We start from the raw sequence: 43,603 nt of genomic DNA on the forward strand, positions 1-43,603 counted from the left end.
CCGCGCTCGCCGCGGTCACCGCGGTCGCGGGTGCGCTCGCCGCGCTCGCCGCGCTCGCCGTTACGGGCACGGCGCTCGCGGCGGCTCTCGCCGCGCTCGGGACGGCCCTCGGCGGGGGCGGTCTCGACGACCGGCTGCTGCTCGACGACGGGCTCGGCCACGACGGCGGCGGCCACCGGCTCGGCGGGCGGAGGCGCCTGCTCCGCGGGGGGGGCGGCGGGCGCGGCGGGCGCGGCGGGACGGGAACGTTCCCTGCGGGTGCGCGTCGGACGCTCGGCGACCGGCTCGGCCGTGACGGCCGGAGCGGCCTGGGTCTCCTTGACGGTGGTGGAAGCCGGGGCGCCCTCGGCGGATACGCCCTGCTTCTCCTGGATGGCCGCGATGAGCTGGCTCTTGCGCATCCGCCCGGTTCCGCTGATGCCGAGACCGGAGGCGATGGCCTGCAGTTCGGGCAGCACCATGGCGGACAGGCCGGTGCCGGAGCGACGGCGCGGCTTGGCCGCGGGGCGGGCGGGGGTGTCGCCGGCCGCCGGCGTCGTGCCGGTGACGTCGGAGAGGAGTTCGGTGGTGTCGCTCACTAATGGGTCCTTCCCAGGGGTCGGGCGTGGCCACGATCAGCCAATCGTCCCGGTGGTGCGATCGACCCGGTGGGACAGACCGGGTCGGGTTGCACGTTGCGATCCTCGACGGCCCATCGAGGGCCGCCGCCACTGTCGGAGAAGGGCACACCCAGGCCGTCACCATCGAGAATCATCGACGGTGGGACTTGGAGGACACCCCCCCGGATTGCTACCGGCAACCAGATGTCGAGGTAGATCGAACGCGCATGTCCCCTTAAACGCCGCCTCTCGTTGCCCCAACCGAATGTGGCGCATTCGGAGGCGACGGATTCGGGGAGGCCACTGCAGCGGTCACGCCTCACGAGGTGAGACATGACGCAGCGATGTGTGGCTGACAAGCACGCACCCAACGCGGGGCACCTGGTGCGGCTATCAGCCTAACATCACCAGCGCACACAGCTATTCCCTGAAGGTCGAAGAGGATCAGCGTGTCTCGGGAGAAACAACGCGGGCACCGCGGGTTTCGACATCCAGTGGCTGGATGTGCCAGTCATTACCCACTTCTGGTGCGATCAAATCCTGCGTATCCGCCGTCGAAAACGCAAGAACCGTCGGGCCGGCCCCCGAAACGACCGCGGCGACGCCCGCCTGGCGCAACCGCCGCACGAGATCCGCGGTCTGCGGCATCGCGGGCGCGCGGTAATCCTGATGCAGGCGGTCTTCCGTGGCGGCCAGCAGCAGCTCCGGCTCCGGCCTGGCGGTCAGCGCCGCGACGAGCAGCGCGGCCCGGCCGGCGTTCGCGGCGGCGTCGGCGTGCGGCACCTCCTTGGGCAGCAGCCCACGGGCGACCTCGGTGGACAGCCGGTGCCCGGGGATGACGGCGACGGGCCTGACGTCGTGGTGCGGGAGCAGCCGCGCCATGCGGGGCACGCCCGCGCCGTCCGTCCACGCGACGGTCAGCCCGCCCGCCAGGCACGGCGCCACGTTGTCGGGATGGCCCTCGATCTCGTTGGCCAGCGCGAACACGTCGTCGTCGGTGAACGTGGCCGGTGCCTGCGGCGGCCCGGAGGCGGGGCCGCCGGGGTCGGGGTCGGCCGCGTACGGCGTGGCGGCCAGCGCGCGGGCGGCGAGGATGCCCGCGCAGATCGCCGCGGAGGAGGAGCCGAGGCCGCGGGCGTGCGGGATGCGGTTGAGGCAGCGCAGCCGGATGCCGCGCGGCTGCGGGAGCCCCATCCGATCGAAGGTCGCGCGCATCGTCGTCACGATGAGATGACCCTCACCGGTGTCGAGCCGTCCGGCTCCCTCTCCCTCGACCTCGATGACGACGCTCCGGGAGGCGGGGCTCCCGGGCGGCTGGAAGAGCTCGGCCTCGACCTCGTCGTAGAGGCCCAGGGCGAGCCCCAGCGTGTCGAAGCCGGGGCCGAGGTTGGCCGAGGTCGCCGGAACCCGGACGACCACCTTGCTGCTGCCGGTCATCGGACCTCCGGGGTGCGCCCCCGTACAGGGCGAACCCCTCCTCCCATCTGCTCGTTTCGATGCGGTGCTCTGCTCGTGCCGGCGCTCTGCGCGTTCCGGCGCGGGACGGCGGCGCCCGGACCGGCGCGGGACGGTCCGCCGAGGCGGTCGCGGGACAACGCCTAGGCGAGTTCGAGCGCGGTGGCCGCGGCGTGCGCGTCGATCGGGATCGTCACCGGGGTGGGGGCACCCGAGATGGCCCAGTCGGGGTCCTTGAGGCCGTTTCCGGTGACCGTGCACACGATGCGCCGGCCCGGCTCGACCAGGCCCTGCCGGTGGGCCTGGAGGAGGCCCGCCACGCTGGCGGCGGAGGCGAGCTCGACGAACACGCCCTCCTCCTGGGCCAGCAGCTTGTACGCGGCGGCGATCTGACGGTCGGTGACGGCCTGGATGACGCCGCCGGACTCGTCGCGGGCCGCCTCGGCGAGCTTCCAGGAGGCGGGGTTGCCGATGCGGATCGCGGTGGCGATCGTGTGCGGGTGGGTCACCGGCGCCCCGTTGACGATGGGCGCCGCGCCGCTGGCCTGGAAGCCGAACATGCGGGGCCGCCGCGTCGCGACGCCGTCGGCGGCGTATTCGCTGTAGCCCATCCAGTACGCGGAGATGTTGCCGGCGTTGCCGACGGGGATGCAGTGGATGTCGGGGGCGTCGCCGAGCGCGTCGACGATCTCGAAGGCGGCGGTCTTCTGGCCCTGGAGCCGGAACGGGTTCACCGAGTTGACCAGGGCGATCGGGTAGTTCTCCGAGAGCTTCCTGGTCATCTCCAGGCAGTCGTCGAAGGAGCCCTCGACCTGCAGCAGCCTGGCGCCGTGGACCAGCGCCTGGGCCAGCTTGCCCATCGCGATCTTGCCGCGGGGCACCAGCACGGCGCAGGTCAGGCCCGCGCGGACCGCGTAGGCGGCGGCGGAGGCGCTGGTGTTGCCGGTGGAGGCGCAGATGACGGCCTTGGCCCCCTCTTCGACGGCCTTGCTGATGGCCATCGTCATGCCGCGGTCCTTGAAGCTGCCGGTCGGGTTGAGGCCCTCGACCTTGAGGTAGACCTCGCAGCCGGTCAGCGCCGAGACCCGGTTCGCCGGAACCAGCGGGGTGCCGCCCTCCAGGAGCGTGACGACGGGCGTCGCCGTGGTCACCGGAAGTCGGTCACGGTACTCCTCGATGAGGCCACGCCACGCCCTGGTCATGATTGCTCCTCCCGCGCACGGGCCGTCCGCGCGCGTGCTACCTGCGGTGTTGAGCACCGAGTCTACGGGCAATGCGCCGAGACCCGGGATTCGCCGTCCACCTGATGGACACGCGAGGCGTCACACCTACAGGAAACCCTCAGAAACGCCCGCTATGGTCAGCAGCGCTTGACAGACCTTGACAGGCGATGAACCAGACAAGGGGTGCCCCATCATGACGGGCGGTGCGGTGGACAAGAACCTGCCACCGATCAGGCACAACGACTACTCGCCTCTCGATGTGCCCGCGCTCGGCGGGTGGGATCCCCGGCTCCCGGTCAGCGTGGTCATCCCGGCACGCGGCGGGCAGCACAAGCTCGACCTGGTCCTCGCCGCGCTGGCCGCGCAGACCTATCCCGGTCACCTCATGGAGGTGATCGTGGTCGACGACGGCAGCGACCCGCCGCTGCGGCTGCCGGAGATCGCCCCGCCGGGCACCAGGATCGTGCCCGCCGCCCCGTCGGGCTGGGGCATCGCGCACGCCGTCAACACCGGCGCCGCGCTCGCCGAAGGGCGGATCATCCAGCGCCTCGACGCCGACATGGTCGTCTGCCGCGAGCACATCGAGGCGCTCGCCCGCTGGCACCACCTGGCCGACTACCTGGTCGCCATCGGCGCCAAGAAGTTCATCGAGGAGCCCGCGGGGTTGCCGCCCGCGCGGGTGCGCGACGCGGTGGGCGCGGGCGCGCTGGAGTCGGTCTTCGACCTGTCGCAGGCCCTGCCCAGTTCCACCGAGCAGACGATCGCCCGCACCGACGGCCTGCGGGCCAGCCGCAACCCGTACCACGTGTGCACCGGGCCGACGGTGTCGATGCGGCGTGAGGTCTTCCACGCCGTGGGCGGGCTCGACCCCGAGGTGCTGCGCGGCGAGGACACCGAGTTCGCCTACCGGCTGGCCGCGCACGGTGTGGTCTTCGTCCCCGACATGGCCGCCCAGGCGGTGCATCTGGGGCTTCCCGCCCAGCGCCGCGACCGGCAGGGCGCGGTGCGCGCGGTCGCCCCCTACCTCGCCCACCGCGTGCCGCTCCGCCGTGACCTGCGCAAGGACCGGGGCCGCCACTGGATGGTGCCGTACGTGGAGGTGGTGCTGCGCGCCGACGGGCCCGAGGAGCAGGTGCGCGAGGCGGTGAGCGCGGCGCTTGACGGGACGGTCGGCGACGTGCGGGTCACCCTGGTCGCGCCCTGGTCCCGGCTGTCCGGCGGCCGCCCGGCGCTGGACGACCCCTCGTTCGACCTGCTGCTGCTGCGCGAGCACTTCTCCCACGACGAGCGGGTGCGCCCCGCCGACGAGGTCGCGGCCACCCCCGCCCCGATCCCGTTCCGCTACACCGGCCCGGTCTCGGTGCCGCTCGGGCGCGACTCGCTGGAGCGGATGATCGGTGTGATGCAGGAGAACCGGCTGGGCATGCTCGTCGTCGACCTCGGCGAGGACGGCACCGCGACGCTGGAGCGGACCGAGGCGCTGGGCCGGGCCCGGCTCCTGGGCGCGGACGACGTCGCCACCTCGGTCGAGGCCACCCACGGGGTGCGGTACGGCGACCGGTCGGAGTTCTGGCCCGTCCAGGCACCGCCCGCCGCCCCGGCGCCCCCCGCGGCCCCCACGGCGCCCGCTCCCGCGGCGAAGCCCGCGCAGCGGCCCGCGCCCGCGGCCCAGCGGCAGACCACCGGCGCGGGCCGCCCGCAGCAGGCCCCGGCCGGGCGTGGATCTCTGCTGGGCAAGCTCCGCAGCGCGCTCCGGGACTGAACCGGACCGGGAACGGGCGGCGCCGGGCAGGCCGGTGCCGGACCGGATCCGGATCAGACCTGCGCGGCCGCCTTCTCGGGGTCGTCCCCGGAACTCTCCGGCAGGGGCGTGACACGCCGTCGTACCACCAGGCCGAAGGCGACGACCAGCAGGCCGAGGGTGCCCGAGACCACGAACGGCGCGGCCGGGCGCCAGGCGTCGTAGAGCAGGCCGCCCAGCCCGGAGACGACGAGGATGCCGACGGCGCCGCAGAGCGTCTGCACGCCGTAGGCGGAGCCGCGGACGGCGGCGGGAACCTGCTGGGCCAGGAGCGGGCCGGCGGTGGTGATCCCGGCGATCTCGCCCAGGCCGATGAGCACGGCCACCAGCATCATGCCGCCGCCCAGCGGGTCGCCGACCAGCAGCGTCGACAGGTACGACACGGCCGCGACGGCCTGGGCCAGGACGACCACGTCCTGACGCCGCATGCGGTCGCCCAGCCAGCCGAACAGCGGGGCGGCCACCACGGCCACGGTCTGCGCGATCCCGACCACGGCCCCCGCGCGGGCCAGGGCCTCGGCGGCGGACATGCCGCGCTCGCTCGTGGCGTAGTCGACCACCCACAGGGACAGGAAGCCCGCGACCACCGCCAGGTCCGCGCGGGCGACGAACACCGCCGCGTACGACAGCGCCACGCCGGGGTCGCGGGCGAGCGCGACGCCCTCCCTGACCAGGCGGGTCAGCGGGAGGCGCGGGGCGGCCCCCGCGACCCCGGCGCCGGACAGCGCGAACCACATCAGCGCGGCGACCGCGAGGAGGGCCGCCGCGATGATCAGAAACGAGACGCGGGCGGCGCCGGCGGGAGTCATCCCGCCGTCCTCGAAGACCTTGGGCAACCGGACCAGGGCGAGCACCGCGACCATCGCGCCCAGGCCGCTGAACAGGCCGACCAGCCCGTACGCCTTGCCCCTGGAGCCGTCGCGGACGTAGTCGATCGCCACCGTGGACAGCATCGCGCTGAGCGCGGCCACGCCGAGGGCGAAGACCACGCGCAGCGCGACGAGGACGCCGGTGTTCGCGGCGAACGGGAAGAGCGCGGCGCCCAGCGCGCACAGGGCGAACCCCGCCACGACGACGGGCCGGCGGCCGAAGCGGTCGGCCAGCGCGCCGTACCAGGCCAGGCTGGCGATCATCGTGATCTCGGCGGCCACCCCCAGGAGGCCGACGACCTTTCCCTGGTCGGCGTTCGCCACGCCGAGGACACCGCCCAGGATGTAGGGCTGCGCGGCGGGCAGGAAAGAAATGATCATCGTCGCGGCGAACGCCATGGACAGGCAGGCCCACATGTTGCCGCGGCCGATGCCGTCGGCGAGGTGGAGGCCGAGAACGCGGCGCGAGGGGGAGGCGACCATGACCGGATCTTGTCAGCTCCGGAAACACTTCTCCAGGGTTCCGGACCGATATGATCTACGTGATTCCAGAAATATCATCACCGGGGAGCGGCCCGTGACCGACCACGCGCCCAAAGGTATTCAGACGCATATTCCGAACGTCGCGCGCATGTACGACTACTACCTGGGCGGCAAGGACAACTTCCCCGCCGACCGGGAGGCGGCCGAGCAGGTGCTGAAGGTCGTCCCCGAAATCCGGTACAGCGCGCGTTCCAACCGCGCGTTCCTCGGACGGGTGGTCGCCTTCCTGGCCGAGTCGGGCATCCGCCAGTTCCTGGACATCGGCGCCGGCCTGCCCACCCAGAACAACGTGCACCAGGTCGCCCCCGACGCCCGGGTCGTCTACGTCGACAACGACCCGACCGTCCTGGTCCACGGCAGGGCGATCCTCGGCAAGAACGAGAACGTGACCATCGTCGAGGGCGACGTGCGCCGCCCCGCGGAGATCCTGGAGAACCCGGACGTCCGGGCCGCGATCGACTTCGACGAACCGGTGGCCGTCCTCCTGCTGGCGATCATGCATTTCGTCCCCGACGAGGACGACCCGGAGGGCATCATCGCCACCCTGCGCGGGGCCATGACGCCCGGCAGCCACCTCGCCCTGTCGCACGTGGCGATCGACGCCCGCCCGGAGGCCGCGGACGGGGTCGTCCAGGTCTACGACCGGGCCTCCTCGCCCTTCGTCGCCCGGACGGGCAAGGAGATCATCCGTATGTTCGACGGCTTCGACGTGGTCGAGCCGGGCATCGTCAACCTGCCCGAGTGGCGTCCGGAGCCCGGCGCCGCGGTGCCGTACCGGGACGTCGGCAACTATTTCCTCGGCGGCGTCGGCGTCGTCACCGACGGGCGCTGACCGCCGGACGCGCCGCCCCCGCGGCCGCGGCGGTCCCCGGCGGTCGCGGGCCGGGGGCGGCCCCGCGGCGCCGGGCGTCCTCCCCCCGGGAGCGGTCACCGGCGGCGGGTGATGGCCCGCTTGACCGAGGAGAGCAGACCGTACTGGAGCACCTTCCTGGCCGCGGCCAGTTCCTTGCGCAGGGCGCCGGCCTCGCGCCGCAGCTGGCCGACCTCACGCCGCAGGTCGACCGCGCTCTTGCGCCAGCGGCCCGCCTCCTCCCGCCACTTGGCCACCTGGCCGCGCAGGCGCTCGGCCTCCTTGGTGAGACGCGCCACCTCGGCCTCCGCCTCGGCCCTGGCCCGGTAGGCGCCGCGGCGGCCGGTGATCGGCCGGGCCTCGGGCGCGAACCCGTAGGTCTCGCCGTCCACCCAGATCACCCCGAAGGTGTCCTCCACCGCGTCGTCGACGTCCTCGCCCTCCTCCCGCACGATCTCGGCGCGGGCGAACGCGGCGGTGCGCTCCAGCCGCGCCGCGACGACGCCCCGGGCCGTCCCCGCGCCGCTCTCGGACAGCAGCACGGAGACCAGGCCGTACCCCTCCTCCCCGGCCAGGTCGAGCAGGCGGGCCAGGGTGTCCTCCCCCGGCACCCACCCGACGGGCAGCCGCAGCCGGTAGGGCACCGCGCCGGGCGGGGGCGGGGCGCCGGGCGCGAAGCGGACCCTGGGCTCGTGGGCGTAGTGACCGCGGATGAGGACCAGGTCCAGGTCGGGGTCCGTCAGGGGCGCGCGGCCCTCGGCGCCGACGCGGTCCCACGGGCCGGCGAGGGTGACCACGACGTCGGGCACCGTGCCCGCGAGCACGGCGTCGACCGTGGCGCGGACCTCGTCGTAGGCGTATCCGGCGCCGTTCCCGCCCGCGCGCCCGGCCCCGGCGCCGTTCTCCCCCGCGGCCTCTCCGCCGCTCTCCCCCGCGTCCCCGGTGGGCTCGACGACCACCTCCAGGTACGGCACCTTCCACTGCCGGGACGGGTGGGAGCGGAGCCAGCGGTAGGACGGGATCCGGTCGGCGACGAACGCGTGGCTGACCCGGTCGATCGAGGCCTTGTCACGCATGCGCATGGTCGGGCCCAGGTGGAAGGCCCGGGAGAGCGGCTCGGGCACGAAAACGGCGCCCGCCTGGGCCAGCCGGTAGCCCATCTCGGTGTCCTGGCCGAGGACGAGGTCGGTGTCCATCGGCCCCGCCTGGGCGAGCAGCGCGGCGTTGACCGAGGTGGCCCCGCCGACGTGCAGGCTGAACGCGCGGTGCGGGTTGGCGGTGAGGCCGTCGGTGCGCTCGATCAGGTCGACCAGCCAGGCGTGCGGCTCGGCCGGCTCGAAGAGCTTGGCCAGGTCGTCGGCGGCGGCCACCACCTCGGGGGCGGGCGGCTCGGCCGTGGTGAAGCGCAGGTAGCCGGTCACCACCAGGTAGGGCGCGGCGTGGTGCCAGCGCATGTGCGCCTCGACCGACCCGCGGTCGAGGACCACGTCGGAGTCGAGCCAGTGGATCACGTCGCCGGTGGCCGCGGACAGCCCGGCGTTGCGGGCGTGGGCCCGGCCGGGCACGGGACAGGTGATCAGCCGGGTGCCCTCGGGCCGGAGCGCGGGCAGCCGCAGCGGCGGCTCGCTGCCGTTGTCGACGACGATGACCTCGGTCAGGCCGGCCGGGTAGGTCTGCCCGGCCAGCCCGGCGAGCACCAGGTCGAGCTTGTCCTGGCCTCCGTAGGCCGGCACGACGACACTGACCCGCAGCGACGGGGTCCAGGCACCCGGGGCGGGCAGGGTGAGGCTGCGGTAGTCGTTACCGGTGATCCGTGCTGTCATGGCGCTTCCAGGATCAGGCTCGGGCGGAAGCCGCGCCACTGGTTCGACGCGACCCGCAGGAAATGGGCGAGCGGGAGCCGCCAGGTGTGGTCTGCGCCGAGCGAGCGCCGCAGCACGTAGCCCAGGCCGTGGGTGCGGTAGATGCGCGCGCCCGCGGCGTGGGCGGTCTTGAGCAGCCCGGCGTCGACCCCGCCGGCCAGCGGCGGGAACCCGCCGACCTCCCGGAGCCGGGACCGCTCCAGGAAGATCGTGCCCCCGGCCACGTGGTCGGACCAGACCTCGCTGGTGTAGTCGGTGCGGCGGACCGTGGCGCGCAGGGGTTCCAGGTAGAAGAACTCGGGCGCGACGCCCACGATGTCGGCCCCGGCGTAGGCGCGGGCCAGCAGCAGGTCGGCCAGGTGCTCGGGGCCGTACCAGTCGTCGTCGTCCCACTTGGCGACGTACTCGCCGCTCGCCCGGGAGGCGGCCAGGTTGAGCACCTCCCCGAAGGGGGTCTCCGTGTCCGCCTCGACCACGGTGACCGGCAGCGGGCACTCGCGCACCGCCCGGCGGACCTCCTCGCGGTCGGCGGGGACGCCGTGCAGGCCGAGCAGGACCTCGACCCGCACCCGGCGCTGGCGGGCGATCTGGCCGAGCGCCGAACCCAGCAGGTGCGGCCGCATGCTGGAGATCACGACGCTGACCTCGGGCACCGCCGTCCCGGTCAGGTCCCGGAGCCCGAGGCGGCGCAGCCGCACGCTGTGCTCCTCCCGGCGCAGGGCGGTCACCGAGCGCGGACCGCCGCCGTCCTCCTCGGGGACCCAGGCGGCGAGCAGGCGGGCCAGCTCCGGCTCCACCCAGTCCGGCGACGCGGCGGCGTGCATCGGCACCCCGGCCGCGGCCAGGTCGGTGACGGCGTCGGCCGGGACCCGGGCGGCGGGCCAGCGGACGGTCAGGCCCCGCAGCGGCCGGAGGTGGGCGATCTCGTCGGGACCAGGGCGGTCGCCGAGCGGCCGGCCGGCCGCCAGCCACCCCCGTTCCGTCCACGCCAGCTCGGCCGGCTCCTCGGCCGGGGTCCGCAGGAAGCCCGCCGGAGTCGGGGGCGGGGATACAGGGCTCGACTGGGCAGGCACCAGCGAAGGATAGCGAGGTCCCGAGATCGCTTCTCACCCCGCTTCACACTCGGCATCACCGCGCTTCAGACTCGGCATCACCGCGCTTCACGCTCGACATCACCCCGCTTCACGCTTGACTTGAACGATCACTCTTGATCACTCACAGGAGTCACACAGGTCACGGGAACCTTGGAGTTTCTTATTTAATGACATATTTCTCCCTGAACAGCGGATAGCCTCAAATACCTCCACTAATGAACGGCTAACGACAGAGCGGTACGGAAGGTAAGCGCGGATGCCCACGCCCCGACAAACGACGCTTCTGGCGGCGATGACCGGCCCGCTGGTCCTGATCGCGCTGGCGCTTCTCGCCGGCGCCGACGTCATATCGGTGACGGCGGCCATCGTGCTCGGCGCGATCACCGCGGTACTCGGCGTCCAGATCCTGGTGATCGCGACCGTGCGCAGGATCGACGGCAAGGCCCAGCGCATCGACAACCGGGTCAAGCGCTGTGAGGCGGAGACGGTGCAGCTCAAGGCGGCCACGGAACGGCTGGAGCGGCGGCTCGGCGAGATCACCGAGCTGATCAGGGAGCACGAGCGCAGGCGCGACGAGGACCTGCAGGCGATCCTGGTCTCCCTCGGCGAGGACCGGCTGGCCGCCGTACCGCAGCGCCGGGAGGTGGAGAAGATGATCCAGGAGTTGCTGCCGCGCCTGGTCGGGGCACAGGCCGGGACCGGGCGGGCCAAGCCGGAGCGCACGGCATGACCGAGGCCGGTCCCGCCGTCCCCGATTCCCCCTCCCCTTGCGGGGGCGTCCCCCTCGCCCACGAGCGCCGCGGGCCGGCCCCGGGTGGCGAACGCGCCGCCGTTCCCCCGGTGATGATCAGGCACAACGACTACGGCTCGCTGAGCGTGCCCGACCCGGGAAGCTGGGAACCGCGGCTCAGGGTGAGCGTGGTGATCCCGGCGTACGACTGTCCGGAGGCTCTGGAGCGCACCCTCGCCGGGCTGGCCGCGCAGAGCTACCCCGCGCACCTGACGGAGGTCGTCGTCGCCGACGACGGCAGCGACCCGCCGCTGCGCGTCCCCGGGCTCGCCCCGGCCAACACCCGGGTCGTCCGCGTGCCCGAGGGCCGCTGGGGGCGCGGCTGGGCCCGCCGGACGGGCGCCACCGCGGCGGCCGGCGACGTCGTGCACTGGGTCGACTCCGACATGATCCTCGACCGCGAGCACGTCGAGGCGCACATGCGCTGGCACCACCTCGTCTCCTACGCCGTCGTCCTCGGCGACGTGTCGTTCACCCCCGGCGGGTCCGGCCCCTCCGCCCGGGAGGTCTTCACGGCCGTGGACGCCGGGGTCGCGGAGAAGCTGTTCGACGACGCGGCCCCGCACGCCTGGCGGGCGGGCGTGCTCCGGGAGACCCGGTGGCTGCGGGACGCCGGCGCCGGGGCCTACCGGCTCCACTCCGGGGCCACCACCTCCGTGCCCGCCGCGCTGCTGCGCTCGGTCGGCGGGGTGAACACCGCCCTGAACATGGGCGAGGACACCGACCTCGGCTTCCGCCTCGCGCAGGCGGGCGCGGTGTTCGTCCCCGACCCGCAGGCCCGCGCCTGGCACCTGGGCCCGTCCACGGTCATGCGGCGCGAGAAGGAGGTGCACCGGCACAACTGGTCGGTGCTGCCCGACCTCATCCCCGACCTGCGCTGGCTGCGCACCCACCCGCGCAGGCACTGGCTGGTGCCGTACGTGCACATGGTCGTCGACGTCGGCGACGCCTCGTACGAGGACGTCCGGGCCACGGTGGACGCCGCGCTGGCGGGAACCCTCGTCGACGTGGCCGTCACCCTGGTCGGGCCGTGGACGGCGCTCCCTGCGGGGCGCCGCTCCTCCCTGGACGAGCCGATGCTCGACGCGCGGCTGGTGCGCAACCTGTACGCGCACGAGCCGCGCGTCTCCTTCGCCGCTGAACCGCCGCCCGGCTCCGCGCCCGCGCCGTTCCGCCTCACCTGGCCCGTGGGCTGGGTGCCCGGCGCCGACAGCCTGGCCGAACTGGTCAAGCTCGCCGAGCGCGAGGAGTACGGACTGGTGAGCGTGGTGCTCGACGAGGGGGCCGCCGGGGTCACGGCGGCCAGGCTCGAACGCACCGCGGCCTTCGCCAGGGCGGCGCTCGTGGACGACTCCGGCGACCTCGACGGCCCCGTCCACGAGATGTTCGGCTCGCTCTGGGTGAGCGCGGAGGAGTTCGGCGTCACGACCGCCGCGGAGGCGGAGCCCGTCTCCGGGGACGCCGCCAAGTGGCGGGCCGGCGCCGCGCGGTGGCGGCGCGAGGCCGAGCGCCTCACGGACGAGGTGGCGGACCTGCGCGCCGAGAACGAGTGCCTGCGGGCGCGCGTCGAGCACCTGGAGACAGAGCAGCAGCGCGGCCCCCTGCGGGGGATCATCGCGACGGCCATGCGGCAGGGGAAGACCGGCTGATGTCCCTGATGACCGACCTCGCCCGCGCCGCCCGGGAACGGAACGGCAAGCGGCGTGTCCTCGTGTACTGCGCCGGCTTCGAGAAACTCGACGAACTGGAGCCGTACGGGGCTCTGGACCTGGACGGCGACCTCGACGGCGCCCCGCGGGCCGAGGAGGGCGCCGCGGAGATCCTGGTGCTCGCCCGGACACCCACCGACCTGCGCCGGGCGGCGACCCTGCAGTCGCTGCTGCCCATGGCCACGCGGGTCGTCGTCGCCGTGGAGGAGACGCCCCACTGGTACACCGCGCCGGTGCTGTCGCCCACCCCCGCCCACCGCTGGCGCGCGCTCACCGACCTCCGCGTGCACCAGCCCAGGCGCCCGGCCTGGGTGGTGGAGGCCGCCTTCGCCAAGCCCACCCCGGCCGGGCGCACTCTCGCCGCGACCGCCAGGGCCTTCGCCGGGCACCGGATGGACGCCGTCGCGGCGCCCGTGGCCGCGCTGGCGGGCCCCGGGGCGGCGCACTGGCGCCCCGGCGACCCGAACGCGGCCCCGGCGGGGGTGACCGGCCCGGTGCCCGAGCGGTTCGGCGCCCGCGGCGGCGACCTGGTCCTGCGCACCACCGGCGAGGACCCGCCGCCCTGGGCCGGCGAGGAGACCACGGTGGACCGCCCGGTCGCCGAGCTGATGAGCTGGGAGCGGCTGGGCCGCCCCGGCGGCGGCAGGATCCTGGAGAGCGGCCTGGGGGACCTGTCCGAGCCGCGGACCATTCCCCCGGTCGACGACCGCTCGGTCAACCCGGTGGGCTTCGTCACCGTGCCGACACTCGGCATGGCCGGCCTGTCCGTCGAGTCCGGCCGCTGGGCGATCACTTGCGCGGGCCGGACGCTCACCGTCTTCGGCGCCTCCGGATGCGTCACCGACGTGGACGTCAACCGGATCCGGCAGGTCAGGGGCGTGCGCGTGGACTGGCGGCGCAGCCACAGCGGTCCCGTGGCCGCGCTGCGGGTCGTCACCGGGCTGGCGGCGGCCGGGGTGCCGCTGATCGCCGAGAGCGTGCCCCGCTGGGCGGGCGCCCTCGGCCCCGAGCTGGCCAGGCTGATCACCTCGGTCGAGGAGACCGCGCTCAAGGACGACCTGGAGCGCGAGGAGCACAGCATCCGGCTCCGCCGTGAGGCGCTGCGCACGCACGGCGTCCGCACCCGCTGGGAGCAGCTCGGCGCGCCCGCCGCGCCCCCGCCGCTGACCTCGGTGCTGCTCGCCACCCGCCGGCCGGAGATGGTGCCTTTCGCACTGGAGCAGATGACCAGGCAGCGCGGTGCCGAGTTCGAGGTGATCCTGGCCCTGCACGGGATTCCCGCCGGGCATCCCGCCGTGGCGGGCGCGCTGGCCTCCTTCGAGCGGCCGATCACCGTGTTCGAGGCCGGCCGGGAGACGGTGTTCGGCACCGTGCTGAACGAGGCCGCGACCAGGGCCTCGGGGTCGTTCCTGCTGAAGATGGACGACGACGACTGGTACGGGCCCGACTTCATCTCCGACCTGCTGCTGGCCCACTCCTACTCGGGGGCCGAGGTGGTCGGCATGGTTCCGGAGTTCGTCTACCTCGCCGCGATCGGGGTGACCGTCCACCGGGAGCAGGTCACCGAGCAGATCACCAACTTCATCGCCGGCGGGACCATCTTCACCGAGCGCTCCGCCTTCGACGCCGTCGGCGGCTTCCGCACGCTGCCGGGCACGATCGACGCCCAGTTCCAGCACGCCGTGCAGGCCGCGGGCGGCCAGATCTACCGGACCCAGGGCCTGGGCTACATCCTGCGGCGCGGCAAGGTCGCCAACCACACCTGGCGCGAGCCGATCGGCACGTTCCTGCGGCGCAACAAGCGCCAGTGGCGCGGGTTCCGGCCCAGCGCGCTCATGGAGCTTCCCGGGGAGGCGGTGTGAGCGCGCCGCGGATCCCGGGCAACGACTTCGGGGTGCTCGCCCCGCCCGCCCTCGGGGAGTGGGAGCCGCGCCTGTCGGTGAGCGTGGTCGTCCCCGCCCGGCAGGGGCAGGACAGGCTGGACCTCACACTGGCCGCCCTGGCCGCCCAGACCTACCCGTCCCACCTCCTTGAGGTGATCGTGGTGGACGACGGCAGCGAGCCGCCGCTCCGGCTGCCGGAGATCGCCCCGGAGCGCACCAGGATCGTCCGCGCCGCACCCGGCGGCTGGGGCATCGCCTGGGCCCTGGAGTCCGGCGTCGCGGTCGCGGACGGCGAGGTGATCCACCGCGTGGACGCCGACATCGTCTCCTACCGCGAGCACGTCGAGGCGCACATGCGCTGGCACCACCTGGCCGACTACCTGGTCGTGCTGGGAACGTTGCGCTTCACCGCCGCGGGCGGCACGCCGCCCACGCCCGCCGAGGTCCAGATCGCCGTCGCCAAGGACAAGGCCGACGCCCTGTTCGAGGAGGACCCCGAGCACGGCCACCACTGGATCGACGAGCTCGTCGCCGCCCACCGCGGTTTCCGCGACGCGCCCAGCTCGCTGCTGCACCGCGTCCACGTGGGCGCGACGGTCTCGCTCCCGGCCGCCCTGCTGAGGGGCGCGGGCGGGATGGACACCTCCCTCACGCTCGGCGAGGACACCGAGCTCGGCTACCGGCTCACCCAGGCGGGCGCGGTGTTCGTCCCGGAGGCCGAGGCGCTGTGCTGGCACCTGGGCACCACGACGGCGATGCGCCGGACCGCCGAGGTCAGGCGGCACAACGACCCGTTCATCGCCGACCGCGTGCCGTACCGGCGCAACCTGCGCACCGACGGGGGACGCCAGTGGCTGGTCCCCTACGCCGAGGTCGTGGTGGACGCCACGGACGCCTCCTTCGAGGACGTGCGGGCGAGCATGGACGGGGCGCTGGCGAGCACGCTGCCGGACGTGCACGTCACCGTCACCGGCCCGTGGGGATCGCTGACCGGCGGGCGCCGCGCGCCGCTGGACGACCCGCTGCTCGACCTGCGGCTGGTCCGCGGGCAGTACGCGCACGACGGCCGCGTCTCCTTCGCCGAGAAGGTGCCCCCGACCTCGTTCCCCGCGCCGTTCCGCCTCACCTGCCCGCCCGGCTGGGTGCCCGGCGCGGAGTCGCTGGCCATGCTGATCGAGCAGGCCGAGCGCGAGGACGAGGGCCTGCTGCTGGTGGCCCTGGAGGAGACCGAGTCGGGCGTGGCCGCGGCCCGCCTGGAACGTACCGCCGCCGTCGCGCGGGCGCTGCGCGTCGCCGCCCCGGGCGAGTCCCTGGACGACGTGATCGCCGACCTGTACGGCGCGACCTGGGTGGACGCCGAGTCGTGGCGGTTCCGGCCGGCGGCGTCGGCCTACCCGTCCTGGGCCTCGAACCGCAACCGGGAGGCCGTGCGCTGGCGCGCGGAGGCCGAGTCGCGCAAACGGGAGGCCGAACGCGCCAGGCGCCAGGTCGAAACGCTCAAGGCGGAGCTGCGGGAGCTGCGCGCCGCGGCGGCCAAGGGCCGCCGCGACACCCTCCGGTGGAAGGAGAAGGCCGAGCAGCGCCGCCTGGAGGCCGTCGCGCTGCGCAAGGCCCAGCAGCGCTCGCAGCGGCGCTCCCTGCTGAGCCGCGCCGCCCGCCGCCTGCGCGGGCTCGCCGACGGCCCGCGCTGAGACCTCCCCGCGCCGCCGGGAGGAGCGGCGCTCCGGGCCGCGTCCCCATCGGACGAGGAAGGCGCCCGTGAACGTGGCCGGGCCCCGGGGTCATTCCTCTGCGGTGGGGGCGTCCTCCGCGGGCACGGGGCGGTAGCGGGCGCCGACGGCGTCCTGGAGGGTCCTGACGATCGTGCCGTGGGCCTTGCGGGTGGCGAGCCAGTCAAGGAACTGGTTCATCGTCTTCGGGGAGGTCGAGTAGACGCCGCAGTCGTCGCAGACGCGGTGGAACACCATCGGGACGAACCCGCCGCCGGCCTTCTCGGCGTTGAGGACCTGCTGCTTCATCTGCCGGAGCAGGGTGTCCTCGCGGATCGAGTTCGGGGTGCGGATCTCGTAGCGGTCCTTGGGGCGCAGGTGCTCCGTGGCCGGGCAGCCGGGGCACGACCACTGCTGGAGCCCGCCGACCGCGCGGGCCGCGTCGTAGCCGCACTCCCGCGCCACCGCCTTGGCGTCGTTGTCCACCGCGCCGAACGGGTAGGCGAGGGTGGTGGGCCGGTACCCCCACGACACCAGAGTCCTGCGGTCATCGCAGATCTGCGGGCGCTGCTCGCTCCGGGTCAGCTGGGTGAGGCGGACATGGGTCAGCGTGTGACCGCCGATCTCGTGACCGCCCTTGGCGATGGCCGCGAGCTGGCCGCGGGTGAGCTTCTCGTCACGCCCGATGGTGTCGGTGTTGATGTAGAACGTTCCACGCATTCCCCGCTTCTGGAGCATGCGGGCCACGGCCAGATGGGTCGCGTCACCGTCGTCGAAGGTGAGCGAGACCACCGTCCTGGCCTTCTTCGGGGCCTGGGCGGCCTCCGCGTGGCCGGCCGTCGCGGGGAACGCGACAGCGGCCAGCGTCGCCAGCAGCGCCGTGGCCCGACGAACGATCTTCACCGTGAGCTGTCCTTTCGGGATGGGTGGGCGGCCCGGCGCGCGCCCGCGACCGGCCCGGCAGGGGCGATCCGACAGCGGACGATCACCGCAGAGCACCCTACAAGCCCACGGCCCGGCAGATCCGGTGTTATCAAATGTCAGCGAAAGACGGGACCTGGTGTGGTTCCGGGCCGCTCAGCGGCCGAGGAGGGGGCCGGCGCGCAGGATCACCGCCGGCCCTCGACGGCCCCGGCCCTGCCCCACCGGGCACCCGTCCGCCGGGAACCGATCGACGGCCCGGCCGGGCCGTGCCCCTCCTCGCCGGCGCCCTGCACGGCGCCGGAGCGGCACCCGGGCCGGGCGCCGGCCCGGGTCCGCTCACCGGCCGCGGCACGAGACTCACCGGCCGCGGCGCGAGAACGCCGCTCGGCGTCACAACCCTCGTCGCCGAGGGGACTCCTCAGGGGGTGTCCTCGCCCTCGACGCGCATGACGCTCACCACGTCGCGGACGATGTCGAGCTCGCGCAGGCTCTCGATGGTCGCCGAGAGCGCGGCGTCGCTGGCCCGGTGGGTGACCAGCACGAGCTGGGCGTCGGCGCCGAGGCCCTCCTGGCGGACGGTCTGGATGGAGACGTCCTGCTTGGCGAACATGTCGGCGACCCGGGCGAGCACGCCGGGCTTGTCGGCGACGTCCAGGGAGACGTGGTAGCGCGTGACGGTCTCGCCCACCGGGTGCACGACCAGGTCGGCGTAGGTGGACTCCTCCGGGCCGCGCGTGTTCGCCAGGACGTTGCGGGCCACGGCCACGATGTCGCCCAGCACCGCGCTCGCGGTCGGGGCACCGCCGGCGCCGGCCCCGTAGAACATCAGCCGACCGGCGGACTGCGCCTCGACGAAGACCGCGTTGTAGGCCTCACGCACCCCGGCCAGCGGGTGCGTCCGGGGGATCATCGCCGGGTGCACCCGGACGCCGAAGGACCGGCCGTCCTCGGAACGGGCGCAGATGGCCAGCAGCTTGATGACGTAGCCCATGGCCTTGGCGCTGGCCACGTCGGCGGCGGTGATCTCGGTGATGCCCTCACGGTGGACGTCGGCGGCCGTCACCCGGCTGTGGAACGCGATCCCGGCGAGGATCGCGGCCTTGGCCGCGGCGTCGAAGCCCTCCACGTCGGCGGTGGGGTCGGCCTCGGCGTAGCCCAGCGCCTGCGCCTCCTCCAGCGCGTCGGAGAAGGAGGCGCCGCTGGAGTCCATCTTGTCGAGGATGTAGTTGGTGGTGCCGTTGACGATGCCGAGCACCCGGTCCACGTGGTCTCCGGCGAGCGACTCGCGCAGCGGCCGGATCAGCGGGATGGCGCCCGCGACGGCCGCCTCGAAGTACAGGTCCGCGTTGTTGGCCCTGGCCGCGGCGTGGACGGTCGCGCCGTCCTCCGCGAGCAGCGCCTTGTTGGCCGTGACGACGGACTTGCCGCTGTTCAGCGCGGCCAGGATCAGCGACCTGGCGGGCTCGATGCCGCCGATCACCTCGACGACGATGTCGACGTCGTCGCGGGTGACCAGGGCCTCGGCGTCGGTGGTGAGCAGGGCCGGGTCGACGTCGGCGTCACGCCTGCGGCCCAGCCGCCGCACGGCGACGCCGGCGAGCTCCAGCGGGGTGCCCACGCGTGCGGCCAGGTCGTCGGCCTGCTCGTGCAGGAGCCTGACCACCTGGGATCCGACGACGCCGCATCCCAGAAGCGCGACTTTCAGTGCCATCCGGCCACACTTCCCTTCAATCCGTGGGCGGGTTTCTCTGCCACGCGGGCCGGGCGGCCCGCCGTGTGAGGTCGTATCACAGCTGCCCTCTCAGCAGGTCTTCCTCGGTCTCCCGGCGGACGATCACGCGGGACGCCCCGTCCTTGACCGCGACCACGGCGGGCTTGGGGAGGTAGTTGTAGTTGTTGGCCAGCGAGCGGCAGTAGGCGCCGGTGCCCGCGACGGCGATCAGGTCGCCGGTGGCGAGGTCCGCGGGGAACCACAGGTCGCGGACGACCATGTCGCCGCTCTCGCAGTGCTTGCCGACCAGGCGGGAGAGCATCGGCGCGGCGTCGCTCTCGCGCGAGGCCAGGCGCGCGGTGTACTCGGCGCCGTACAGGGCGGTGCGGATGTTGTCGCTCATGCCGCCGTCGACGCTGACGTAGGTGCGCAGCCCCTCGACGTCCTTGATCGTGCCGACCTCGTACAGCGTGACGCCCGCGAGGCCGGTGATGGCCCGGCCGGGCTCGACGGTGAGCCGGGGAACCGGCAGGCCGGCGGTCTCGGCCACCTTGGTGACGATCTCGCGCAGGCTGTCGGCGATCACCTTGACGTCGGGCGCGGTGTCCCCGTCGACGTACGGGATGCCGTAGCCGCCGCCGAGGTCGAGCTCCGGCAGCACGACGCCGTGCTCCTCCTTGATCTGCACCAGGAGCGTGGCCAGGCGGCGCGCGGCCACCTCGAACCCGGCGGTGTCGGTGATCTGGGAGCCGATGTGGGAGTGCAGGCCGACGAGCTCCAGCTGGGGCAGGGCCAGGATGCGCCGGGCCGCCTCGGCCGCGGCGCCGCTGCTCAGCGAGAAGCCGAACTTCTGGTCGTCGTGGGCGGTGGCGATGAACTCGTGGGTGTGGGCCTCCACTCCCACGGTGACCCGGATCATGACCTGGGGGCGCCTGCCGTGCTTGTCGGCGAGGAAGCCGAGGCGGGCGATCTCCTCGAAGGAGTCGATCACGATGTGCCCGACCCCGACCTCGACGGCCCGCTCCAGTTCGGCCGGCGACTTGTTGTTGCCGTGCATGGTGATCCGCTCGGGCGGGAAGCCGACGCTGAGCGCGACGGCGAGCTCGCCGTTGCTGCACACGTCGAGGCCGAGGCCCTCCTGCATGATCCAGCGCGCGACCTCGCGGCACAGGAACGCCTTGCCGGCGTAGTGGACGTCGCCCCCGGCGAACGCGCTCGCGTAGTCGCGGCAGCGGGAGCGGAAGTCTTCCTCGTCCACCACGTAGAGCGGGGTGCCGTGCTCCGCGACCAGGTCTCTGACGTCCGCGCCGCCGATCGTGATGGAACCGCCGACGCGGTGCGACGTTCGCGGCCAGATGGTCGGGTCCAGCATGTTCAGGTCGGCAGGTGCGTGCGGAGGGCGCTCCTCGGGCAGCACTTCGGCGTGCCGGTCACCGGCGGGGTGGGCGAATCGACTCACCCGATCGAGGCTATCGGACCCGGTGATCCGACTGGGACGAGTGACCACCCATCGAGACGCGATACCCCGAGAATCCGCGAACTTTTTACGCTAGCGAGGGTTTTTTCCACATATCTTCACGTCGAGAGGGAGTCTTCCGGCTAGGACACCTGCTCCGCCGGGGCGGCCCAGGTGTTGCACGCCTCGACGGTGCCCGCCTGCTGGCCGCGCCGCATCCACCGGGCGCTGTTGGCGCCCGAACCGTGCGACTGCCGGTAGGCGGGCTCCTGGCTCTGCGTTCCGGAGTCCTGGCCGGCGAGCCTGCTCAGGTTCCGCAGCCGGCGCGGCTCGACGATCCGCAGCGTCGCCGCGGCCATGCAGTCGGCCTGGAGTTCGAGCCGCCGCGACCACGCCTCGTCGAAGACCTCCGGCCCGCGCCGGCCGGCGATCCCGCTGATCTCCTGGACGTGGTGGGCGTACTCGTGCGCGAGGGTGAACATCATCGGGAAGGCCCGGCGGTCCTCGACCAGGACGTTGACGACGCGGCCGTCGGGGCAGTAGATCCCGGCCCAGTCGTAGTCCTCGATGCCGCAGGCGGCCTCCTCGGGGGTGGCGACCAGCCGCACCTCCGCGGGCGGGCTGTACGCGAGGTCCGCCTGCGCGAGCGTGGCGGCCCACATCCGGTCCAGGCACCCGGTCAGCGTCCTCAGCGTCGCGCGGATGTCGGCGTCGATCTCCTCGGGCAGCGTCTCGCAGCGGCCGTCGACGGGACCGGTCTCGTAGAGGCGGTGCGTGGCCGCCGCCGAGTGCGGCGAGCCGGGCGCGGTGCCGATGAGCTCCCGCAGGTCACCGCGGAGGTAGGCGAGCCCGCTGAGGATGACCACGAAGGCCAGCGCGGTCGGCAGCACCCGCCGGATCACCCCGGCGCGGCGCGGCTCATGCGCCTCCCAGTCCCGCGGACCGTTCACCTGCCCTCCCAATTCGCTTTTGGGAGGGTCTATCACAGTCTGTCAGGCGCTGTCGTACCGAGTTCCGCCAGAGCGCCGGCCAGCACGTCGCGGACGGCCCGCGCGAGCCGCACGCGGGCGGCGTGCAACGGGGACGGCTCCTCGTCCCCCGAGGGCAGCGGGGCGGCCCGCTCGAACGCGTCGTGATAGGCCAGGGCCAGCTGCTCGGCGTAGGCCGCCCAGCCGGGGTCGCGGCTCGCCCGCCTGCCGGGCAGCTCGGCCAGGAGCCTGAGCACCGCCCGGTCCCACCTGCCGTCGAGCAGCTCGGGCCGGAAAGCGCCGCCCACGCCCAGCTCCGCCGCCCAGCGCTGCACGGCGGCCGCCCGCACGTGCGCGTACCGCACGGCGAACCCCGGGTTGGCCCACGTCCTGGGACGGTCGGACCACGGCGGCGCCGGCACCGGGCCTCCGGCCGGGACGGCGGCCGATCCGGTGGCGGGGGCGGCGACCGGTCCGGCGGCCGGGGCGGTTCCGGTGCCCGGCGGCCCGATCTCCTCAAGGAGCTCTCCCGGCACGGCCACCACGATCTCCAGGAACCCGTCGGCGCGCACCCGGACGGCCGCGACGCCGGGCAGCGCGCGGAGCCGGGCCGCCGTCTCCGCCGGATCCGCGCCCCGGCGCAGCGCGGCCGGGGAGACGTAGAGCGCCTCCTCGGCCCACGTCCCCCGCGGGATCGGCGGCATGCCGAGAAGCGCGCCGAGCTCGCCGGGCGTCATCCTCGCACCATAGAGGAGCCCGGCCCCGCGGGCGACAGGGGACGGGCCCGGCGGGCCGGGGCGTACCGGCCGGCCGGGCGCGTCGGATCGGGACGCGCGGGCCGGCCGGGCAGGCACGTCAGACGAGGGCGTGCGGATCGGCCGGACCGTAGTCGATGAGCTGGGCCGAGCCCAGCAGCCAGCGGTCGCGGTCGCGCAGGCACACGTAGCCGAAGCGGTCGGCGGAGAAGACCTTGATCCCGTCCGCGCGGCACTGGCGCATGAGCACCTCGCCCCAGCCGTCGGAGACGTCGGCGAAGCCGATGCCGCGCAGGACCGTGCGGCGGGCCAGGAGGGTGGCCCCGGCCACGTCGGGCAGGTAGGAGTACTCCGCCTGGGGCTGGCGCAGCACGGTCGCCGCGACGTCGCGCAGGTGGGCGTAGTGGGCCGCCTTGCCGACGATGTCGGCGGTGCTGAACAGGAAGGCCCGGCGCAGGTCGGTCAGGTAGTGCTCGCCGTACTGGTCGCGGGCGTCCATGACCGCCACCAGGTCGCCCTGGCACAGGTCCAGGGCGCGGTTGAGCAGGCCGCCGGTGGTCAGGTCGGGGTCGCTGCGGCGGACCACCACGTCCACCCCGTCGGGCATCGCCTGGCGGGCCCGCTCGGCGGCGCCGGGGGCGTCCGAGAGCAGCACCAGCTGGACGACGCCCTTCTGCGGCGCGACCTGGGCCAGCGTGTAGTCGAGGTCGCCCCGGTCGATCATGATCACCGAGACGTTCAGGGTGGCCCGGCCGCTGGGCAGGCCGATCGCGTCCAGCAGGTCGTCGACCTTGTCGCTCATCGTGCCGGAGGCGTAGGCCTGGCGGAGCGCCAGGTGGGCCCGGACCGGGTCGGGCTCGGTGCCGATCGGGGTGCCGCAGGCGGCGATCTCCGCCATCCGCCAGGGTTCCGTGCCCGGCGGGCAGTCGACGGCGACGGGCCATCGGTAGGAGGTCAGGACGTCCGGGTACGACAGGTGCTCGGGGAGCAGCTCCTGCAGCGTGAGCACCCGCTCGAAGCGGTCGCCGGCCAGCGGCAGCGGGTTGTGCACGCGCGGCTGGATCGCGAAGGGCAGGATGCCCAGCGAGGGCGCCCGGCGGCCCGGCTCCGGGTCCCGCGACGCCAGCGCGGTGCCCCACGGTCCCACGGACCTGGGCAGCGCGGTGACGATGTGCTCGAAGAGCCGGGCGGCGGCCACGAAGCGCTCCACCTCGCCCCCGGTGTGCCAGAAGACCGTGCGGATGCCGCGCTCGGCGCACCACGACAGCAGGGCGCGCAGTCCCTGTCCCGGCTGCCTGATCTCCTCCGCCCACGGCCCCTCGGTGACCGACTCGACCACCAGCAGGTGCGGGATCTCCTGGCTCAGCACCCGGGCGAAGTCGCGCGGCGTGAAGCCGACGGTCTGCCGCCACTCGTAGCGCAGCAGCGCCTCGGCGTGCGGCTCGGCGACCACGGCCGCGGTCAGGTGCGGACGGGTGTTGGGACCGGTCGGAACACGGTACGGCTTGAGCTTGACCGAGCTGCCGCCGACGGTCCTGACGGAACTGGTCGCCTGGAAGGCCGCGCCCGGAGCCGGCTGCTGCTTGCCGTCGGTCTTGCGCGGGACGGGCTGGCGCTTGGGCGCGGTGGGGCGCTTGGCCGGCTTGGCGGCGCCGCGCAGGCCGCGCGCCAGGCGCACGGGGTTGGACTTGCCGGTCTTGATGGCGTCGCCGAGCCGGGACCAGCGGGCCAGCTGCACCGAGGAGAGCTTCCACTTGGCCACGTCGGCCTGGTAGCGCTGTTCCGCCAGGTCCTTGCGGAGCTTCTCCTCGGCCGCGTTCGCCGCCCGGAGCCGCTCCTCGGTCTCGTCGAGACGCTCCCGCAGGACGCGCACTTCCTCGGCCGCGCGTTCCGCGTCGGCGACCCTGGCCTGTGCCGCTTCGAGCAGGCGTGCCAGCTCGGAGGCCCGTTCCGCGTGCGCCACCGCCTCCCGCAACGCCTGCCGTGTGCTTTCGAGTTGGTCGCCCGCCACGCCGTCCTCCGTTTTCTCAGCCGGGCGAAAGGATACCCTTTGGTCAATCGCGACACAGAGGAGTCAGCACGGTGCAGTGGCCGACGTTCAATGTGAGGCCGTACGTCTGCGGCGGCATCGGGCACCTTGACGAGGCCGTCCTGGAGACGTTGCGAGAGGCCGGCCCGCGGGTCAGGCCCGCGCTCCGGAGTCCCGGGGCGGCGCTGTTCGGCTCCGCGCCGCTGCCGCCCTACCGGCGGGACGAGCGGACCTGGGCGTTCGCCTGGGGCGAGCGGACGCCGGGTGAGGCGGCGCCGTGGATCACCGTGGCGGAGACGTACGAGACCCCCGGCCTGATCAACGACGGCGAGCGGATCGCGCTGCACGCGGGCGGGCTCGGCCTGGTGGACGTCTACTACCTCTTCCGCGACGGCGCGGTCTACTTCTCCTCGTTGCTGGAACCGCTGCTCTCGCTGGTGCGCACGCCGTACGACGTCGACTGGGAGGCCTGGGCCTCGATCATCCAGCTGACCTTCCCGCTGCGTGACGACACCCCCTACACCCAGGTCAGGCGGCTCGCCGGGTCGAGCGCGCTGATCTTCGAACCGGGGTCGGGCCGGATCTCCACCGAGCGGAGGCTGCCCCGCTGGCTGCGCGAGGAGCCGTACGAGGCGGGGCGGGCGGCCGGGGAGATCCTGGAGATCCTGCACGAGGTCTACAAGGAGTTCGACGGGCGCCCGCTGCTGGTGCCGGTCAGCGGCGGCTACGACTCGCGGCTGCTGTGTTCGGTCGCGGTGGCGCGCGGCGCCGACGTGGAGTCGTGGACGACCAGCCCCGACGACGGCACCGACACCGACATCGTCTTCGCCAAGGCGATCACCCGCGAGCTGGGCGTGCGGCACCGCGTGATCCCCCAGGACCCCGCCGCCTACCCCGACGACGCGCTGGCCGCGGCCCGGCGCCTGGAGTTCCTCACCCCGCACCACGCCTGGTACACCCCCTTCGCCCGCGAGGTGCACCGGGCGGGGCGGACCCTGGTGGACGGGCTGGCCGGCGGGCCGCTGCTGAAGAACTTCATGGTCAGCGGGGCCGCGCTGGAGGCCTCCACCCAGGCGGAGCGCAAGGCCGCCCTGCTCGGCTCGCTGGCGCTGGGCGCCCCGTCGGTGCCGTTCCTGTCGGAGCAGGCCGAGGCCTGGATCACCGACACCGTCAGGCACGCCTTCGCCGAGTCGACCTCCATGCTCAACGGGCACCGGGCGGAGTTGCCGCTCTCGGTGCTGCACACCCGCACGGCCCGGGGCATCGCCCGCTCGCCGGTCAACCTGGTGGGCCCGGAGGCCTCGTTCGCGGCCCCGTTCATCCACCCCGACTTCTTCGACGCGGCGCTCTCGGTCGGCGTGGCCCGCAAGGACCGGGGCCGCTTCTACCGGGAGGTCCTGTACGCGGCCAACCCGCGGGTGGCCGCGCTGCCCTCCACCAACGTGGTCAAGCAGCCGCTGCAGCGCGTCCCGCTCCGCTCGGCCGCCGCGCCCGCCCGCGAGTACGGCCACCGGATGCTCACCCGGGTCGCCGGGACCGTGCCCTCCCTGCTCTCGGAGCGGCTGCACGAGGTGGTCGCCGAGGGGCCGGACGCGCTGGCCCGTTTCAACGGCTGGAACGACCGCTTCTGGGTTCGCGGCCTGGTCCTGTTCGGCGCCTGGCTCGGCGACTACGGGGACCGCCTGGCCGACCTCACACCCCCCTGGTCCTGACGTCCCCGCGCGCCTCCCGGCGCGCCTGTCGCACCGCGCGGTCCCGGCACCCGCGAGCGGACGCCCCGGCGGGCATCGTCCCAGGTCAGGGCGGCGGAGTCGGGAGTGTTCCGGGTGTGGAGACGGTGAGCGACAGGGTGATTACGCGGGCACGGCGCGATGCGGGCGGGGATTCCGCGTGAGGGGAGCGGAGTACCCCGCCGAGCGGGCTTCCACCACGTCACGCGGCTGGTAGTCTTCGGCGCAGAAAGCGCCACAACGGATGGTCCCGAATCACAAATTCGGTCGTCCGAGGCCATGGAGCTCGTGGGGATGACGGCTCCCGCCGGCGCGGTCACCAAACATCATCAGCCGGGATACCCGGTGACTTCGTCCTGCCCCCATCACCGTGAGCGAGAACACGTTGAACGCATCCCCTTTCCCCTCCCCCGACCACGCCCCGGAGACGATCGCCGAGGACTTCATCTCGGCGGACCCCCAGTGGTACAAGCGCGCGGTCTTCTACGAGGTGCTGGTCCGCGGGTTCAAGGACTCCAACGGCGACGGCACCGGAGACCTGCGCGGCCTCATCGAGAAGCTGGACTACCTCCAGTGGCTCGGCGTCGACTGCCTGTGGCTGCTCCCCCTGTACGAGTCGCCGCTGCGTGACGGCGGCTACGACATCTCCGACTACATGAAGATCCTCCCCGACTTCGGGGACCTCGCGGACTTCATCAAGCTGGTCGAGGAGGCGCACCGGCGGGGCCTGCGCATCATCACCGACCTGGTGATGAACCACACCAGCGACAGGCACCCCTGGTTCCAGGCCTCCCGGCACGACCCCGAGGGCCCGTACGGGGACTTCTACGTCTGGGCCGACGAGCCGACCGGCTACCCCGACGCGCCGATCATCTTCATCGGCGCCGAGGAGTCCAACTGGACCTACGACCCGGTCCGCAAGCAGTACTACTGGCACCGGTTCTTCCACCACCAGCCGGACCTGAACTACGAGAACCCGGCGGTCCAGGAGGCCATGCTGGAGGTCCTGCGCTTCTGGCTGGACCTGGGCATCGACGGCTTCCGCCTGGACGCGGTGCCGTACCTGTTCGAGCGCGAGGGCACCACCTGCTCCGGCCTGCCGGAGACCCACGCGTACCTGAAGAAGGTCCGCGCCGAGGTGGACCGCCTCTACCCGGACCGGGTGCTGCTGGCCGAGGCCAACGGCTGGCCGGAGGACGTCGTGGAGTACTTCGGCGACCCGTCGGTGGGCGGCGACGAGTGCCACATGGCCTTCCACTTCCCGCTCATGCCGCGCATCTTCATGGCGGTGCGGCGGGGCAGCCGCGAGCCGATCTCCGAGATCATGTCCCGGACGCCGAAGCTCCCGGACAACGCCCAGTGGGGCATCTTCCTCCGCAACCACGACGAGCTGACGCTCGAAACGGTCACCGAGGAGGAGCGCGACTACATGCACGCGGAGTACGCCAAGGACCCGCGCATGCGCGCCTACCTGGGCATCCGGCGCCGCCTGGCCCCGCTGCTGGAGAACGACCGCGACCAGATCGAGCTGTTCACCGCGCTGCTGCTCTCGCTCCCCGGCTCGCCGGTCATGTACTACGGCGACGAGATCGGCATGGGCGACAACATCTGGCTGGAGGACCGCGACGCGGTCCGCACCCCGATGCAGTGGAGCCCGGACCGCAACGCCGGCTTCTCCCAGGCCGACCCCGGACGCCTCTACCTGCCCGCCGTCATGGACCCGATCTACGGCTTCCAGGCGGTCAACGTGGAGGCCCAGCAGAAGAACCCCGCCTCGCTGCTCCACTTCACCCGGAAGATGCTCCAGATCCGCCGCGACCACCCGGTCTTCGGCACCGGCGTCTACAACGAGCTGTGGTCGAGCAACCCGGCGGTGCTCAGCTTCGTCCGCGAGGACGGGGACGACGTCATGCTGTGCGTCAACAACCTGTCGAAGTACCCGCAGCCGGTCGAGCTCGACCTGCGCCGCTTCGAGGGCATGACCCCGGTCGAGGCCCGGGGCGGGGTCCACTTCCCCACCGTGGGCGCCCTGCCCTACCTGCTGACCCTGCCGGGTCACGGCTTCTACTGGTTCTCCCTGCGGAGCTGACGTCTCCTCCCCCGGGATCCGCCCGCCCCGCCCGTCCGTCCCCGCCCGCCGGGCTCCCCCCGCCGGGCGGGGGGAGCCCGGCGGGCGGTCACCGGCGGTGCCCGGCGCGGCCGGAGCCCGAGTCCACCAGGCCGAGCCGCAGTGCCCTCGTCACCAGCACCTCCCGCTTCCACCCCCGGCCGGTGACCTGCCCGGTGTTCGGACGCGCGTCGAGCTTGTCGGGGGAGTCGTGGGCCGGGACACGGCCCGCCGGCCCCGCCTGCCAGGGGGCCGGGCCCAGCACGGTGATCTCCGCCTCCGTCTCGCAGGCGCCGACGACCCTCGCGCTCTCGAACGGCACGGGCACCTCGGTCCGCCCGGGGGTGACGCCGAAGTACTCGTCCGGATGCTCGATGTTCTCCACGATCAGGCGGACCCTGCCCTGGTTGCCGACTCGCCAGTGATCGTGGTGGGCGCTCAACCGGCCCGCGACGGCCGCGTCACACGTCTGGCAGGGCACCCGCGACGGCCGCGTCACACGTCTGGCAGGGCAGCCGCAGATCGAAACCGCATTCCCTGCAGGAACACGCGCCGAAGGTCGTGACCTCACCGGAATGGAGCCGCACGGCCTCCCCCTCGTTTCCACGTCTTCCTGTCACCTGGGCGGACATCAGACGAGCAGCCATTCTGTCCCCGTTCTCCTTACTCGGGTCTGTGAACGTGGCGCGTGAGCGTCGCATGCCCCGCGACAAACCATTCACACCTTGGCGCGCGCGTTGTCATCCTTCGGGAAACGCGGTAATCCGGAGTGTGACCGCCGGCGGCGGTGCGCAATGCGATGGGCCGTCGGGATGTTCCGTGTTAGCCTGACGTGAATTCGACGAGGCCGTGGCGCGGTTCCCGCCGACGGCCGGACCGGCGCCGTCAAGGAATGGATTCCATGGATTACGTCAAGCTCGGCAATACCGGTCTGGACGTTTCCCGGCTGTTCCTGGGATGCATGAGTTTCGGTGATCCGGGCCGCGGGGCGGACACCTGGACCCTGCCCGAGGACGACAGCCGCGCCCTCATCCGCCGCGCGGTCGAGGCAGGCGTCAACTTCATCCACCGCTGGGATCCGCACACCCCGATCGAGGAGACCCTCGAAACCCTGCACGACCTGGTCAGGGCCGGCAAGACCCGTTACATCGGCGCCTCGTCCATGTACGCCTGGCAGTTCGCCAAAGCCCTCCACACCGCCGATCTGCACGGATGGACGCGCTTCGTGTCCATGCAGAACCATTACAACCTGCTCAATCGCGAGGAGGAGCGGGAGATGCTGCCGCTCTGCGCCGACCAGGGCGTCGGCGTCCTCCCGTGGAGCCCGCTGGCCCGCGGCCGGCTCACCCGCGACTGGGACACCGAGACCGCCCGCACCGCCGACGACGAGTACGGCGCGAGCCTCTACGCCCGGACCACCGCCGCCGACCGCGTGGTCGCGGAACGGGTCGCCCGGGTCGCCGAGGCGCGCGGCGTCCCGCGCGCCCGGGTCGCCCTCGCCTGGCTGGCGGGGAACCCCGCGGTCACCGCCCCCGTCGTCGGCGTCACCAAGCCGCACCACCTCGACGACGCGATCGCCGCGTTCGATCTCTCGCTCACCCCGGACGAGATCGCGGAGCTTGAGGAGCCGTACGTGCCCCACCCGGTCGCCGGGTTCGAGTAGACCATCGCGGACAGGCGGCGCGGGGCGTCCTCAGCGGTCCCGCGACGGGCGCGCGATCAGCGCATCGTGAACCCGCATCGGCGCAGTGAACTGACGTTGGCGTCGCTGCCGTGCACCAGCCCCGCCGCGTGGATGCCGGCCTGGTTCGGTTCCAGCTCCACCGGGACCGCCCTGCCGACGTCGACCTCCGAACGGTCCAGCTCCTCGTCCAACACGCTGCCCGTCTCGGTCACGTCCCGGTAGCGCGACGCCTTCCCCAGGTGGCTCCCGTGGATCACCTTCCTGCAGCCGTTCCGCCGGCCGGACGGGTCGATGGCCGGCCAGACCGTGATCGCCTCCGTGGCGGGATCGATGGTCTCCCGCCAGTAGTGGGCGTCCTGATGCCGGGGAACGCTCTTGCCGTCCCCCGCCGGTTTGCAGAAGAAGCGGGCTGAGAAAAGTGCCGTGTCCGGCCCCAGGATGGTCTCGACGAGATCGAGCACGTCCTCGTCGGACAACCACCGGAACAGCGCCGGATCGGTGAAGTGGGGAACGTCCGCGTCCTCGGGGAACTCCCCCTCGGAAAGGCCCGCGAGTTTCTGCTCGAAATGCTCCTTGAGCGCCTCGAACCTGTCGGGGCGGAGCAACCGGTCACGTACCGGATAATCGGATTCCCGGTAGAATTCCAGGTCCTCGGCGGACAGGGTTCTTCCTGTCGTCCTCGCCATTTCCAGCTCCCTTTCATGCTCTTTTCTTCCTTCTTCACGAGCCGGCCCCGCTCGGCGGCCTCTCTCTTTCCCGCGCGCTCACCGGTCGCCCAGCAGGTGCGCCGTGGCGGTTATCTCCCGGTCGGGAAGGAAGTCCCGCAGCACCCTCCGGTGCGCCCGTGCCCCATGCCCCGGGTGTCCGTCTCCCCTTTCACGACCGAGGCCGGCAGCGTCCCGAAACCCGACAGGTCGGCCGGGCCGCGCACCGGCAGGCCGACGCGCCGCCGTTGCGCCGGGGGCAGCGCGCGCCACGCGGCCAGGCACCTGCCGAACCAGACGCCCTGCTCGATGTCGCCCGGGATTCCGCAGGGGCCCGGCCCGACCAGGGCCAGGTAGCCCTCGACCACGTGCGCCGCGAAAGAGGCCAGGACCCCGTCCGTGTCCTTCAGCCGGTCCCACCGGGACACCCGGACCAGCAGGGGCTCACCCCGGAGGGGCGCCCTCTCGGCGACCAGCCGTACCGGGTGGCGCGGCGGGAGCGGAGCGGCCCCCAACGGGCCACGGCCCTCGACCGGTGCCGGCACTCAACCGACGGCGATACTCGACCGACGGCGGTACTCAACGGACCGTGACCTGGATCCGGGATCGGGCGGCCCTGCGGGCCGGGAGCAGCGCCACCAGCAGGGCGACTCCCACCGCGGTCAGCACCGCCGCGGCCAGCGTGAGCGCCGACGGCGTGCGCCCGATGCCCGCGCCCATGCCGCTGGTGCGGCCCTGCAGGTCGATCAGGCCGGCCGCCAGGGACGCCCCGGCGAGCGTGCCCACGAGCACCCCCAGCACCGCGGGCAGGCCGGTGCCGGTGACCAGCGTGGCCACGACCTGACGGGGCGTGAGACCCATCGCCTTGAGCACCGCCAGGTCGAACGCGTGGTCGCGGAGGCTCAGCGCGCTCGCGGTCAGCAGGTTGGTCAGCCCGATCAGCGCCAGCACGACGGTCAGCGCGACGATCACCACGCGGATGACCGCGAGCCGTTCCGCCGGATTGACCACCCGGCTGACCTCCAGTGCCTCGTCCGAGGCGGCCAGCAGCCGGGCCCGGACCGCGTCCGGGTCGGCTCCCGGCCTGAGCACCAGGCTGTAGAACTGCGGCGGCACCGTGTCCTTGGCCGCCAGGCTGTCCATCCCGAGGGAGAGCACCTCGCCGTCCTGGTCCGGCTCGACCACCCGGCCCACGATGTGCACGATCAGCGGGGTGCCGCCGACCGTCATGCGGACCCGGTCGCCGATCTCCACCCCCAGCAGGTCGAGCAGCCCCTGCCCCGCGACGGCCTCGCCCCGGCCGGCGAACATCCGCCCTTCCACCACCGCGAAGGGGTACGGCTGGGCGGAGGTGCCCACCGCGCGGGCCAGCACGCTCCTGGTCTGCTCCGGCTCCAGCACGGGCACCTCGCTGCCCGGGTAGACGGCCAGCACCTGGGGGTCCGCCCTGGTGATCCGCAGGGTCTCCCCGGGGGAGAGCTCGCCCGGACGGACGGTGAGCGCCGCCGCCTGGCCCACCTTCTCGGGGTGGCGCAGGAAGTCGTCCAGAGTGGCCCAGCAGCCGAGGCCGATCGTGATCATCATCATCGGGACCGCGAGGCCGAAGACGCCGAGGAGCGCGGGAACACGCCGGGTGAAGGCGTCGCGGGTGCCCAGGACGAGGGCGTGCGGCAGCCGTGCGAGAAGGGCGAGTCTGGCCATCCGCGACAGGTGGCCCTTCGGCGGTGAGGCGGGCGCCGCGGGGATCGGCGGTGTGCGGCTGCCGTGCCAGGCGGGCAGGGCGACCACCACGAGGACCACCGCGGCGGTGCCCCCGGCGATCGCCAGCAGCGGCGCCGGCGAGAGCGGCGGGATCGGCACGCCGTCCAGGGCGACCGCGGCCGCGACCTGCCCGCAGACCAGCCCGATCACGATGCCGAGCAGGCCGAGCGCGCCGTGCTCGGCCATGAGCACGGCGAAGACCTGGCCCCGGGTGTAGCCGAGGGATTTCAGGGTGGCGATGTCGCGCGTCTGGGTGAGCACCCGCCCGCCCACCGCGTTGGCGATGGCGAGCGCGGCGGCGACCAGCCCGGCGCCGCCGAACAGCGCGAGCAGCAGGCCGAGCAGCCGGTTGTCGAGCTCCATCGAGGCGCGGACCTCACGCCAGGTGGACATCCGCTGGATCTGTTCGTCCAGCAGGGTGACCGCGCCGTGGACGGCCGGGAGCGTGTCCTCGCCGTCGGCCAGGCGCAGCCCGGTGACCGCCTCGCTGCGGCCCGGCGCGGGCTCCACCCTCGCCAGGACCGAGGCGGGCGTCCAGGCCAGGCCGGGCGTCCACTCCGGGTAGAAGCCCTGGTCGGCGGTGTCGGCGAGGCCGACGACGATCAGCGGGTGGGTGGCGCCGTTGAGCGCGGTGACGGTGAAGGGGCCGCCCACCTCCAGGCCGAGCGTCCTGGCGAAGGAGCGTTCGACGACCACACCGTCGGCGTCGCCCTCGCGGAGCCAGCGCCCCTCGCGGACCAGGGGCGCGGCGACCGGGGGCAGCCTCGTGGGCATCTCGCGCAACGCCACGGGCGACTTCTTCCCGCCTGTCGCGAGCGTCGCCGGCGCCGTGCGGTACGGCCCCGCGACCTGGACCACCCCGGGGAGCCGCGACAGGGCGGCCGGGTCGGGGGCGTCCCTGGTGTGTATCCACACGTGCGCGCCGCTGGTCTGGGCGAACAGCCCCCGCCAGGGGTTGGTCCCGTCCTCCAGCAGGGTCGCGGAGGTGATCAGCGCGGTGACGATGCCGGCCACGGTCAGCACCGTGAGCGCCGCCTGGGCCCGGCGCGCCCGCAGGTCTGCCCGGATCCATCTGGCGGAGGCGCGGACGGTGCTCATGCGGGGGTCATCCCCTCAGTTCGACGACGTCGCCGGCGGTGCCCCTGGGGCGGCGGCGGGCCGCGCCCACGGCGCCGTCGTCGACGATCTGGCCGTCCAGGAGGGAGACCACCCGGTCGGCCAGGCCGGCCACCCGGGCGTCGTGGGTGACGAGGATGACGGTCTGGCCGTCGCGGTGGACCTGGCCGAGCAGCCGCAGGACGTCGCGGGTGTTCCGGCTGTCGAGGTTGCCGGTGGGCTCGTCCGCGAGCAGCAGGCTCGGCGTGTTGGCCAGCGCGCGGGCCAGCGCGACCCGCTGCTGCTCACCGCCGGCGAGCTGGGAGGGCGCGGCGTCGGCGCGCGCGGTCAGCCCCAGCTCGCCGAGGAGGTGCTCGCGGCGCTCCCTGGCCTCGCGCGCCGACGCGCCGGCCAGCAGCGCGGGCAGTTCGACGTTGTCGGCCACGGTCATGTTGGCGACGAGATTGAAGAACTGGAAGACGAAGCCGATCTTCTGCCGGCGGAGCAGCGCCCAGGCGCTCTCGCTCAGGGTGTCGACCCGCCGGCCGTCGAGCCAGATCTCGCCGCTGGTCCGGGCCTCCAGGCCGCCGAGCATGTGGACCAGGGTGGACTTGCCGGACCCGGACGGCCCCATGACGGCCACGAACTCCCCCGGCTCGACCCGCAGGTCGACGCCGCGCACGGCCGGCACCGGCACCCCGCCGTCCTGATAGATCTTGACGAGATTGACGGTGTCGACCACGGGGGATGTCAACTCAGCTCCTCCTGGCAGCGTTCGAGCCAGTCGAGGTCGGCCTGCAGGTGCAGCATGGCCCCCTCGATGAGGAGAAGGGCCACCCGGTTGCCCGGATCGGTCTGCTCGGCGAGCTCGTTCAGGTCGCGCATGAGTGTGAGGTAGTGGCGGCGCTGACGGTTGATCAGCGCCGTCCGGTCGGCGATTCCGGTCATCGGGGCCAGCACGAGCTTCATGAAGAACTCGTCCCGGACCCTGGGCCCCTCGCTGGACTCGTCCGCCCAGGTGTCGAGGGCCTCGCGGCCCATGGCCGTCAGATAGTAGACCTTCTTGTTCGGCCGGCTGGACTGCTCGACGTCCACGGCGCGCACCAGGCCGTCCTTCTCCAGGCGGCCGAGCGTGACGTAGATCTGCCCGATGTTCGGTGAAGGGTAAGCGCTTCCAAAGATCTGTTCAAGAGCCTGTTTGAGCTCGTAGCCATGGGCAGGTTCCTTTGCGAGGAGCGCCAGCAGCGTCAGCCGCACGCCCCACCTCCTCGGAGTGCTTGTTACGGGCTCGTTACGAGGTCATCCGTTGACGCCGATGTTACCGCTATGCATAACATGCATGCATCTACCTAACACGTATGTAACCGCCTTGAAAACGGGAGGTCATCGTGCGGCGACTGCTCTCCGCCGTGTTCGCCGTGCTCGTCATGGCGGGGTGCTCGGAGGCGGACGCGCAGGAGGCCGAACGGTTCGGCGGGACCGGCCCGATAACGCTGGTGACCGGGCGCGACACGACGGCCTACCTGCAGCCGCTGCTCGACCGGTGGAACCGGGCGCACCCCGAGGAGCCGGTGACCCTGCTCGAACTCCCCGAGGCCGCCGACGAGCAGCGCGCGCAGATGGTCGCCAACCTGCAGGCCAAGTCCGAGCGGTACGACGTGCTCGGCCTGGACGTCGTCTGGACGGCGGAGTTCGCCGACGCCGGCTGGATCCTGCCGCTGGAGCGCGAGCTGTTCCCGCTCGACCGGTTCCTGCCGCCGGTCGTCGACACCGCGGTCTACCGGGGCAAGCTCTGGGCGGTGCCGTACACCAGCAACGCCGGCCTGCTCTACTACCGCAAGGACCTGCTGGCCAAGGAGGGCTTCACCCCGCCGAAGACCTGGGAGGAGCTGCGCACGCAGGCCCGCGCCCTGCACGACGAGTACGGCATCGGCGGCTACGCCGGGCAGTTCCTGGCCTACGAGGGCCTGACCGTCAACTTCACCGAGGCCGTGCAGTCGGCCGGCGGGCAGATCCTCAGCCAGGACGGCGCCAGGGTGACCATGGACGTGGCCAAGGCCGAGGCCGGCCTGGACTTCCTGGTCGGCGGGTTCCGGGAGGGGTGGATCCCGCGGGAGTCGCTCTCCTTCAAGGAGGAGGAGTCGCGGCTGGCCTTCCAGGAGGGCCGGCTGGCCTTCGCGCGGAACTGGCCGCACGCCTACGGCCCGGCCACCACCTCGGAGGTCGCGGGCAGGTTCGCGGTCACCAGGCTTCCCGGGCTCGACGGCCCGGGGACGGGTTCACTCGGCGGGATCAACCTCGCCGTGAGCGCCTACTCCACGCGGCAGAAGTCGGCGACGGAGTTCATCCGCTACTTCACCGGCCTGGAGAACCAGCGGCGGGTGCTCACCGAGGGCTCGTTCCCGCCCGTGTGGGCCGAGCTGTACGACGACCCCGCCCTGATCAAGCGCTTCCCGTACCTGCCGGTCCTGAAGGAGAGCATCCTCTCCGCCCGGCCCCGGCCGGCCGGCGCCGACTACAACCAGGTGAGCCTGGTGATCGCCAGCGCGGTCTCCAACGCGCTCACCCCGCCCTTCGAGGAGGACGTCGGCGACACCGTCGCCGCCATGCGAGAACAACTCGACGAGATCGTCCGCGCTCGATGAGCCCGGGGCGATCCCCCGGGAGAGAGCCGTCATCCCCATCTCGGTTCTCGGCACATCTCCATATCCCATCCCCTCTCCACTGCCCCCGCCCCGATGCCCCGCCCGCATCCGGGGGCCCGACACCTGAGGAGGTCCGTTCAGCATGCGCACATCCATAGCCGTGGCGACGGCGGCGGGACTGGCCCTGGCGCTCGCCGCCTGCGGCGGCGAATCCGCGTCCCAGAGCACGCCGACCGGCGGCACCGGCGGCACCGGCGGCACCGCCCCCGCCGCGGCCAAGACCCTCGACGGCGTGACCATCGAGGTCGCCGCCAAGTGGACCGGCCCCGAGCAGGCCAACTTCCAGCAGGTGCTCAAGGCGTTCGAGGCGAAGACCGGAGCCAAGGTCACCTACGCCTCCACCGGCGAGGACACCGGCGCCTACCTCGGCCCGCGCATCCAGGGCGGCAACCCGCCGGACATCGCGATCCTCCCCCAGCCAGGCCTGGTCAAGCAGTACGCGGACCAGAAGGCGCTCAAGCCTCTCACCTCCGAGGTGCAGAAGCAGATCGACGAGAACTACACCCCGTACTGGAAGGAGCTCGGCTCCGCGGACGGGCAGGTCTACGGCGTGCTGGTGAAGGCCGCGCACAAGTCACTCGTCTGGTACCGCGACCAGGCCTTCCAGGACGCCGGTACGCAGGCGCCGGCCACCTGGGACGAGCTGGTCACGACCGCCCAGACGGTCGCCGACTCCGGCACCCCGCCGTTCGCCCTGTGCGGCGCCTCCGGCTGGACGCTGACCGACCTGTTCGAGAACGTCTACCTGTCCAGCGCGGGCCCGGAGAACTACGACAAGCTCTCCAAGCACGAGATCCCGTGGACCGACCCCAGCGTGACCACCGCCCTGGAGAAGATCGCGCAGATCACGGGCAAGAAGGAGTTCCTGCTCGGCGGCCCGTCCGGCGCCCTGCAGACCGACTTCCCGACCTGCGTCACCCAGGTCTACGGCCAAGACAAGGCCGCCATGGTGATCGAGGCCGACTTCGTGGCCACCTCGGCCGAGGAGTCGGGCGCCAAGCTCGGTGAGGAGGCCAAGTACTTCCCGTTCCCGAAGGCCGGTGAGACCGAGCCGGTCGTGCTGGGCGGCGACATCGCGGTCGCGATGAAGGACTCCAAGGGCACGATGGCGCTGCTCGAGTTCCTCGCCTCCAAGGAAGGCGGCGAGGTCTGGGCGAAGCTTCCCGGCTACCTCTCGCCCAACCGGAACGTCTCGCCCGACAACTATCCGGCCGAGCTGACCAAGCAGCTCGCCCAGACGATCATCTCCGCCGGGGAGTCGGTCCGCTACGACATGTCCGACCTCGCGCCGAGCGCCTTCGGCGGCACCGACGGAAAGGGCGAGTGGAAGCTCCTCCAGGACTTCGTGCGCGACCCCTCGGACGTCAAGGGCATCCAGCAGAAGCTGGAAGACGAGGCCAAGAAGGCCTGGAAGTAAGGGGGCAAGGCCGTGACCGAACGGTTGGACGGCCCGCAGGGCCCGCGCGGCGAGGCCGCCCGCGGGTCCTCGCCCGGACCGTCCGAGACGCACCCGTCACCGCCGGACACCGGCGGTGTCCGGACCCCGGCGCCCGGAGCGCCCCCGGAGACCCCCGAGCCCTCCGGAGCCGTCCCGGCCGCCGGACCCGCGGAGAACGCGGGAACGATCGGGGCCACCGGTCCCGCGGTGGCCACGGGGGCCGCCGCGGGCCCGGTGGGTTCCGGTGGCGGCTCCCGCCGGAAGGGCGTCACCGGGAGCAGGCTGGGCCCGTCGCCGAAGCTGGCGATCCTGTTCCTGCTGCCGGGCGCGCTCCTGCTCGGTGTGATGGTGATCTACCCGATCGTCTACTCGATCTTCCGCAGCCTGTACGACGGTCCCGGAGACACCTTCGTCGGCGCGGAGAACTACGCCTCCATCTTCAGCGACCCCGCCACCCTGACCACGATCAGGAACAACCTGATCTGGGTGGTCGTGGCCCCCATCCTGGTCACCACGATCGGTCTGATCTTCGCGGTGCTGACCGAGCGGATCCGCTGGGCGACCGCCTTCAAGCTGATCGTGTTCATGCCGATGGCCGTCTCGCTGATGGCCTCCGGGGTCATCTTCCGCCTCGTCTACGAGCAGGACCCGGACCGGGGCGTGGCCAACGCGGTGATCACCTCCGTGCGGGACGTCTTCCGGCCGAGCGTGGGCTACCCGGACGCCCGCCCCAGGGAGAACGAGCAGGCGCCGGTCGCCGTTCAGCAGGGCACGGTGGTGACCAAGCAGCCGGTGGGGCCGGGCACCGCGGTGCTCGTCCCGCTGGTCGGCGTCAAGCCCGGCGACCTCGCCTCGGCCGCGACGGCCAGGACCGTCCAGCCGGGCCCCGGAGAGCTGGCCGGGACCGTGTGGGTGGACTTCACCCAGGGCGGCGGCGGCGCGGTCAACCGGGTGGACCCAACCGAGAAGGGCCTGGCGGGGGTGACCGTGGAGGCGGTGCAGGGCGGCGCCGTCAAGGCGACCGCCACCACCGAGGCCGACGGCACCTTCCGCTTCACCGGGCTCGCGCCGGGTGAGTACCGGGTGCGCCTGCCGCAGGCGAACTTCCAGGCGCCCTTCAACGGGCTCTCCTGGCTGGGCCCGACGCTGATCACCCCGGCGATCATCGGGGCGTTCGTCTGGGTCTGGGCAGGCTTCGCCATGGTGTTGATCGCCGCGGGACTCTCGGCCATCCCGCGTGACGCGCTGGAGGCGGCCCGCATCGACGGTGCCGGAGAGTGGCAGGTGTTCCGCAGGATCACCGTCCCGCTGCTCTCCCCGGTGCTGCTCGTCGTCTTCGTCACGATGATCATCAATACGCTCAAGGTCTTCGACCTGGTCTTCATCATCGCGCCGGGATCGGTGCAGCCGCAGGCCAACGTGATCGCGCTGGAGATGTGGCGGGTCTCCTTCGGCGGCGGCGGCGACCAGGGGCTGGGCAGCGCGCTGTCCATCTTCCTGCTGGTGCTGGTGCTCCCCTTCATGGTTCTCAACATCCGCCGGTTCAGGAGGGACAACCAGTGACGACCGCCACTCTCGGCGCCCGGCAGCGCAGCGCGGCCGGGCGGATCCTGGACCGGATCGGCGGCGGCCTGGTCCAGGCGGTGCTGGTGGTGATCGGCCTGCTCTGGCTGGTCCCGACCCTCGGCCTGTTCGTGGTCTCCATCCGCACCGAGACGGCCAACAACTCCACCGGCTGGTGGACGGCGTTCACCGCGCCGGCGGAGCTGACCCTGAAGAACTACGCCGACCTGCTGGCCTCCGGCTTCACCGCGTCGTTCTGGAACACCGTGCTCATCACCGTGCCGTCGACCCTCCTGGTGATCGGCATCGCGGCCCTGGCCGCGTACGCCTTCGCCTGGATGGAGTTCCCCGGCCGGGACACCCTGTTCCTGGTGGTGGTCGGCCTGCTGGTGGTGCCGATCCAGATCGCGCTGATCCCGGTCGCGAAGCTCTACGGCGGGCTCGGCATCTTCGGCTCCATCGCCGGCGTGGTCCTCTTCCACGTGGCCTTCGGGCTTCCGTTCGCCATCTTCCTGCTGCGCAACTTCTTCGCGGGCATCCCGAGATCGCTGCTGGAGGCGGCGCGGATGGACGGCGCGGGCGAGTGGAAGATCTTCTCCACCGTGGTGTTCCCGCTGGCCAAGCCGGCGGTCGCCTCGCTCGGCATCTTCCAGTTCCTGTGGGTCTGGAACGACCTGCTCGTGGCCCTGGTCTTCGCGAGCACCGAGAACCAACCGATGACCAAGGCACTGCAATCACAGATGCGGCAATTTGGGACCAATGTCGATATTTTGGCTCCAGGTGCGTTCCTGTCGCTGATCATCCCATTGGTCCTCTTTTTCGCCTTCCAGCGGTATTTCGTCCAGGGGATGCTGGCAGGCTCGGTGAAATAGAAAAAAGGGCAGGCCCGGTACGGCTTCCCCCGATTCCCGGCGGGAGCCGTACCGGCCCTCAAACCCCGATAGGGTCTTCCACATGGCAGCACGTCCTTTGAACGAAGTCGTGGAAGCCGGGTGGGCCAAGGCCCTGGAACCCGTCGCTGACAAGATCGCCCAGATGGGCGACTTCCTCCGCAAGGAGGTGGCGGAAGGCAGGCAGTACCTTCCGTCGGGACCGAACGTGCTCCGCGCGTTCCAGCAGCCCTTCGACCAGGTCAAGGTGCTGCTCGTCGGGCAGGACCCCTACCCGACGCCGGGCCACCCGATCGGGCTGAGCTTCTCCGTCGCCGCGGACGTGCGCCCGATCCCGGGCAGCCTGCGCAACATCTACAAGGAGCTCACCGAAGACCTCGGGCTGCCCATGCCGAGCAACGGCGACCTCACCCCGTGGACCGAGCAGGGCGTGCTCCTGCTCAACAGGGTGCTCACCGTCATGCCGGGCAAGCCCGCCTCGCACCGCGGCAAGGGCTGGGAGGAGATCACCGAGCAGGCCATCAAGGCCCTCGCCGCCCGGGGCAAGCCGCTGGTGGCGATCCTGTGGGGGCGTGACGCCCGCAACCTGCGCCCGATGCTGGGCGACGTCCCGGCCATCGAGTCGGCCCACCCGAGCCCCCTGTCGGCCCGGAGCGGATTCTTCGGCTCCCGCCCGTTCAGCCGGACCAACGAGCTCCTGGAGAAGCAGGGCGCCACCCCCGTCGACTGGAAGCTCCCCTAGGCTCATCCGACCACGCCAGGCACTAGGATTTCCACCATGAGTGATGAATCGGGCACTGAACGCTATCTGCGTCTGACGGTTGAGCTGACGGTGGAGGTGCGGGACGTCACCGCCCTGCAGACCGCCGCGCTGAAGGAGATCAACCACCCTGACGCCGATCTGGACGAAGAAGAGCGCAGGGAGCAGGCGGAGCTCGTCTCCGCCGACGAGACCGGAGCCACGGCACTGCAGTGGCTGATCGAGCCGGACCACGTCCTGGGTCTGATCGAGCACGTCGACCAGATCGAGCCCCGCGAGGCCGTGCTGGGTGTCGAGCCCTCCGAAGGCCCTTCCGACGAAGAGGACGAGGACGACCACACCGGCCACGCGCACTGAGACGCGGCCACCGCGGCCGGCGGACCGCTCCGCCGGCCGGGGAGCCGGTCCCGGGGCGGTCCGGCGGCGCGACGGCGCGTCCCCGGAGGTCAGTCCGTCGTGACCAGCGGCGCCGGGTAGCCGCCGACGCCGACCGGCGACCGCCACGGCTCGTGAACCGCGTTCGGCGGCACGGCGGCGAGCTCGGGAACGTAGCGCCGGACGTACTCACCGTCCGGGTCGAACCGCCTGGCCTGCCGGAGGTGGTTGACGGTCCGGTTGGGCCGGGTGTCGTTGCCGGTCCCGGCGACCCACTGCCAGTTGCCGTGGTTGTTGGCCACGTCCCCGTCGAGCAGCCGCTCGGAGAAGAACTCCGCGCCGATCCTCCAGTCGACGCGCAACCGCTTGACCAGGAACGACGCCACGATCATCCGGGCCCGGTTGTGCATCCAGCCCTCGGCGAGCAGCTGCCGCACGCCGGCGTCCACGATCGGGATCCCGGTCATGCCCTCCTTCCAGGCCTGTGCCGCGTCCCGGTCGTCGTGCCAGTCGTGCCCGCGCGGCCGGTAGTCGTCCCGGTCGATGCGGGGGAACGCCTCCGTCACCTGGTGGAAGAAGTCACGCCAGCACAGCTGCCTGACGAAGGCGTCGCCGTCCTCCGCCAGCGACTCCAGCTCCAGCGGTGACACGCAGCCGAACCGCAGGTACGGGCTGAGCTTGGAGGTGCGGTTGCCGGCGAGGTCGTCGTGACCGTCGGCGTAGTCGGCCACGCAGTGCCTGAGCCACTGCCGCGCCCGCCGCCGCCCCACCGTCTCGCCGCCCCGGAACAGTTCGTGCGGCCGGTGGCCCGGCACGGGCAGCGGGCCGGGGTCCAGGCCGCCGGGGACGACGACCATGCCGGGGGCCTTGAGCACCTGCCGGCGCCGGTGGCGGCTCCAGGCCCGCCAGTAGGGCGTGAAGACCCGGTAGTGGTCGCCGCCGCCCGAGGGCCTGAGCGCGCCGGGCGGCACGATGGTGACGCCGGGGAAGCCGCGGAACTCCATCCGGGCGTTCGCGCACTCCCGGGCCAGGCGCCGCTGCCTGCGCCGGGCGGGGGAGCCGACGTCCAGGCCGGTGAAGACGGCCTGGGCGGACAGCTCACCCGCGAGCCTCATCGCCTCCGCCACGGGGTCGCCCCGGCGGATCGCGAGTTCTCCGCCCCGCTCCCGGAGCGAGCCGCGCAGGTCGGCGAGGCACTCGGCCAGGAACCCCCGGCGGGGGCCCTCAGGCATGGCGGGGTCCACGACGAACAGCGGGACGACCTGGCGCGCTTCCTCGCACGCGGCCGCGAGGGCGGGGTGGTCGTGCACCCGGAGGTCGCGGTCGAACAACACGACGACGGTATCCATCACAATGGCATTTCGCCCGGTCACGTCCGGTCGGTTGCACCCGCCGGGGACGACGTCGGGTTGCATCCGCCGCGGAGCCGTGGCCGAAGAAACGAACGGGAACATCTACCGCTCACGTCACCCGGCAGGCTTGTGTGGCGATCAGGGCTTGGAGTGAACAGGGATGGACGAGCAGCGCCAGGCGACGCCCGAGGAGGAGCCGGGCTACGGCATCGGGGCCGTGGCCCGGCGCCTCGGTGTACCCGCGCCCACGCTGCGGACCTGGAACCTGCGCTACGGCGTGGGGCCCAGCCGCCGCAGCCCGGGTGGGCACCGCCGCTACGACGCGCTCGATCTGTGGCGGCTGCAGGAGATGAACCGCCTCATCAAGAACGGCGTGCCGGCCGCCGACGCCGCACGCGAGGTCCTCAGGATCCAGGTGATCCCCCCGGCTCCCCCGGCGCCGGAGGCCGCCCCCGAGGTGGGCGAGTTCCCCCCCGGCGTCGCCCGCCGGCCCGAGATCCCGACGGTGGACATGCTGGCGCGGGCCGCGATCGCACTGGACAGCCAGACCGTCTCCGACTGGATCACCGCTGCGCTGGCCCGGCACGGGATCATCTGGACCTGGGAGGAGCTGGTCCTCCCGGTCTTCGACACGATCGTCCGGCGCCAGGCCGAGAGCGGCGCGAGCATCGAGGTCGAGCACCTGTTCTCCGACCGGGTGATGGCCGGGCTGACCCGGTTCATCGAGCGCCCGCCGCAGCCGGTCAACGTCAGCCCGGTGCTGCTCGCCTGCGCCGAGGACGAGCAGCACAGCCTGCCGATCTACGCGCTGGCCGCCGTGCTGGCCGACGAGCACCGCGTGGAGACCAGGGTGCTGGGCGCCCGGACCCCGTACTCGGCGCTGGCCGACGCGATGCGGCGGCTGGGTCCGTCGGTCGTCTTCATCTGGTCGTCGCAGACCTCCACCGGCGACCCCGCCCCGCTGCTGTCGCTGCCCGTGCTCCGCCCGCCGAGCCGGATCATCGTCGGCGGCTGGGGGTGGTGGGACGAGCTTCCGCCGTCGATCCCGCACGTCACGTCGTTCCAGGACGCCCTCACCCGCGTCATTTCCGTCCTGCGCTGACGTCTTCCCTCCACTCCCGGTGCCCCGCGCCGTCCCGGGGTGGCTCTTCGGCCGGATCGCCACCGCACCCCCGGCACCGGCCCCTTCACCCGCCCGGATCGCCACCG

At 72.8% G+C, this 43,603-nt stretch carries 35 protein-coding genes; 16 read left to right on the plus strand and 19 right to left on the minus strand.

Annotation, left to right across the window (positions count from 1 at the left end):
- The 3 genes from ABD841_RS12295 to thrC all read right to left on the minus strand — a co-directional run.
- A partial coding sequence (locus ABD841_RS12295) for a Rho termination factor N-terminal domain-containing protein (RefSeq protein WP_344970739.1) occupies positions 1-578 on the minus strand: 578 nt, incomplete at its 3' end.
- A 465-nt stretch (positions 579-1,043) separates the two neighbouring features.
- Entirely contained in the window at positions 1,044-2,036 is a 993-nt protein-coding gene (locus tag ABD841_RS12300; RefSeq protein ID WP_344970741.1) for a homoserine kinase, read from the minus strand.
- A 161-nt stretch (positions 2,037-2,197) separates the two neighbouring features.
- Positions 2,198-3,256, minus strand: coding sequence for a threonine synthase (thrC, locus tag ABD841_RS12305; protein ID WP_344970743.1), 1,059 nt, complete (start codon positions 3,254-3,256; stop codon positions 2,198-2,200).
- A 214-nt stretch (positions 3,257-3,470) separates the two neighbouring features.
- On the opposite strand from thrC, the gene ABD841_RS12310 reads away from it, so the two are divergent.
- Positions 3,471-5,039, plus strand: coding sequence for a glycosyltransferase family 2 protein (locus ABD841_RS12310; RefSeq protein ID WP_344970745.1), 1,569 nt, complete (start codon positions 3,471-3,473; stop codon positions 5,037-5,039).
- A gap of 53 nt (positions 5,040-5,092) precedes the next feature.
- Here the strand turns inward: ABD841_RS12310 and ABD841_RS12315 are convergent, their stop codons facing one another.
- Positions 5,093-6,430: an MFS transporter gene (locus ABD841_RS12315; protein ID WP_344970747.1), complete on the minus strand. Its 1,338-nt coding sequence runs from the start codon at positions 6,428-6,430 to the stop codon at positions 5,093-5,095.
- A 94-nt stretch (positions 6,431-6,524) separates the two neighbouring features.
- Here ABD841_RS12315 and ABD841_RS12320 point away from each other — a divergent pair, with 94 nt between their 5' ends.
- The gene (locus ABD841_RS12320) at positions 6,525-7,322 is read left to right on the plus strand and encodes an SAM-dependent methyltransferase (RefSeq protein ID WP_344970749.1); all 798 of its coding nucleotides are present in this window, start codon (positions 6,525-6,527) and stop codon (positions 7,320-7,322) included.
- Positions 7,323-7,417: 95 nt separating this feature from the next.
- Here ABD841_RS12320 and ABD841_RS12325 read toward each other — a convergent pair whose 3' ends face one another.
- Both ABD841_RS12325 and ABD841_RS12330 read right to left on the minus strand, forming a co-directional pair.
- Positions 7,418-9,163, minus strand: coding sequence for a glycosyltransferase (locus ABD841_RS12325; protein WP_344970751.1), 1,746 nt, complete (start codon positions 9,161-9,163; stop codon positions 7,418-7,420).
- Positions 9,160-10,275, minus strand: a complete 1,116-nt coding sequence (locus tag ABD841_RS12330; protein ID WP_344970753.1) for a glycosyltransferase family 2 protein — start codon at positions 10,273-10,275, stop codon at positions 9,160-9,162. The genes ABD841_RS12325 and ABD841_RS12330 overlap by 4 nt, the downstream gene beginning before the upstream one ends.
- Before the next feature lie 277 nt (positions 10,276-10,552).
- Here ABD841_RS12330 and ABD841_RS12335 point away from each other — a divergent pair, with 277 nt between their 5' ends.
- From ABD841_RS12335 to ABD841_RS12350, 4 genes are read left to right on the plus strand one after another with little or no spacing between them, the layout of a single operon-like run.
- Positions 10,553-11,026 (plus strand): hypothetical protein, encoded by a 474-nt coding sequence (locus ABD841_RS12335; protein WP_344970755.1) that lies wholly within the window; start codon positions 10,553-10,555, stop codon positions 11,024-11,026.
- A complete protein-coding gene (locus ABD841_RS12340) occupies positions 11,023-12,735 on the plus strand; it encodes a glycosyltransferase (RefSeq protein WP_344970757.1) in 1,713 nt (570 codons plus the stop codon). The genes ABD841_RS12335 and ABD841_RS12340 overlap by 4 nt, the downstream gene beginning before the upstream one ends.
- Complete coding sequence (locus ABD841_RS12345) at positions 12,735-14,657, plus strand: glycosyltransferase family 2 protein (RefSeq protein WP_344970758.1); 1,923 nt, start codon at positions 12,735-12,737, stop codon at positions 14,655-14,657. The genes ABD841_RS12340 and ABD841_RS12345 overlap by 1 nt, the downstream gene beginning before the upstream one ends.
- The gene (locus ABD841_RS12350; protein WP_344970760.1) at positions 14,654-16,369 is read left to right on the plus strand and encodes a glycosyltransferase; all 1,716 of its coding nucleotides are present in this window, start codon (positions 14,654-14,656) and stop codon (positions 16,367-16,369) included. The genes ABD841_RS12345 and ABD841_RS12350 overlap by 4 nt, the downstream gene beginning before the upstream one ends.
- Before the next feature lie 90 nt (positions 16,370-16,459).
- Here the strand turns inward: ABD841_RS12350 and ABD841_RS12355 are convergent, their stop codons facing one another.
- The 6 genes from ABD841_RS12355 to ABD841_RS12380 form a co-directional block, all read right to left on the minus strand.
- Positions 16,460-17,290: a polysaccharide deacetylase family protein gene (locus ABD841_RS12355; protein WP_344970761.1), complete on the minus strand. Its 831-nt coding sequence runs from the start codon at positions 17,288-17,290 to the stop codon at positions 16,460-16,462.
- Positions 17,291-17,729: 439 nt separating this feature from the next.
- The gene (locus ABD841_RS12360; protein WP_344970763.1) at positions 17,730-19,022 is read right to left on the minus strand and encodes a homoserine dehydrogenase; all 1,293 of its coding nucleotides are present in this window, start codon (positions 19,020-19,022) and stop codon (positions 17,730-17,732) included.
- Between the two features lie 76 nt (positions 19,023-19,098).
- Complete coding sequence (gene lysA / locus ABD841_RS12365; RefSeq protein WP_344970765.1) at positions 19,099-20,481, minus strand: diaminopimelate decarboxylase; 1,383 nt, start codon at positions 20,479-20,481, stop codon at positions 19,099-19,101.
- Between the two features lie 140 nt (positions 20,482-20,621).
- A complete protein-coding gene (locus tag ABD841_RS12370) occupies positions 20,622-21,428 on the minus strand; it encodes a neutral zinc metallopeptidase (RefSeq protein ID WP_344970766.1) in 807 nt (268 codons plus the stop codon).
- A gap of 32 nt (positions 21,429-21,460) precedes the next feature.
- Complete coding sequence (locus ABD841_RS12375; protein ID WP_344970768.1) at positions 21,461-22,183, minus strand: DALR anticodon-binding domain-containing protein; 723 nt, start codon at positions 22,181-22,183, stop codon at positions 21,461-21,463.
- 118 nt (positions 22,184-22,301) lie between these two features.
- On the minus strand, positions 22,302-24,212 hold the full coding sequence (locus ABD841_RS12380; RefSeq protein WP_344970770.1) for a hypothetical protein: 1,911 nt from the start codon (positions 24,210-24,212) through the stop codon (positions 22,302-22,304).
- Between the two features lie 71 nt (positions 24,213-24,283).
- Between ABD841_RS12380 and ABD841_RS12385 the strand changes: the two genes are divergently transcribed.
- Positions 24,284-25,942 (plus strand): asparagine synthetase B family protein, encoded by a 1,659-nt coding sequence (locus tag ABD841_RS12385; protein WP_344970772.1) that lies wholly within the window; start codon positions 24,284-24,286, stop codon positions 25,940-25,942.
- 448 nt (positions 25,943-26,390) lie between these two features.
- Positions 26,391-28,049 carry a maltose alpha-D-glucosyltransferase gene (treS, locus tag ABD841_RS12390; RefSeq protein WP_344970943.1) on the plus strand — a complete coding sequence of 553 codons (1,659 nt, stop codon included), beginning with the start codon at positions 26,391-26,393 and terminating at the stop codon, positions 28,047-28,049.
- 88 nt (positions 28,050-28,137) lie between these two features.
- On the opposite strand, the gene ABD841_RS12395 is transcribed toward treS, so the two are convergent.
- Positions 28,138-28,566 (minus strand): hypothetical protein, encoded by a 429-nt coding sequence (locus tag ABD841_RS12395; protein WP_344970773.1) that lies wholly within the window; start codon positions 28,564-28,566, stop codon positions 28,138-28,140.
- Positions 28,567-28,968: 402 nt separating this feature from the next.
- On the opposite strand from ABD841_RS12395, the gene ABD841_RS12400 reads away from it, so the two are divergent.
- The gene (locus ABD841_RS12400) at positions 28,969-29,730 is read left to right on the plus strand and encodes an aldo/keto reductase (protein ID WP_344970775.1); all 762 of its coding nucleotides are present in this window, start codon (positions 28,969-28,971) and stop codon (positions 29,728-29,730) included.
- Between the two features lie 56 nt (positions 29,731-29,786).
- On the opposite strand, the gene ABD841_RS12405 is transcribed toward ABD841_RS12400, so the two are convergent.
- The 5 genes from ABD841_RS12405 to ABD841_RS12425 all read right to left on the minus strand — a co-directional run bounded on the left by ABD841_RS12405 (position 29,787) and on the right by ABD841_RS12425 (position 34,568).
- Positions 29,787-30,437 (minus strand): phytanoyl-CoA dioxygenase family protein, encoded by a 651-nt coding sequence (locus ABD841_RS12405; RefSeq protein ID WP_344970776.1) that lies wholly within the window; start codon positions 30,435-30,437, stop codon positions 29,787-29,789.
- A gap of 110 nt (positions 30,438-30,547) precedes the next feature.
- Positions 30,548-30,970: a hypothetical protein gene (locus tag ABD841_RS12410; protein ID WP_344970778.1), complete on the minus strand. Its 423-nt coding sequence runs from the start codon at positions 30,968-30,970 to the stop codon at positions 30,548-30,550.
- A gap of 64 nt (positions 30,971-31,034) precedes the next feature.
- Entirely contained in the window at positions 31,035-33,314 is a 2,280-nt protein-coding gene (locus ABD841_RS12415) for an FtsX-like permease family protein (RefSeq protein WP_344970780.1), read from the minus strand.
- Positions 33,315-33,321: 7 nt separating this feature from the next.
- Positions 33,322-34,065 carry an ABC transporter ATP-binding protein gene (locus tag ABD841_RS12420; protein ID WP_344970781.1) on the minus strand — a complete coding sequence of 248 codons (744 nt, stop codon included), beginning with the start codon at positions 34,063-34,065 and terminating at the stop codon, positions 33,322-33,324.
- On the minus strand, positions 34,062-34,568 hold the full coding sequence (locus ABD841_RS12425; protein WP_344970782.1) for a PadR family transcriptional regulator: 507 nt from the start codon (positions 34,566-34,568) through the stop codon (positions 34,062-34,064). Before ABD841_RS12425 ends, ABD841_RS12420 begins: the two co-directional genes overlap by 4 nt.
- A 131-nt stretch (positions 34,569-34,699) precedes the next feature.
- Between ABD841_RS12425 and ABD841_RS12430 the strand changes: the two genes are divergently transcribed.
- The 6 genes from ABD841_RS12430 (at position 34,700) to ABD841_RS12455 (ending at position 41,024) form a co-directional block, all read left to right on the plus strand.
- Positions 34,700-35,956 (plus strand): ABC transporter substrate-binding protein, encoded by a 1,257-nt coding sequence (locus tag ABD841_RS12430; protein WP_344970784.1) that lies wholly within the window; start codon positions 34,700-34,702, stop codon positions 35,954-35,956.
- A 142-nt stretch (positions 35,957-36,098) separates the two neighbouring features.
- Positions 36,099-37,433 carry an ABC transporter substrate-binding protein gene (locus tag ABD841_RS12435; RefSeq protein ID WP_344970785.1) on the plus strand — a complete coding sequence of 445 codons (1,335 nt, stop codon included), beginning with the start codon at positions 36,099-36,101 and terminating at the stop codon, positions 37,431-37,433.
- A 366-nt stretch (positions 37,434-37,799) separates the two neighbouring features.
- The gene (locus ABD841_RS12440; protein ID WP_425581980.1) at positions 37,800-39,017 is read left to right on the plus strand and encodes an ABC transporter permease; all 1,218 of its coding nucleotides are present in this window, start codon (positions 37,800-37,802) and stop codon (positions 39,015-39,017) included.
- On the plus strand, positions 39,014-39,889 hold the full coding sequence (locus ABD841_RS12445; RefSeq protein WP_344970788.1) for a carbohydrate ABC transporter permease: 876 nt from the start codon (positions 39,014-39,016) through the stop codon (positions 39,887-39,889). The genes ABD841_RS12440 and ABD841_RS12445 overlap by 4 nt, the downstream gene beginning before the upstream one ends.
- An 82-nt stretch (positions 39,890-39,971) precedes the next feature.
- Positions 39,972-40,649 (plus strand): uracil-DNA glycosylase, encoded by a 678-nt coding sequence (locus ABD841_RS12450; RefSeq protein ID WP_344970790.1) that lies wholly within the window; start codon positions 39,972-39,974, stop codon positions 40,647-40,649.
- A 36-nt stretch (positions 40,650-40,685) separates the two neighbouring features.
- A complete protein-coding gene (locus ABD841_RS12455; RefSeq protein ID WP_344970791.1) occupies positions 40,686-41,024 on the plus strand; it encodes a hypothetical protein in 339 nt (112 codons plus the stop codon).
- An 89-nt stretch (positions 41,025-41,113) separates the two neighbouring features.
- On the opposite strand, the gene ABD841_RS12460 is transcribed toward ABD841_RS12455, so the two are convergent.
- A complete protein-coding gene (locus ABD841_RS12460) occupies positions 41,114-42,391 on the minus strand; it encodes a cryptochrome/photolyase family protein (RefSeq protein ID WP_344970793.1) in 1,278 nt (425 codons plus the stop codon).
- 163 nt (positions 42,392-42,554) lie between these two features.
- On the opposite strand from ABD841_RS12460, the gene ABD841_RS12465 reads away from it, so the two are divergent.
- On the plus strand, positions 42,555-43,496 hold the full coding sequence (locus ABD841_RS12465; protein ID WP_344970795.1) for a MerR family transcriptional regulator: 942 nt from the start codon (positions 42,555-42,557) through the stop codon (positions 43,494-43,496).
- Positions 43,497-43,603 lie beyond the last annotated feature (107 nt).

Source organism: Streptosporangium fragile, assembly GCF_039534445.1.
Classification (GTDB): Bacteria; Actinomycetota; Actinomycetes; order Streptosporangiales; family Streptosporangiaceae; genus Streptosporangium; species Streptosporangium fragile.

Coding starts and splice junctions, on each gene's coding strand:
- ABD841_RS12300 (WP_344970741.1), bottom strand. CDS start 2,036: ATGACCGGCAGCAGCAAGGTGGTCGTCCGGGTTCCGGCGACCTCGGCC.
- thrC (WP_344970743.1), bottom strand. CDS start 3,256: ATGACCAGGGCGTGGCGTGGCCTCATCGAGGAGTACCGTGACCGACTT.
- ABD841_RS12310 (WP_344970745.1), top strand. CDS start 3,471: ATGACGGGCGGTGCGGTGGACAAGAACCTGCCACCGATCAGGCACAAC.
- ABD841_RS12315 (WP_344970747.1), bottom strand. CDS start 6,430: ATGGTCGCCTCCCCCTCGCGCCGCGTTCTCGGCCTCCACCTCGCCGAC.
- ABD841_RS12325 (WP_344970751.1), bottom strand. CDS start 9,163: ATGACAGCACGGATCACCGGTAACGACTACCGCAGCCTCACCCTGCCC.
- ABD841_RS12335 (WP_344970755.1), top strand. CDS start 10,553: ATGCCCACGCCCCGACAAACGACGCTTCTGGCGGCGATGACCGGCCCG.
- ABD841_RS12340 (WP_344970757.1), top strand. CDS start 11,023: ATGACCGAGGCCGGTCCCGCCGTCCCCGATTCCCCCTCCCCTTGCGGG.
- ABD841_RS12345 (WP_344970758.1), top strand. CDS start 12,735: ATGTCCCTGATGACCGACCTCGCCCGCGCCGCCCGGGAACGGAACGGC.
- ABD841_RS12360 (WP_344970763.1), bottom strand. CDS start 19,022: ATGGCACTGAAAGTCGCGCTTCTGGGATGCGGCGTCGTCGGATCCCAG.
- ABD841_RS12375 (WP_344970768.1), bottom strand. CDS start 22,183: ATGACGCCCGGCGAGCTCGGCGCGCTTCTCGGCATGCCGCCGATCCCG.
- ABD841_RS12400 (WP_344970775.1), top strand. CDS start 28,969: ATGGATTACGTCAAGCTCGGCAATACCGGTCTGGACGTTTCCCGGCTG.
- ABD841_RS12405 (WP_344970776.1), bottom strand. CDS start 30,437: ATGGCGAGGACGACAGGAAGAACCCTGTCCGCCGAGGACCTGGAATTC.
- ABD841_RS12415 (WP_344970780.1), bottom strand. CDS start 33,314: ATGAGCACCGTCCGCGCCTCCGCCAGATGGATCCGGGCAGACCTGCGG.
- ABD841_RS12435 (WP_344970785.1), top strand. CDS start 36,099: ATGCGCACATCCATAGCCGTGGCGACGGCGGCGGGACTGGCCCTGGCG.
- ABD841_RS12440 (WP_425581980.1), top strand. CDS start 37,800: ATGGTGATCTACCCGATCGTCTACTCGATCTTCCGCAGCCTGTACGAC.
- ABD841_RS12450 (WP_344970790.1), top strand. CDS start 39,972: ATGGCAGCACGTCCTTTGAACGAAGTCGTGGAAGCCGGGTGGGCCAAG.
- ABD841_RS12455 (WP_344970791.1), top strand. CDS start 40,686: ATGAGTGATGAATCGGGCACTGAACGCTATCTGCGTCTGACGGTTGAG.
- ABD841_RS12460 (WP_344970793.1), bottom strand. CDS start 42,391: ATGGATACCGTCGTCGTGTTGTTCGACCGCGACCTCCGGGTGCACGAC.
- ABD841_RS12465 (WP_344970795.1), top strand. CDS start 42,555: ATGGACGAGCAGCGCCAGGCGACGCCCGAGGAGGAGCCGGGCTACGGC.